Origin of the sequence: Hanamia caeni, from assembly GCF_003721595.1 — a bacterium.
GTDB lineage: Bacteria > Bacteroidota > Bacteroidia > Chitinophagales > Chitinophagaceae > Ginsengibacter > Ginsengibacter caeni.
Genome location: NZ_RJJR01000001.1, coordinates 634386 through 692056, shown reverse-complemented (window position 1 = coordinate 692056; position 57671 = coordinate 634386). Strand labels below are relative to the sequence as shown.

The following is a 57671-nucleotide window of genomic DNA, read 5'->3' as shown; positions in this document are numbered from 1 at the left end:
CATTCATAAAAAAAAATGAGCCTTAAGCTAACATTACAATGTTGTTAACAATTAGAAAATTTAGTTTTGATGCTGACTACACACCCCTACGAAATCACCCGATTTTTTTTTTGATCAATCCGGATTGTAATGATTAAAGATAAACTTTTACGGTACCTTTTTATTCCGTTATTGGGGATTTCAATTCCTTATTTATCCAATGTCATCACTTATCGGAATTATACATTTCTGCAACTCGCTGCCATCACTGTGTATTTCATTTTTATGTCGTGGAGCATATGGAATTGCGCCGCGTGGCTGCATCATAAAATAAGAACTTGGTTTACGCTTGACCAGAATACCTTCATCAAAATTTCTACCATCTCCCTGACCAACGCATTGTTTGGCGGCGCGATTGCCTCTATTCTCACATTGATTTATTACCGGTTTTCGAAAGAAAATTTTGCATGGACATATTTTTTATTGAACGTGTTTTTGTCCGTCCTTGCAGTTATTGTGTTCACGCTGGTCTATGAAATTTTATACCTGGATAAAGAAAGGCAAATTGATTCAAGGGTAGTGAATCAATTGGATTTGGAAAGATCTATGGCTGAAATGTCTAACCTGAAAAATGAACTGGAGCCGCATTTTATTTTCAATTCATTGAATGCACTTTCCCATCTGATACTTACTGACCCGGCTACTGCGCATGTATTCAATAGTAAGCTTGCCAGTGTGTACAAATATTTTTTAATCAATAAAGACAGGGATATGATTCCGTTGCAAAATGAAATGGAATTTATCGACAATTATCTCTTTCTTCTGAAATTACGGTATGACGAGCAGCTACAATTTATCTCGAAGTTAAACCCGGCGCATAACGACAAAATAATGATTGTTCCTTTTGCGCTGCAAATTGCAGTTGAAAATGCCATCAAACATAATGAATTTACCTGTCACGAGCCTCTGACTGTAAGTTTTGAACATCACGATGAATGCATCCTGGTTAAGAATAACAAAAAGCCCAAAACGCATGTTCCTCATTCAACGGGTATAGGACTTAGAAACCTGCGGGCCCGCTATCGACTGGCATGTAATAAACAAATAAAAACGGAAATTACTCATCACGAATACACTTTGCAACTACCCTTAATCTATAAATAACAAATCCATGATTCAAGTCATTCTTATTGAAGACGAAACAGTGGCCATGGAGTGTATGGTCCGTATACTCAATGAAATATCTGAAGAAATTGTCATCAATGCCCGGTTGAGATCTGTGAAGGAAAGTATTAAATATTTTACTGGAAACTCAAAGCCGGCTGACATAATTTTTAGTGATGTTCAATTGTCTGATGGTTTAAGTTTTGAAATATTCAAAAACGCCGGAGTAAAAACGCCGGTGATTTTTACAACAGGCTATGATAAATTCACTTTACTTGCTTTTGATAATAACGGTATTGATTATTTACTTAAGCCCATTCAAAAGGAAGATGTAAGTAAAGCTATTTGGAAATACAAAAACCTTCAGCATCACTTTCAGCCAAATGGCCTACAGGAATCTTATTCAAAACTGCTGGCTCATGTTCATTCAGCCGGCCGGTCGAGGCTATTGGTAAAGCGGGGCATGGAAAATATACTATTGAAAACTGAGGATGTGGTTCTTTTTTATACCGAAAAAAAAGTAGTTTTTGTAATTGATAAATTTTCAAAAAAATACTTGTTAGACAAGACGCTCTCAGAACTGGAAAATGAGTTGGATCAGCAATTATTTTTCAGGGCAAATCGGCAGTATATTATAAACCTTGATTATGTAAAAGGCTTCAGGCCGTTTGAAAAGGTAAAGCTGCAAGTTGATTTGAGCAATGATGAGTTGAACCATTCAATAATTGTGAGCCAGGAAACCGCCCAGGCTTTTAAAAAATGGATCAGGGCTTCCTGATAAAGAAAAAGTAGTGCAAATAAAAAATACAGTTTTTGTTTGTTTACTATCCGCGCTAAAAAAATAAAAATTATACCGGCAGGATTTGGTCAAACATCAATCCACTCCACCCTTCTCCCCTGCCTATCGTTTTGCTTCTGCCAATCCATAAATAAGTTTGCCCATTTAGCCACCGTGTTCTTTTGTACATTCTTGATACAATTACACCTGCTCTTGGTACTTCTTCCTCCTCAATAAAATGCACAGGCTGCTGTTCTGTAAGCAACAGGCTAAGCGGTGCCGGGGCATTGGGAACTTTTGCTCTTTGCAGGCGGATTTCCTGCTGGCTGTTTTCTTTATGCACCGGAATGAAGGGAATCCAGTTTTTGGGAACGCTGGTACCGATTAGATACCTGATTTTAGCATCGGGATCTGATGGAACAAAATTGACATCATAACGTGAAAGCTCTGATTTTACACGGCGGCTTCCACCAGCTTCTGAAGGTATCACACTTTCAATAGCCCAAACCATATTGGCCATTTCATCGCGCATAAAATTCACCTTTTCAAGTGGTTCGCCATATTGCGTTTTTACTACTGACGATGGCAGGTAAAAGCGGTTTCTGGGAGAAGGCCTGTTTTGCATTTCAGTATGACGAAAGCAGGCAAATTCATGCCAGTTCATTTCCGGATCTTTAAATGTAGGCTCAATAAGAATATTTTGACCAAATACATCTGTAACCATGATGGATTTTACTTCGCAAAGGGTATTGCTCTGCAGTTGGTAAGGCAATACAAACCAATCATTGGAGTAAGTCAATCCATATTCAGCCAGCAAGATGGAGAGCAATCCGCTGGTACCTGTCTGAATTTTTCCAAAATCAACACGGCTGTTTTCCATTTGCCAAAAGCGTGGATTTGGCATACCGGAATACTTTAAAGCCGAAGGAATAAAGCTTTGCACGACCTCCACGAAGTTATCAGGAGGTAATTGTTCAGGAGCTTCCTTCAAATTTTCATCGAAAGTGAGCCAGTCAATTTTGCCTGACGAATACTGTGTGGCTTCAAGGAATGACTGTGTACTACTTTCAACATGAGGCAAATCCAATTCAAAATTATATTCCATCCGATCGGGCCGCCATGAAGTTTGGCCCACAGCCGGCAAGTGATATAAATTGGTGAACCACTTGCTGAATTGGGAAGCGACCACCTGTATAAACTTGTCGGTATCGCCGGCAGAAATTCCAGGTATCGTTTTTATAAATGATTCGAATTTATTATCATTGATGTCTTCCCAAATTTTATAGCCATCGGGAAATACTCCTGAAGTAGACTGAAATAAATACATCGCTTCATTATCATCCGTATCCATGACAGCAGCAATCGGATATTGGGTAATGAATGCTTTTTTATGGCCGGACAATCCAGCACTGTTCATCAATTTAAAAAACTGCCTGCCCATTTGAACCGAAAGATAATAATCATGACGAGGAAGCTCACCCTCAATCAGCGTTTCAAGCGGCATTTTATTTGCATCATAATTGACGGGATTTCCCTGGTTGAAATGAATTACTTCTGGCTGCTGGTGCTCCGCCAGGATTTTTGCCTGGCATGCAGTGGCGGCATCTTCTCCCTCAAATTCACCCATCTGCCATTGGCGGCAAAGCAGCCAAAGCGGATCGGCAATTTCAGCCCTCAGGCTCCTATCAAATTCATCTGTCCGTGGCAACCCTTCCAGCCGGTTTCTGTTCGAAATAAGAGGCTTGGTAAATACCGGCAGATTTAATTTGAATTGAGAGATCTTGTTGATTTGTACCTGCATAAATTTTATTTTAACTCATTAAGGCCTTGTTTAATTCCACTTTTTATAAAGCTCAAGATTTTGATTTTTGGCAAGCGTCAAAAATTTATCGCTTAACAAAAGATAATCCAGCGATACATTTGCTTCATTTACATCAAAAGAGGCAATCGTCATGGGCAGCAACACGCCTAAAGCCGGATTTTCCATGAGATGGTCTGGTTCTACTGCTCTCGACTTGGCGCGGCGGAGCGTGTCGTAAATGATTCCCTGCAAAACATTCCAATCCCATTTGCCACTGCCGGTGGGCTCTATGGCCACTATTACCGACTGCGGAGCTGCTGCTGAAGCCTGGTTATAGTGAAAGGCTATTCCGGTAACTTCTTCATTCACCGGTATCTTTTCCGTCCAGTCGTCAATAATTAAAACAGACTGTGCAGATGAAGTATTCGTAGCAGCGCTGCCGGCAAAAGCGAGCGCTATGGTATCATCCAGAATATTGAAAGGTGCGCCGTTATACTGTTCAGGAAATTCAAACCCGAGCCAACTATCATCAGGACGGTAAGGAACCTGGGCTACCTGAAAATTTATTTCATTATTGGAAACCGACTCCGCCATAATCCTCGCGGATTCAAGATTTGCGACACGTTCGCGTACTCTCGAAACTGATTGTATCCATAATTCTTTATTCGCTTCCGCCGGAATAGTAGATACCGTCTCAGCATGAGAAAGAATTTGCTTTTCGTCAGCAAAGCACTGGGCCAGTATTTCCGGGTTTGAATAATTGAATTGAGGTATCGGAACGAAATCATCTCCCATAACTATTTTGGCAGCATCAACGAATGAATTCCGCTTCGTGATGTAGTTTGTGTCTGCCACAGCATCTGACAATTTTTTATTTCCACTCTTGATTTTTGTATCGAGTATTTTCCAGATATTAAAAGTCTTTTCTAAAAAATCACGCTGATTAATTTTTGTAATAAAGGTTTGATTTTCGGGGTAAGCCAATTGAACGCCATAGCCGGTAGCCATGATTTGAAAATTGGTAATGGCGGTGACCGCTGCCTCGTTTAATTCAAGCGCATCAAAGCGATTTTTTTCACCAGGCTTTTGATTCATAATATCAAAGAACTTTCCGAGGTTTTCCGGATTAAGATCATTTTTTGGAACGGTAGTATTTGGTACGATGCTGTTAAATGAATTGAATGCGCTAGTAAGGCCGGCAATTGCACTACTAATCCTGTTTTGAAATTCAGTATAATTAATTCCTGAATCATCCGCGCCGGAAGAAACTGTCTTTTGTTTTGAAGCAAAATCTTTTGCGGTAGCAACCCTTGAACCAGTCAGCATGTTTTTCAAATTTCTTAAAAGAGGATATACCTGTGCAAGCGTGATTTTATTTTCACCGGGGGCAGCAGGGCTAAAGCTGATTTTTACTGAAGAATTTTTATCTGTATGATTCACTTTCCGGTACTGGTAAGCAATGCGGCTTTCCAATTCTGTAGCCCCACCTGCAAGATCTTTGGGAAGAATATACACAAGGTCAATCGGTTGCAATCCTAAATCTGACAAGGAAAGGAATGCAGGTTTGGTTTCGTTTCCATCATTATCAACCGCAGCAACGGAGCATACAATATTTTGAGCGTTTCCGATAATTTCAGCCAACCATTGATTCATTCCTGGTTCGAAGGCTGACCTGGGAGAAGCAGCCTGAGGCCAACCATTGACAGTCTTTACCAGAGCGCCGGTATTAAAATGAAGCGAAATTCTGTGCGTATAAGTCAGCAGGCTCGAGCGTGGCGTATCAGTAACCTGTATCTCAGGGGGCGTGTCAGCAAGTAAAGCCGCGTTCAGAACCGAAGAGGTCCGGTCCTGGTTTCCCTGCGTAAGTTGATAGGCGCTTTCTGCAAGCAGTACATCATTGCAGGCATCCAGCAGATCAGCGAGCTTGTTTTTAATGTTAAGAACATCATCTGCTAAATTCGGGTCTGTAACAATCGCGTTTATTTCAGAAACCGGTGCTTTCACTACTTTTAATCCGTTCACTACCGGGTAGGTATTAATCGTTTCCTGGGCCTGGGGCGCGCCCTGCTGGGGTATGGAAATATTATCAATTGCATATTTGTTCCTGAAATCATAAATATATTGATTCAGGTTTCCCAGGCCGCTACTGGTAAAATCATGCATAGCTCTTTCAAACTCATATCCTAACAAAACCTCGATAGACAGACCATTGCTGACTCCACTCAGTATATCCAGGGCTTTTCTTGTGCGCTCACTGGAAAGATTAATAGCAAAAGTATCCGGGTCAGACTTGGATGCATGATTTTTATAACCTGCCAAAAGCAAACCCATAGCTGTAGCATGATTCAGAGAAGGAACATGCGAAAAGCCTGCGTTCTCTCTCAGCTTAACCGGCGCAATATTATTTGCCGGCCTTATCTTTTCAGAAAGGGTATCTACGGCAACCGGCACTTTAGTTTCCGGTTGAACATTTTCGACCCAGCCATAAGCACCTATATAAATTCCGGTAGGAATGGATTTGCGGTTAGCAAACGCCCGCCTGGTAAATAAACCCGTCTGCCACGCATCCAGCCGGTATGAACACAGATCGATGAAGTCGCAAAGGTTTCTTTCTAACCCGGCAGTAGATAAACCTGCGATTTGCGACATCGCATTGCGCATGGACGTTACATTTTGGTTGTAAGGAATCTTAATTTTACTGTCTAATAAGTAGTCAGCAATATTTCCATTGATTCCTGAAAATTTTGTACTGTCCACTTTCTTTGCCTGGCCGCTTAACAACTCATAAGTAGTAAGGTCGCCAACACCTTTATTGAAATTGAACAGGCTTTTTTGAAATGCGCTATACTGAATATCAATTTTGTTATCAAAATAATACCTGGTTCCTGATTGCGCAAGTTCAGTTAATAATGCATGGCGCAATAAAAGGCAAAGCAATGTCCTGGGCGGTATATCGCCATCAAAATTTACATTTTGAAGAGCAGACAGTGTTGCTTTTTTAGCCATCCATTCAATGTAATTCAGATTTGATTTGGGCAGGGGCGGCAAAAATTCTGCATCAGAACTTTCTTTATCGGGCACCACAAGCTTTTTTCCGGATAGAGCAACCGTTCTGTCATAGAAAATAAGATCTGAAATAAGAGGATAATAATTTTCTGCGCTCAACTTATACCCTAAAGTTTGAAGAAAATTTACAATCACCTGGTTAAGTGAAAGCACCTGTTTTTTGAACTGGTCTATATTAATATTTGATAACGAATAACTGTAGTCCGGCAAGTTTCCAAGCCTTTGCCTGAACGCAACCGAACCCGGTTGAAGGCCAAGAATACGAAGCAATGTTTCCGTATCTCCGCCTTTGCCTACGCACAACTTCTTCGAGTTTACAATTCCGTCCCAAACCAGTTGCAATCTCCTGAGCACGTCTGAAAATCCTGTATAAAACTTTGAACTGGGTTCTGACCAGCTTTGAATGTCGCTGCTAAGTAAAAAACCGTACGGCTGATCTCCTATGCGAATTGCCGGTAATGGCCCCCGCGAGCTTACATAACTGGTAAAGAAACTTCGGATGTTAACCGCATCCATTTCCTTTACAGCGGGCTTCATGTATTCATTAAAAAAATCTGATAATGCGGCTGCATACAATGCGGTATTCATATTCAGTGCATCGCTATGCTCTCTCATATCGCTGTGATTCAATTCACGGATATTGGAAAAATCCACACCGAATATTTGTGTGAAAAAATCAAGATCTGAACCTGGATTATTAGCCAACTTTTCGCCTGAATAATAACCCTTTGCCAGGTGATCTTCATTTTTTGTATAGCCTGAGCCATCCTGCTCGGTATTATTGGTGGCAGTACCGCGCGGCAAAAAAGAAAAACCATTAGACGAATAATGATGGCTCTCAAAAAGCTGTTCCAGCAGCATTTTCCCCATATCAGGGCCAGTAGACAAAGAAATACCAAGAATTGTTATTTTCTCAATTGTTTTTCCGGAAGAAAACATTTGAGGCTGCAGCTTAATTTTCATTCCCATCCCGCCCTCAATGGCTTTATCAAAATTTTGCAGCCAGTCAATGTCTTCATTTAAGGTGATCCCACTATCATCTTTCTGAATCGCCGGATCAGCAGCCAAAGGATCGGGGCCTAAAAAAACAGTATCCGGAATTACATTGCCAGCCTGCTCATACACCACTTTATTATTACGGTAAATTGATGCCACAAATTTATCAGGCAAAGCTTGTGCTCGCGGCGCTTTTGTCCAGGAATAATCCTTCACATCTCCGTATTGAGGGAATGTAAGGCTTTCAGGTGGCGCCACAGTAGTGTTCTCCCAATTTACCGGCTTGGTGGATATAGCCACCCATAGGGCGCGCTGAGCGTTGGTAATAATATCTCTCAACTGCAGCCATGCATTTTTCAAATTATCTTCTCTTGTTGCAGCATCATTTTGCTTTACCAGTTCGGCCGCCCTTTTCCAATAAGCTTCTCCTGCCGAAATTTCTTCTGCTGTTAAGTCTTTTTCATGGGAATCGGTGTGGATGTCATCAGGAAAAATTCTAATCCATAGCTCATCTGATTGTGATGCCGGGGGCGAAACAAAACGTGTTTCAATACGTACGGGCAATAATACCAAAGGAATATTTCCATTTAATTCCTTCACTAAAAGTTTAAAGTCCACAGCGTGTAAATTCTTAATCGCATCATTCAGTATTTTGCCGGATGATCTATAGGGCAATTCTGCGGCCTTTAGCGCCTGTTGAATTTCTGACTGGCTTCCACCCGCCATGTTTTTTTGTATCGCCAATTTTGTTGAATAGGCTTTTTGGTCTGCCTGGCTTTGGGCAAATCTTAATTTCTGAATCTGGTCTAATTGTTCCTGGAAGGTTGCCATGACTTTTATTTTATTTCAAAAAAATTCAATTACGATGTAACACATTCGTCACGTAATTTTTATATTCCGTTATCAGTTTCGTGGTTGGAGCAGTTCCCGGATTTTGATTCGTTATCTCTTTATCCAGCATTTCGGTAGCATGTACCGCAATCATTACGGGCCTTTGCAGCAAGATAGTCGCCATGTCGGCAGCGCTTCTTCCCCATATTCCTTTTTTGCCCGTACTATCCTGGCCTTCGATAGTGTATGCACCTCCGTTTGGCATTTCAGGAGGCTTTGTACCCGATACAAAATCAATTTTGCCTCCATCAAAATTTTCCCACGAAAGGTCGTTCCAGGTTACTGAATCGGGTTTATCCGGATCAAAAGAGATATCCATTCCAAACCGTGGCTCACCGGGCACTTCTGCAATCACAAAAAACCAGCCATCACCTTGTGGCTTCACGCCGGCAGCTTCATCAATCGTAAGGTCAAATCCCAATAATTTTATGTCGGGTGGCACATCTGCCTGGTACTGAGGAAAAAGAACTTCGGCTGCCAGCCCGGCATCATCCAAATCTTTATGAATGCACCATTTGTTGTTTTCATCCCGTGATGCTTTTTGGGCGTAGATAAGCGTATTTGGAAATTTTTTCAATAAGTCGCCTCTAATCACAAATACCAGTTGCTCCGAATCTTTATTCTTGTCACGGGCATTATTTTCTCCCAATTCATTATCCTTGTTCCATATATGAATGGGCGCAATGTCTTTCAGCGATTCTGCATCTTCAGAAGAAGAGGTTGGAGAAATAATTCCCTTTACATCCCAGAACTGACGGAAATAACTACCCCTCATATCGGTAGGATATTCGCGCCACAGCAGCTCTCTGCCCATCTCATAGTTGAGCCCTACAAGGTATGATTCAATAAATTTTTGATTGGTCCGTAACAGAGAAAAGGTATTAGGCTGAATGAATTCGAGATTAGGAAGTAGTAATTCTTTATCCCGGTCAATCAGAAGCTTATAAGTAGCATCAGGAAAGTCAGGATAAGCCATTGCAGGCAGCATATCATCAACAGGTGGAACCACTACTCCTTTTCCCCAAAAAATCTTCTTATTTAAAATACTTTTATAAGCATTCAGGGGCGTAATTGCCACTAAAGTTTTGGACGACATCGTCGGAATATCAGCCAGCGGTTTGTCAGGAACAGTTTCAGAATAACCGGCCCTGATATTATTTTCTGTATACGCGATTTTATAATTATCATTAATTACGACAGAAACAGGAAGCTGCCCGATACCGGCGCCCGTCGCAGGCGTGTTGATAACTTTTGTTGGCGTCGCAGGAACATTGACATTAGTGCCGCCCGCAGCAGGAACGCTACCCACATGCGTTGAAGTAACCGGAACATTGGCTGGTTTCACCGGAGTAACAGGCGTATCCCCAATATTGGTTGGTTTTACCGGGATATTAGTTCTTGTTGTTGCCGGAGACGCGCTTACAGGGGGTGTGGCAGCCTTTGGCGCAATAATACCAGTTCTATTAACATTGGTTGCCTCCAAAGCTTTACTTACCAGAACATTTTTAAATCCGCCGTTTTCTAATTGTATCGGCTGGAATTTCACAGTTTCATCGAGGTTAGAAACTGTGCTCCAAATATTTAATTTGCCAATTGAGGCAGAGGGAACACCTGTGGTAATGCCGGCCACAGCAGCCACGGATTTAAATTTATCAACAGAAGCAGAAGTGATACCGCCTGTCTTGTTGATATCCCTGGCGATAGAAGTTATTGACGCCTGTTGAGTTCCGGTTTTTTCTAACGTTCTGCTGATGGAGCTATTTACGCGCATTAATTTTTGAGTTGGAGCCATAAATAATGCTTCAGGAATCCGGCTTTGGCTGATTTGCTTTTTAATCGTAAAGTTTGAAACTAAAATTTTAGAAGCCAACCGGCGCGTGAGTGTTAACACTTTTTCCTGAGAAAGATTTTTTATGTTTTTATTAAAGCTGGTATTCATCACTGCGGCCATTACCTGCGCAAGTCTTGATTTTTTGTTTGCTTCAAGCACATCTGATAGCTGATCCCACGCCTTGTCCATAAACGCTTCCTGCCCATCCTGAACAGCCTTCACTCCAAAACCTGCAGGCACGCGGTTTCGCGGGTCACGGTTGAGATCGTTATACCAAACATCTGAATTGGGATCAAAAACCGGAATTATCTTTTCTCCGGGTTTGCTGAGGTCCTTTCGCATCGCATGATACATTCCATAAAAAGGAATAGTGACCACAGGGTCTCCGTCAGTTTTCTCTACCTGCGCCCGGTTCAAATTAACCAGCTCCGCAATGCTGGATTGAAATTCATTGGGAACAATGGTGGTAGACTCCGCCGTAGGCGCCTTCACCGCTCCTTCAAGAAGAATAACAGGCGGATTGGGCGCGGGTATTTCTGCAGAAGAATTTAATTGAAAATATCCTGGTTTACTGCAATCCATTGGCCTTACGCCTACCCTTTTGTCCATTACCCGCGGCTCAATAAGCTTAACGAGGCTTTCAAAATCAAAATTGGCCCCGGTTCTGAAATTCCAACGGAAATAGACAGGAAATTCGGTTTCACTTAAACCATCATGCCAGGCCGCTTTTTGCGCGGGTATGCCGGTAATAGGTTGTCCCAATGCCGCTAATCTTCCGGTTTCAAAAGTGGGAATCAAAAACGCATAATACATAGCATTCGCCTCCAGTTTTCTTGGACACATCACCCGGCTGTACACTCCATCCGGATCGGTTTTTATATCATTGGCTAGGCTTTCAATGTATTTCTCAAAATTGGTCTCATCGTTTTTTAAATTAGAATGCATATGAGCCCATAAATGCAGCTCATCCGCCCGTTGCAACGCATTCATATTTTTCACCACAATTGATTTCAGGGGCGATTGCAAAGGAGTATCTTCAAATTCATCTTCTTTAAGAACTACCAGGCTTATCCATGGGCGCAGGCTCATATTACCTGTTCCGGCAGCAGATGCCGGCGTATAGCGCCAGGGGAAATCTTCATCATAAAATTCGATGTAAGGAAAATAATTAGGTTCAAAATTGGAAACGCCGTTCCTTGGCTCACATCGAATAATCATGTCCTGCTGAATGCCAATAATATCGCCGGGACCCACTAACGTGAAATTCTTTTGAGGCACGGCAATATTAGTATTTAAAGTGACATTCACCGGCACTGTGGCCCGCTCCTTTTGTGTTCCATCGCTTTTGGCAAGTGTGTCCTTTTCAGCGATGTTGCCCGAAATACCTTTGCGGGCCCACGAAAAAAATTTGTATTCTCCAAAGCTCATAAAGAAAATTTTTTATGGTTAAGCTAATTCATGAACACCAACGATTTGAAGGTCGTCTGCCATTGCCGGTTTTGTTTTAATAATATTATTTAGCGATTGCAATACTTCAGCATAGCTTCCGGACCTCAGGTTTTGATCAAATTCTGCCAGGTTACTGCTGGAAGCCACCGTGTAAGCCTGGTCGACTACTTTTGTTTTTACAGGAGCATTCAGCGGGGATTTGTTTACATTTTTCCAGCTAAGGTTTGACTGGGAAGCAGCAGCACCCCTTATCATATTATTAAATGCACCATGAGGGAATTTGGTTACAGAAGGCTTTTTGCCCACACTGTCATCGTAAGTATAATCCAATTCATAATCTAATTCAGACGCATCCAATGTACTTTGGGCAACTGTCAATTTCCCTGAATCACTAATGATAATGCCTCCATCAAGTTTTTCAAAAGATTTACGCGACAGCTTTTCGGCTTCGGATAATGGCTCAAAATTCCCTACAGCAAATAATTCCTTTTCCGCAGAGAATGAAAGTTCATCTTCCCCAATTCTTATTTTGGTAATGCTAAAATTAGTTTCGTTATCATGCAATGGCTTTCTGTTTCCATACTTTTTGATATCGAAATTCAAGGGAAGTGTTCGCTGCGCAAAAGCAATGGCTCCAAATGGATGAATGAGTAAATCTACTTCTTCATCGTCTCTCAGTGTTCGGACGGTTACATGTATATTGTTGAAATCGGGAACGATTGGTTTCCAATTGGCCGCCTTATCCAACTCAGCCTGGATAAGTCCGAGCAAATCCTGTGTCTCATCAGGAACTCCGGGTGATGGTTCGCCCCAGGTTGTACTAAAGCCAATGGTGATGGTAGCGAACAGAATTCCGAATGAAACCTCTCCCTCAATATGCCAGGGTGTGGTTCCGGACAGCGTGCCTGCAAAGTGGATTCCATAAAGAATCGAGGAATGATGGCGAAGGGCAAGGGTAGCTTCCAGTTTTACAGAAAAGCTGAACGGATCAAAAATGAATAAAGCATCAAGGCTTAACATTCCATAAATATTAAAGCCCATAGATCCTTCAGCCAGTAATTCAGCTTTAGCGCCAAACTGAACAGTGTTGGAGGTTACCGCAAAATAGCACTCAATACCCAATCGGGGATTATCGCCACTTAATAACTGGAGGCTAATTCTGTCCATGTCCCTGAAAGCGCCGGGCAAGGTGGGTACTACCGGATAATCTTTAAAATCCGGATGAAACCCGCCCACACTTAGACCAAAAGTGCTGTTGTCGCCCCACGCCACAACAAGGGCCAGGGAGCCTGTTAAAGGGAACCCGACCAAATGAGAATCAAAGAGTCTTGCTTCAAAATATAAAAACTCGTTTTGGAAATCAATAACCCCCAGGAAGTTTACCTGGATTTTTACTACTGCTGTTTCTTCAGTGGGCAAAGCAAGTTTAATAACGCCTAAGATGAGTATTTTAGGGTCGGGAAGTTGCAAAATGATTCCAAGTTCAATAGAGATAAGCGTAGGTGTTCCCCAACCAATTTTACCCATAATGCCAATCAAAAAGCTATCCTGCTGAATAGGAAATATCTGTTTGATATCGCTGATGATCCGGTTGATATTCCCGACTACATCTTCAGGGAATAATATACTTTTAATGGCATTGGTTTTCAATCCGGCCCTCAACGCTTCTACTTCTGCACGCCTGTTTACACCCAATAATCCGCCCACACCCAACAGCGTAAAACCAAATCCCAATTGGACGGCTGAAAATTCAGCGGTAATGATAATGAGCATTGAAAACCCTTTCGAGCCATCAGGCATAATCGTATTTAAAATACCAACCGCTTTTAAATCGAAAAGTCCTTTGAACGAAAGCTCCAGTGCACCAAAATATTCTCCCTTATCCGGATCGAGATAAAGGAAACCTCCTCCTTTTACTACTCCTGCATTCACCATCACGCCAGCGCCTGTTGGCCACTTGATGCCAGGAGTAAGGTCATAGCCCAATATGCCGCCATTACCATCCAGTTTTTTTACATTCAGCGTCATTCCCAGCCTGCTGATGGTGATTGTAATTACAGAACCTAGCTTTAGCCAAAAATCAAGTGATACTTCTAATTGGAAATTTTTAAGAGCGCTATCAGCACTCAGATTGAGCGTTAGTGTATCAAGCCCTACAATATTTCCGAGGTTTTTGTGAAGCGGAATCTGTTTATGAAGCGCATTCAACAATTTGGCGACGATGGCTTCAACAGCACCACCACCAGCATCACCTCCTTCTGCCGTTTTAGCCATCGTTTTAGGCGGGGTTGGAGCGCCGTCCTGGCTTCCAGATTTACTTCCCGTGCCTATATTGCCATCACCATCCACAGTGAAACCTTTGGTAGCACTATATCCTATACCAAGAGGAAATTTATCTTTAATATCATCCGGCAAAAAATTAAATGGGAAACCTGTCAAGCCGCCTTTGTTAAACTCATAATGGATATCCAATATTCCTTTTGCCAAAACATCATCCGGCGTAACCATCAGCCCCAGCTTTACAGTGCCAAAGGCAAACCGGATAGCAGGTTTATCCAGCAGCGAAATCTTCTTTGGATCTTTATTTTCATAAGTATATACCAATAAAATTTTATTGCTTTTTCCTTCGTTTACTTCTGAAGGATTACCAATCCGAAACAAGCCATCGCCGGTTATTTCATAATCAATTTTATTTTTGTCATCAATAGAAATTGTGTCGCCAAATGTGCCTTTTAATTCGGTTACGAAACCGATACCCTGTTGTTCTTTTGGAACAAAAACCAGTGTATTAAAGAACTTATCTTTTTTGCGCGATTTCGATTCCAGTGAATAAGAAAATGTGCGGTTGGTTATTTTATCTGCGTTAGCTGTTGTAGCTGATGTTACATTCTCAAACCCGTAATTAGCGGAAATTACAAGGTCTTTTACGCCTTTTGACCGAAGATAATGTTCAAGATAAAACAAGCCACCCGAAATTGCCATAAACAAGCCATCCGAAACAGCCGTTGTAGATTCTTCGGTGTCAAAAGTTTTTCCTATCTGTTTGAAAAATCCACCAATATAATCTTTGATGAAATTAACCGAACCACCCGCCGCCACTGCGCTTTCATCTAAAGTATCCAGCAACTCCACCACTGCATGAACTTCCGGGTGCCTTCTTCTCAAATAGTCGAGTGTGAGGAGGTTTAATAAAGCAGTTACCAATTCACCGGCAACATGCTCGCCGGCGTCTGAGGCGTCGTCGCTTGCTAATGCTGCCTGGATAATGCCTTCGATGCCCATAACCACAGATGTTAAATCAGCAATGGCACTGGCCAATTGAAACGGCTCTACCTCATCATCGGCTTTATTGATGTAAGCTTCCAAACCTCCGGTAGATGGAGTGGACGTTCCCGCCGCTGTTCCGGTGATGCCAAGCGAGCCGAGCAATTCGGTCCGGGCCTGGTCATCAGAAAACATGTTGATAGCGGGTTTCAGAATTTCATAAAACGTTTTCAACAATTTTTGAAAAAAATCCTGACTATTTGAATCGGCCATATTTAAATTTTTTTCTGTGAAGGAATTAATTATGCTGAAGGCAGAACCGGCTTAGCTTTTTCGGAAGCCGGCGTAGTCAACGGAACTTCAAATAATAAATCAAACGCGCCTTTCAGCTCATGTTTCAATTTCCAGTCGGCACCATCTGCCTCGAAGCTTATATATCCGATATTTGAATTCCATGCAATACGTCTTGACTTTTTGCCTTCAAATAAAGCCTGATGCCTTTGCACTACCTGGTAATATCCATTCTTGAGAGATGTGGCATCCGATAAATTGATCTCCGCAGTGACGAGGTCATTTTTAATCGGCCTTTCATCTTTCAATACTCGCAGCCGCCATCTCCAATCCGGTTCCGGGCTTACATGAGCTCCGGGTGTCCATCCTTCCACGGGAATGGTACCCAGGCCAGCCATAGCGCCATAAAGCCTGTAGCGATTTCTTGGAGAAACATTTCCTGTTTTAGTGATCGTTTTATTCTTCCATCCAAATTTTGAAATACTTTCCCCAATGCATGTAAGGATCCGTTGCACCATAGCGCCTTTGAGGATTGACAAATTGCCCATCCATTCATTTTTGAAGGCGCTGGCAGTAAGCTGCACAATACGGCTCGTTGGCGTTTCTGATGTGCCTTTCCAATAGTCGAGCACAACAGTATCGCCATAGTGTACATCGCCTGAAAGAAGAATGACTTTTTTATAGGTATTCAGCCGATCCAGAAGTCGTTCAAAACCGATAGTATTAAATCCCCAAGCTTCATAATCAAAACCCAGCCTGCCGGCAATGATTCCGGGGTTGTTATTGTCTGATTGAAATAACGAAATGGTTGCTGCTGCTGCAGGCTGTATCAACTCTTCAAAGTTAGGAAATCCCAATACCGGGCATGGCGAGATCACAATCACAAAATCCGGGTTGTCGGTGAGCGTTTCCGGCAATTGAGAAGCAAGGCTTGTTTCAGAAATCAATTGAGGCGTGGTGTTCAGGCTTTCATAAAACCGCTGCGTGCGCGTATCAAGAACAAAAGCTTTTACGGTTCCCAATTCTACATCAAAGTTCCATTTCAGCGTAGAAGGGTTTCCGCTCATTCCAAACATAGCATCTAACTTATCAGTAACATCTGCCCTCACCGTGTCTATGTGTGAATTGTTGGCGTACCTGTCACAAAACTCATTTATATAAATAAGGAGTTTGGATTTGTCGTTCGTTGCATTTGCGATATCATCAAAAATCAGATCCACGCCTTGTTTATAATCGGCGGGGACATTTCCCCAATCCTGGAAAACGGTATAGGCCATCATTGCGTTACGGATAATATCGCGGCCAAAAGGTTTGGAAAGCACTTCATTATTCCATCGTTTTGTAATAAACCAATCGTCGGTCACCTCATGATCATCCATCATCATGTAAGATGGCACGTTTGCCAATGTGCGACTCACTTTTGGAAGCGCTTTCATGAAAGCTGTCATATTAATTACCTCGTCGCGGACAGCGTCTTTAATATCTGCAAGCCATTTTTTATATTGATCGCTGTTATCGTTGCGAAATTGTTCTTTTGTAAAAGTATCTGTACTAAAAATATAGGCGTCGGTTTTTCGGATATTTTCCGTATCCCTGATCAGGTTAACGAGATTGGTGTCTGCATCTACGCCTGGCCCATCTACGAATTTATTTACTACTTCATCCAACTTTGCATTCACTTCACCATCACCCGCATCCTGTATTTTTTTTATTTCAGCAAAAAGGTCTTTGTTCCACGAACGAATATTCCAGTAACACAAGTAAGTGGCGCAATATTCTTCGAAAGTGAGCAAATGATTGATGGCTGCAGAGCTTGAAAATCCTGCGTATTTACCCACTAATCTCTGCCGCAATGTAGGCGGATAAGCGGTAATATCAGATTCTAAATCTTTTTCCTGGTTGTCGTCGCCTTTTATTTTCATTTTTTCTGATGACGCCGCCGAAAAAATTCCTACGCCATCAAGAGAGCACATATATCTAAGCAGCATGGAAGGCACTTCATCCGCATAAATCTGATCGCCGGTCATGAAAATTGCCTGTGGGCGCTTTGAAGAATCTGCCCGGTTTTCGTCTTTTTTCATATCATCATCCACGAGGGCCAAAGCATCATCGCCATAACCATGCATTTTGCGGCATGAACCATGAAGGATATTCAATTTTGCCGGAGTGGCTCCGGGCAGGCAAAACGTGGGCAACATATCCGCTTTGTAGCCAATAGCCAGTTGGGGCCTGGATTCTAAGGTTGTTCCGTCTTTCAACAAATTGTCTGAATGAAAATCATCGCTTGTTCCGGGCTCATCGGAAGAACCGAATGAAATATTGTAGCTGTAAATCTTTTCCGGATTTAAGCCCGGAATGGGAATATCAGCCGTAATCACTCCAATCCACAAATTTTCGCCAAATTGCACTGTATGTGAATTTCCGGTTGCAAGCGGCGTAGCAGTTGTATCATACTTAATCAGGTTGCCTTCCCAGATTTTAAGAGTCAGACTAAAATTTTCTTTAAAAGCCACCCAAACTGAAACGTGGTTATTTTCCACTCTTCGGAGAATGGGGCCACAAATAATTTTTTGCAGAGCCATAGCATTACAATTTTTTAAATCTTCCGCCTTATGAAATAGTGGATTTTAAAGAAACGATAATCTTATTGCTTTTCCGGGAGATCCGGGGGTTACACAATACGCCACACAACGCCGTACGCCATATCAATGTCAAATATTTGTATAGGACTTAGGGGGCTACGATAGGAAATTGTAATTTCTGAAGGTGCTAGATAAATGCTGAATAATCAGGCGCATTTATCATTTAGGTTAGGTTCTCACAATGCAATAGTAAATAGCAAAAGAAATTAAATATGAATTCAGAATTCAAATATAGGGAAAATAATATATAACGCTCGGCGGTTTAAAATTTTTTTTTAAACCTACACAAAATGCATTACAAAAAAAACGTGTTTGCCGGCCAAACAGTTTGAAAAACAGTAAAGCAACAAATAAGATAGATTTTATTTTAGCTACATGTGAAACATAATTTATTTCGAAAACGCTCGGGGAATTCAATAACATTTTGAAGATCTTCTTTTGATCGAAAATAAATTACCGATAATCTTACATTGGTTTGTGAAGGTGAGCGCACCGGATTTGTCTATGAATCGCCAAAAATAACCGGTAAATGAATGGCACTGAACACGGGATACATTTCACCTTCTATTCCAAACCATTTGCACCGCATTTTTAGACATCTGCCGAAATCGCTTTTCAAACCCCGGGAGGGTTGATTTATTTGCATCGAATTTAAAAATCAATTAAAAATTTAAAATGAAGAATATGAAAATTTTATCCTTATTAATGCTCTTATTTACCAGTTCGCTTTTTACCACCGGGGCTTATGCCCAGGAAAATAATACCGGGAAAATATCCGGCCATGTTTATAATAATGATCAGACGCCTGCGGCTTTTGCCACCATCACTTTGCTGAGATCCTCGGACTCAGCTCTGGTGAAGAGTGGCATTTCTGATTCATCGGGCGCCTATCGTTTTGAAAAAATACCTTTAGGAACTTATCTAATCGCAGCCTCACTAACGGGAACCAAAAAGGCGTACACGAAAAGTTTTTCGCTAAATAATGCCGATGAACAAATTACAGCTTCTGATATTTTTCTGGCATCCAATACAAAGGTATTAGAAGGCGTGCAGGTGAAAGCCATTAAGCCTTTTATTCAACACAAGCCGGGCCAGACAATCGTAAATATTGAAAACAGCCCGGTCGCGGCAGGCAACAGTGTGATGGAAGCATTGGAAAAATCGCCGGGCGTATTTGTAGACCAGGATGGTAATATTTCTATGAATGGCAAAGGTGGCGTAAATGTAATGTTCAACGGCCAGCCTACCCATTTATCCGCAACCCAATTGTCTAACATGCTAAAGGCAATGCCTGCAAGTTCGGTTTCACAAATAGAATTAATGAGCCAACCGCCGGCCAAATATTCTGCCGCCGGAACTGCGGGGCTTATCAATATTGTATTGAAAAAAAATCCATCGTTTGGCTTTAATGGAAATATTACAGCGGGTGCGGGCTATGGCCAGTTTGCAAAATACAATGCGGGAGGCTCACTTAATTATAAAAACAAAAATTTCAGCCTTTACAGCAATTATAATTTTGCCCATACAAAAAACAAATTTGAGATGGATATCGACCGGTATTTTTATGAACCCAATACCAAAATCATTCAAACCCGGATGGACCAGGAAAGCAAAATGAAAACACTGAATAACAACAACACGGCGCAGGTTGGAATGGACTTTTATCTTACTCCGAAACAAACGCTTGGTTTCGTGGCAAACGGGTCTTTTAATGATGGCGAATTTAATACTTACAGTCCTGTTGATTTTAAAAATGGCTCCGGCATAATGGATTCTGTTTCCACTTCAAGAAACCATATCGGCTACTCATGGCAAAGCCAGGGCGCTAATATTCATTATACGATAAACAGCGAAAAAGGAAGCTCGCTCACTGCTAATGCAGACTACAACAATTTTGAAACGTCCATGCCACAGTCATTAATAACCACCGTAACTGATGGCCAGGGAAATCAATTGCACGACACTAAACAACAAAAAGGAACTCAGCCGAGCAATATTAATATATATGCTGCCAAAGTTGATTATACACATCCTTTTAAAGGCCAGTGGAATTTATCTGCAGGTGTTAAATATAGTTTTGTGAATTCAGACAACAACAGCAAATTCAGCATATTTAAAGACAATGGTTGGGTGAATGATGAAGGCAACACCAATCATTTTATTTACAAGGAAAATGTGAATGCAGCTTATGCAAGCCTCGCTAAAACATTTAAAAACGGATGGAGTGCTAATGCAGGCCTTCGTGGTGAGCAAACTATAACCCATACTGAACAGGTAAGCTTAGATTCAGCAAATAAAAATAATTACTTTAATCTGTTCCCAAATGTTTCGGTAACAAAAATGATAAATCCCAATCATATTCTCAGCGTTTCTTTTGCACGGCGTATTAACCGGCCAGACTATCAAAGCCTGAATCCATTTATCTATTATATTGATGAATATACATTCCGCCAGGGAAATCCATATCTGAAACCCCAGTTTATCAATTCAACTGAGCTGTCTTATACTTTTAAACAGAAATATTCAGCAGTGTTGAGTTACAGCAGAACCAGCGACATCATGACGCAGGTAATCAGGCAGGTAGATTCTGCGCATAAAACTTTTCAAACTATGGATAACCTGAGCACGCTGGATAACCTGACACTGACATTAGGAATTCCATTGGTGATTACTCCCTGGTGGCATACCTACAATAGTTTACAAGGCTATTACAATATCTATAAAGGAATTTATGATGGATACGATTTGCACAAAGGAATTACTTCGTACATGTTATATTCCCAGCAAACTTTCATTTTCCCCCACGGATGGAAAGGCGATTTAAGCGCTATGTATAAAAGCAAAAGCATCATGGGGCCAGCAATTCTAAAACCAATGGGAATGGTATCTGCAGGCATTTCAAAATCATTATGGAAAGATAAGGCGAACATAAAACTGAATGTTCAGGACATTTTCCAGACAATGCACTTTGATGGGAAAATAAACTTTGGAGACATTCATGCTAATTCAGTATTTCGCCTGATGGATCGCGCAGCTAACCTTACCTTCACCTGGAATTTCGGTAACCAAAAAGTAAAAGTGAGCCAGTATAAAAATACAGGAATACAGCAGGAAGAAAACCGGTTAAAAAGTGCAAACAACGCAACCGGCGCGCCTAAATAATCCGAATACCAAATAATAAAGAGGTGGCATTTTTACTTATAAAGATGCCATTCTTTTTTTGTGATTGTTTCATCATTGTCCATTGTTCAGATGAAAATTATAGCAATTCTCACCCGCTTTTTGAAACAAAAATAAATAAGTAAAAAATATAATATTCTGCTAACTTCGCTATAGACCTGGCTTGATTGCATTCCAATAAAATATTTCTTAAGGTGAGTCGCACTAATAATTACAATTCGCATGGCCTTAATGAGATTGGAAAACAATTTTGCTCACGATAGTAAACAACATGCTCGACCTGGTTGGTAAACCTATATTCACACCCAATATTTAAGGCAATTCAATTAAACATTTATAAGTCATGTAAAAACTTTAATTATGAATTATCCAAACCGGGTGGTAAAAAAAAATGAAGCCGACACTACAATCGTATCTGCAATTCAAAACCAACTGAATGCTATGGGTTGCGGCCCCATAAAGGTAAATGGGGTTTTTGACAACAATACCGTGAGTGCCGTTAAGCTGTTTCAAACACGCCACGTGGACGTTGCCGGCACGCCTTTAAAAGCAGATGGGCAGGTTGGTCCTATCACCTGGGCTATACTATTTGGCCCGGTAAATATGCCCCTCACCAGCGTATCTACTTCACAACTGCTGATTACAACTTTAGCAGTGGCCGCTTCGCAAATAGGAGTAGTTGAATCACCGCCAGGCAGCAACCGCGGACCACAGGTGGATGCTTATTTAAGAACAGTGGGCCTTAATCCTGTTGGCCAGCATTATAGCTGGTGCGCTGCATTTGTTTACTGGTGCTTTCAACAATCCTCCACTCAATTAAACCTGCCCCGCAACCCTCTTGTAAAAACAGCGGGATGTCTCGACCATTGGCAAAGAGCTAGCTGTCCGAAAATAACGCGCCAGGCTGCGATTAGAGACCCTTCTTTAGTAAGACCCGGCGTTATTTTTATCATTGACCATGGAAACGGCGCCGGACATACCGGGCTGGTTGAAAGTTCACAGGGAGGCTTACTTACTACAATTGAAGGAAATACAAACCAGCAATTGAGTTCTAATGGCTATGGCGTTTTTCGGCTAAACCGGAGAAAAATCGTAGATATCACAAAAGGATTTTTGGATTATAGCATGGTTTGATATGAAGGCATAAATAGTATCCAATAATTTTATTTTTTATTTGCCTTAGCAGTAAGACGACAAATAATTATAGTTTCATTTCGCGGGTAATGTCGTCTTCATAATATTTAATTTGAAGCCTTCCTTCAAATTTTTTTTCTTTGACTCTTTATTGCCAAATCTAAACACGATCGATGATCTGATAGTTTTTTGGGGATATATCAGGATTGAAAGAATTCAGATTTCCAAAATTTTCATTTTGGCATACTTTATGAAAAAGATTTATAAAAACGTTTCGCTCCTTTTTCTCATTATTTGCAAGGATAAATTATGCCGAAAGCCGCAGATGAATATTATAAAAGAAATGTGCGGCTGATATTGATTGCGGCCACAGTGGTGCTGGGTTTGTGGTTTGCATTTGAGATTATCAATGTACTGTTCCTTTTTTTCTTTGCCGTAGTTCTCACATTGGTGTTGAACGCCCCTACTATGTGGCTTGTTTCAAAAAAGATGAGCAGAACTATGGCAGCGCTGATTGTTTTTTTTGCAATGCTCCTTTTTTTATTTTTTATTGCATGGCTTGTAATCCCGCGCATTTTAAGCCAGATAACCACGCTCGTTTCCAACCTCCCCGATTATTATTTTTCGCTGAAGGAACAATTAAATTCTTTATTAAAAGATTATCCCCAGCTCCAGAAAAAACTAATGATAAATGCGGATATCGTAAATGACCTCCCTTCGGCGACGAGTTTGCTAACCAGTGCAAGTCGCTTTTCGTTTACCATCATCGGCGGAATATTTTTATTGGTAGTTTTTTTCAGCATTATCGCTTATATGCTAATTAATCCAGCCCCGCTGGTAGAAACTTATCTTCTTATTTTTCCTAAAGAAAAACGCCCAAAGGCAGCAGAGGCATTAGCTACGGCTTCTAAAATGATGGTAAGCTGGGTGTGGTCTAATTTTATAGTTGGGCTGATTGAAGCAGTGGCAGTTTTTATTTTTCTTTCGCTGATGGGCATTCCCGGCGTGTGGGTGTGGGCAGGATTAACCTTATTTGCTGAAATGATTCCCAAGCTGGGCTTTTATATCATGGCCATTCCGCCCACATTAGTCGCATTATCCATTCATCCAATCACAGCTTTATGGGTGCTCGTATTCTATGTAGCTTTCGACGAAATCAGCGGCGACTTCCTGATGCCAAAAATAAGATCATCTACAATGAATCTACACCCTGTTTCAACCCTGTTTGTAATGCTTGCCATGGCAAGCGCTTTTGGATTAACCGGCGCTCTGATAGCCACGCCACTCACAGCTTTTATAAAGGCTTATTATGAAACTTTTATCTTGGCTGAGGCATCAAAGTCTCATCTTAAAGAAGAAGTGAAGGTGGTTCTCAATTCGAAATCTGAGAAATGATTTTCGTATATGCATGGCCGTTACCAGAATAAAAAAGAATACTATTTTTTCGTTTACTGGCCTAACCGTTATGCCAATTATTTAATAGTTCTGAATATCCTGCTCCACCTGATACCACTATCTCCATAACTAAACCATATTATGGATGCCTTTCCTACAACATGATCTTCCGGAACAAATCCCCAATAACGGCTATCAAGAGAATTATGACGATTATCACCCATCATCCAGTAGTAATCCATCTTAAAAGTATAGGAAGTTGCGGGTTTGTCATTTATATAATATCGGCCGTTCTTTTGTTCCAGCTTATTATGTTCATATGTTTCAATACAACGCCGGTAACGATTCATATTTTCAGCAGTCAATTCGATAGTAGCACCTTTTTTAGGAATCCATATAGGGCCATAATCGTCCACAGTCCAGCCATTGCCGGCTTCATACGGAAAAAGGAACGGGCTTTTATCATAATCATTCAGAGGCTGCGGTACAATGTCTTTCACTTGCGGTAATAGTTTCAGTTGCAATTTTTCTGCATCACTCATTCCGATTATATAGGTATTTGTGCCAGCCATTTGCACCTGGTTTTTATTGGGATCATTACTGTCGTGAATTCCAATGCTGTTCAATTGGTCGGGATCAAGAGGGCTTTTGGTGGTAACAAGATAATTGAATTCATGATATTCAGGCAAGGATTGTGCAACACCATCAATATAAATCACCCTGTTTTTAATCTGCAAAGTATCGCCGGCAATAGCCACACATCTTTTGATAAAATTTTCCTGTTTGTCAACAGGCCTGGTAATGATGAGATCGCCATATTGATCCAAAACTCGTTGACGGGCTTCCTGCTCTGAAATATGATCTGCCATCATCCTGGCCTGTATTTCCTGGTAATAAGTAATCTGGCTGCCGTGTTGCGCATCATTAATCAGCGTATCGTTTACAGGAAAATTAAATACCACCACATCGCCTCGTTTTACCGGTTTTGCAAACCACCGTGTGTAAGGAATTTCAATCCAGGTTACGTACGATTTTGTGTTGGTGCCAATAATGGTGTGATGCATGAATGGCAAAGCAAGCGGTGTTTCCGGAAGTCTTGGCCCATATGCAAACTTGCTGACAAATAAAAAATCGTTCACCAGCAAAGTCTTTTCCATAGATGGTGTTGGGATGGTATAAGCCTCAAAAATAAACGTTCTTATGAGCGTAGCGGCAACGATAGCAAACACTGCTGCATCAACCCATTCGCGGATGGCTCCCTTTTTATAATTGTTTACTACCATTGTGCCAGCATATCTTTCCTGGTCAGAAAATCCGAGGTAAGGAAAATAAATAAAAGGAAAAAATACGGTAAGAAAATGATGGCCTAATCCGAAACGCCCGAAATGTTCTACGAATTTTATATTAATCCAGATAGTTACAAATTGCCCCGCGATTGGTATAAATTGCAGGAAAAACCAAATCTTTTTCAATTGCATTTTTTCGACCATACACCAGGTATTATAATATGGCACCAATGCTTTCCAGGGCGTAATTCCCGCTTTTTTAAACATACCATATAAACCAATAAGAACAGCAACAGAAGCAATTATGAAAAGAAGTAAACCTATACTCATTAGCTAATTTTTTTTAACGGCAACAAATGTAGCATATTAAATATCTTAATAAAATAGCGCAAGAAAATAGTTATCATTAGTTTAACACGGAAAGCCTCATCAAGTTCTTAAGCCAGTTCCTTTTTTAAAATTTCGTTTACTTCGCCTGCATTGTTCATTAAAAGCAAATGGCCTGCATTAAGAATTTTGTATTCCGGATCAATAATATTCTTTATCGGAAAAATGTGATCTTTTGTTCCGTGAATATGAATGTAATTCGGCGGAATCCATTTATTTTGCCAGTTCACTACCTGGTCAATAGCCCAGTTGCTATAGGTTAAATTGAGATGCTGCCGGTATTCCCTGAGCAGCATTTTTTGCTCATGCGTTTCTACACCCAGATTAAAATTTTCAATTGGTTCAAAAATGGGATACGGCTTCATCGGTATAAGCCTGTTTAGATTTAATGCAGAAATCAGCTTCATGTAAAGCGGCAATTCCTTACGGCAGCAGACGCTGGATACCAGGATAATTTTTTCCACGGGAATAAGTTTCGCTATTTCAACAGACATCATTCCTCCAAAGGAAAGCCCTATTAAAACGGGGTTCGGGTGCAAAATTTCTGACTGCATTCTTTTAGCGTACGACTCAATGGATTCTTTTTTTTCAGGAATTTTCCATTGTATGAAATGAACATCATTATCGCCAAAATTAATTTTTGAAAAGATCCTTTCATCGGCTCCGAAACCACTGATGTTATAAATGTGCTTCATATTATTTCATTCCAATAAAAGACGCTTCTTAAAATCCGGATTTATTTTTTTGGCAACACATAATTCTCCACATCTTCGGCTGTTATCATTTTGCCTGACAGAATGATCAACCTTTCTACCACATTTCTTAACTCCCTGATATTGCCGGTCCATTTATATTTTTGTAAAAGATCCATTGCTTTCTTGTCAATATCTTTTTTAGGCTGGCCATATTCTGCTGCTATATCGGTAAGAAACCTGTCAACCAATAAAGGAATATCAGAAGCCCTTTCATTCAGATTAGGCACATGCAAAATAATAACACCAAGACGGTGATAAAGGTCGAGCCGGAATCTTTTTTCCTCTACTTCCTGCAACAGATCTTTATTAGTAGCTGCAATCACACGCACATCCACATTGATATCGCGGTCAGCTCCTACCCTTGTTATTTTTCCTTCCTGCAAGGCACGTAAAACTTTCGCCTGTGCATTTAGGCTCATGTCGCCAATTTCATCAAGAAATAAAGTACCACCACTCGCCTGTTCAAATTTTCCTATTCGCTGCTTCACGGCTGAGGTAAAGCTTCCTTTTTCGTGCCCAAATAATTCACTCTCTATCAGTTCTCCGGGAATTGCCGCACAATTTACTTCTACCAAAGATCCGGAAGAACGGGCGCTTTTCTGGTGAATCCATCGGGCCACCAATTCTTTACCCACGCCGTTTTCACCGGTAATTAAGACCCTGGCTTCAGTAGGTGCAATCTTGTCAATCGTGTTTTTAATTTCTTTTATGGGGCGCGATTCGCCAACGATTTCCTGTACTTTGTTTACCCTTCTTTTCAGTATTTTGGTTTCAGCTACTAATGTGTTTTTGTCCATCGCATTACGCAGTGTTATGAGCATGCGGTTAAGATCGGGCGGCTTTGAAATGTAATCGTAAGCGCCTTTTTTTACAGCCTCAACAGCCGTTTCGATATTGCCGTGACCGCTTATAATAATAATGGGAACTTCTGAATTGATTTCTTTTGCTTTTTCAAGAAATTCGATTCCATCCAACTTCGGCATTTTTATATCGCAAAGAACGAGATCGTAATTCTTGGATTTGAATTTACTCAATCCTTCTTCTCCATCAGAAGCCTCATCTATTTTATAACCTTCATATCCCAGTATTTCAGAAAGCGTTTTTCGTATTGCTTTTTCATCATCTATTATAAGAATGGAAGACATATTGAATTATTGAATTATTGCTGAATTGTTATATTGTTTTATTGTTGAATTGCTGTTCGCTCTCTTACATTCTTCCTCTCTCGAACGCTCACATTAGCACATTAGCAAATTAGCTAATTAGCTAATTAATTCTCCATCATCAGGTACGCTTTTATAAATCCATCGAGCTCGCCATCCATCACCGGCCCTACATTTCCCACCTCAAAATCGGTTCTGTGATCCTTTATCATTTTATACGGGTGAAAAACATAACTGCGAATCTGGCTACCCCACTCTATTTTTTTCTTTGATGCATTATTTACATCGAGCTGCTCCTGGCGTTTTCTCATTTCTTCTTCATACAAGCGGCTTTTCAACATTGCCATTGCTTTTTCCCGGTTTTCGCCCTGGGTACGCGCTTGCTGACATTCAACAATTATGCCTGACGGCTTATGCGTAAGCCTTACAGCAGTCTCTACTTTGTTTACATTTTGCCCGCCGCTACCGCCGCTTCTGAAAAATGCCCACTCCACATCTGCCGGGCTTACTTTTATATCTATTGAATCATCAATTAACGGATATACATACACGCTTGCAAAACTGGTATGCCTGCGGGCATTGCTGTCGAAAGGTGAAATGCGTACCAGCCTGTGAACACCGCTTTCCGCCTTTAAAAATCCATAAGCAAACGGGCCGTCGAACTGTAACGTGGCACTCTTAATTCCTGCGCCGTCTCCATCCTGGTAATCAAGCTCGGTAACACTCCAGCCTTGCCTTTCGCCGTACATACGATACATTCGCAAAAGCATTTCAGCCCAGTCCTGGCTTTCTGTTCCGCCTGCCCCGCTGTTAATTTGCAATATGGCAGGCATTTCATCTTCGGGCTTGTTCAGTGTGCTCTTAAACTCTGCTTCCTCCGTGGCTTTCAAAGCACTGTCGTAGGCTTCTTTTGCTTCCTCTTCCGACGCTTCGCCCTCTTTCCAAAACTCAAAAAGTACAGAAAAATCTTCAATCTTTGTTTTTACATCAGAATAAATATTCAACCAATATTCATTCAGTTTTATAGATTTTAATATGGAAGTAGCGCGTTTGCTGTCGTCCCAGAAACCCGGAGAAAGAGAAAGTTGTTTGTCATTATTTACTTTTTGTTCGCGGTTATCCACGTCAAAGAAACCTCCTCAAGACCATCAGCCGGTCTCTCAAATCTTTTAATAATTCTGTAGTCATAGCCACAAATATAATGATGATAACCTAATGATGAAATATCTTAACAAGATTTAATTAACCGGTGATTGGCGTACTTTTACAGCAATAAAAAACTTGCACATTTCGCCTTAGAAGAAGGCAGGCGAAGCAAATAAAAAAAAGAAATAAAAGTTTTTTCTCTGTAAAACATTAAATAAGATACCTTTTAAAAAATGTTTAAACTATGAAATACCTGATATCTGCCATAATAATTTGTGTGATCATCAGTTGTAAAAAAAATGATTCCATTCCTAACGATACTTTTCATTTAGAAATGAAAGTAAATGGAAAAAATAGATCTTTTGCCATGTGTGCGGGGTGGCCGGGAGGGACAGGAGGAGGACAATTTGAATGCGTTATAATTTCGGATACTACTTTATTTATTGTTGCAGGCTGTGGTGGTTACGCAAGTTTCTTAATAAATTCACATGAAAAGATTAACGATGGGGAATATTTGTTAGATAGCAAAAATATTGCACAAGTGTCAACTGGCAATTCCGCTTACAATTCTTACCAAACTGATCTTTTGCACACAGGCACACTCATGATAAAAAAAATAAATACCAATCGTTTACAAGGCACTTTTTCTTTTGTGGGTGTTGATACTTCCGGCGTAATTGGTGTAATAACTAAGGGAAGTTTTCTAATGCCATTAACTTCTTACTAACAATACTATATCAACACTTTGCAAAATCACCATATAAATTTAAATAATGAACCTCGCTACTTTTTTTGAAAGAGGCCTTGATAAATTAAAAGAAGAAATCAATTTATTTAATAATGAAGAGGACATTTGGAAGATAAAAGAAGGCATTTATAATTCGGCAGGAAATCTGACAATGCATCTTTTGGGAAACCTGAATCATTTTATTGGAAAAACTTTGGGCAACACAGATTACGTAAGAAAACGCGATGAGGAGTTTTCGGTAAAAAATATTCCACGCGAAAAACTAATTTCTGATATCAATTCATTGAAAGAAGTTATCAAAAATACTTTACCCCATTCATCAGAAGAAGATTTACAAAAAGAATTTCCGGTGAAAATTCAGGAGCAGACTTTTACTACACAAAACATGCTGATCTATTTGCTTGCTCATTTTAATTATCATTTGGGCCAGGTCAATTATTTGAGAAGAATGTTGTAAGAAGCACATCCAGGCTACTTATAACCGACGACAGATCACTCATACCTAATTCACTTCATGCTTTTTAAAAAAATTTCATTAACGGGATATAAAAATTATCAAACAAAAACTTTTCATTTTACAGAAAGGATCATTGGGATTTGTGGGATGAACGGAAAAGGGAAAACGAATCTTTTGGATGCGATCAATTATCTGTGCTTTACCAAAAGTTATTTTTCAAAATCGGATATTTTAAATATCCATTTTGGCGAAGAAGGATTTCGCCTGCAGGGAGAATTGGAAAATGATTCAGATGAAAATAAAATACAAAAAATTGTTTGCGTCTACCGCGCTTCTCAAAAAAAAGAATTTTATTTGGATGATGTTGCTTATGAAAAATTTTCACAACACATCGGCAGATTTCCCTGTGTGATGATTGCTCCTGACGATATTGGAATGATAACAGGAGGAAGTGAAGAACGTAGAAAATTTTTAGACACACTGATAAGCCAGGTTGACGAAGAATATCTTCAGCAATTGATTGCTTATAATAAAATTTTAGCTCAAAGAAATAGCTTTTTGAAAAATGAATCCCAGGCCGGCAGGTTCGATTTTACTTTGCTCGAAACGTTTGATCAACAACTTATTCCTCCGGCGAATTATATTCATCGCACCAGAGTTGATTTTTCGAAAAAAATTTTCCCGCTCGTGAAAAATTTTTATAAAAATATTTCAGGAGAAAAAGAAGACATCTTTTCAGAATACAGCAGCATGCAAAATGAAAATAATTTAGATGAACTTTTAATTGCATCGCGGCAAAAGGACAGGCTTACACAACGCACCAATGTAGGAATCCACAAAGACGATCTTATTTTTTTTCTAAATCAAAATGTATTTAAAACAATTGCATCACAAGGCCAAAGGAAAAGTTTATTGTTTGCGTGTAAACTGGCTGAATATGAAATTCTTCAACATGCAAAAGGATACGCGCCGGTATTATTGTTAGATGATGTCTTTGAAAAGCTGGACGAAGAACGCATTCATAATTTGTTGAAGTATGTTTGTGCTCAAAATAATGGCCAGGTGTTTATTACAGATACACATGCCGTAAGATTGCAGGAAGCGTTATCACAATTTGGAAATAAAGTGCAGATTATTGAATTGGAATGAGGAAATTTGCCGCTTAAATTAGTTTAGAACTGTTTACAAATTAAGTTTAGATGGTTTAGAAGTTTAGATTGTTTAGAAGCACTTCAAAAGTTTAAATTAGCAAAACCATTTAGCTATTGTAAATGAGATACGATATAACAATTCAACAATATAACAATTCAACCATTTAGCAATTATCCCCTTCAATAAATAACATGTCAGAATTATCAATCGGCGATGCATTAAAAGAATTTCTGAAAAAAAGCAAACTTAAAAGCGGGATGCAAGCCATGCAGATAAAGGATGCGTGGGAAAAAATTATGGGAAAAACAATTTCAAATTATACAGACAAAATTGAAATTATAAATTCTACTTTATTCATTTACACATCAGTGGCTCCATTAAAACATGAGTTAACCTATCAAAAATCTAAAATTATAGAAAGAGTGAATGAAGAGCTCGGTGAAAAAGTAATTCTTGAGGTAGTTGTAAAATAAAGCACTTAAATGTCACTTTGATATCAGGTAAATAAAAATCAGAGATATTTGTTTGCTTACTGTATAATGATTTTTTTCTTGCGGATTTTGAGTTTAGTTTAAGTTTTTACATTTCACCGCCATAAAACCCTCGCTTACCGAAAAGCCGTCCGAAAAAAATAGCATTTCACTTTACTTTTGCTTCGCAATTTTAAAAAACAGATGGATTATAATCTTTACAAAGAAAACAAGACTTCCACAAGCACGGCAATACGAAAAATGCTGCATTTCATGAAAGGTGAAAAGAAGAATCTTGTAATCGCCTTTGTTGTAATGGCTCTAAACTCCGGGCTTTCAATGCTCACACCTTATTTGATTGGTTATACAATTGATCATTATGTTCAAACGAAATTAATGCATGGCCTGATGGTGTTCACTGGCTTTTTATTAGCTATTTATATAGTTTCTGCTGCCACAGATTACCTGCAAACAAAAATTATGGGCAGTATCGGAATAAGAATGTTATATAGCCTGCGCAATGCAGTTTTCAATAAAATCCAATCATTGCCAATAGCTTTTTTTAATCAGAATAAAGCGGGCGACCTTATCTCAAGAATTAATAATGATACAGAAAAGGTAAACCAGTTTTTTTCACAATCGCTTATGCGGTTTGTTGACAGCATTTTCACTATGCTTGGAGCTGCAATTTTTCTATTAGCCATTCATGTTGAGCTTGGCGCCGCATCACTTGTTCCCGCGGTCTTTATTTTACTTTTCGTAAGAATTATTTCTCCATGGGTAAAGAAAAAAAATGCAGCCAGCCTGAAAAGTACCGGTGGCCTGAGTGCCGAAATACAGGAAGGTCTTGGAAATTTTAAAACTATAATAGCGTTTAACCGAAGGGACTATTTTAGAAATAAGTTTAATCTTGCAAATTCAGATAATTATAAAGCCAGTGTGGGCGCGGGTTTGGTGAACGGAGTTTTTTCACCGGTTTTTACTCTCTTTTCAAACATCGCGCAATTAATCGTGTTGTCCTTCGGAATCTTTTTAATTTCAAAGGGAGAATTTACGATCGGTTTATTAATCAGCTTCATTGCCTATGTTCAATATTTTTATCAGCCGCTACAGCAACTTGCAACGCTTTGGGCCAGCTTCCAAACTGCTATGGCCGCCTGGGACAGGATATCAGTGATTTTGAATTTAGAATCCGATATGTCCCAAAAAAAAGCAATCCGGCACAATCATTTAGAAAACGGCTCCCTTCTTGATTTTAAAAATGTTTCGTTTCAATATCCTGGTGGCAAAAAGGTGCTGCACGATATTAATTTCAAGTTAAACAAAGGGAAAACTTATGCATTTGTAGGCCCTACCGGCGGAGGAAAAACAACCACCGCATCGCTTATTTCACGCTTATATGACCCGACTTCAGGACAAATTTTATTGGACGGCTACGATTTAAAAACCTACAATTCTGCAGAGCTCAGTGAAAAAATTGGTTTCATTTTGCAGGAACCATTCCTGTTTAATGGTACCGTTCGCGACAATATTTTGTACGGAAATGAAAAGCTTAAGAATCTCAACCAGGAGCAGTTAATGATGGAGCTTAAGAAAGAAGGTCTTGCAAACCTTGTTGAGAGATTTGAAAAAGGATTGGATACTAAAATAGTTTCAGGCGGCGACTCTATGAGTCTTGGCGAAAAACAATTAATCGCTTTTATGAGAGCGGTTTTGCGCAAGCCTCAAATATTGATTCTGGATGAAGCCACTGCCAATATTGATACAATAACAGAAAAATTACTAGAAAATATTCTGCAAAAATTACCTTCAGAAACAACTAAAGTTATTATCGCACACCGGCTGAATACCATTCAAAATGCAGATGAAATATTTTTTGTTAACTCGGGCCAGGTAACGGCTGCGGGTAATTTTGAAAACGCCTTGCAACTATTGTTGGAAGGCAAACGGGAAAGTTAAAAAAACCTGTAATCAGATATTTGCCTGTAACCGCCTGTCAAAGAAAATCCTCCTCATATTCGAAATCTTAACTTTACTCATGTCTTTATGAAGCGGATTAATAATATAATTAAATTCTTCCGGCATCAATACACAAGGAACTTTTAACATAAGTGCGGGCCTCTCAGCCAGGAATTTGTCTCCAATTTCTTTTGTAAAAGTTCTTGTATCAGGAGCATCCCAAAATTTGGGTAAAGAAGCCAGGTCAACTTTTTCTATACCTGCACTATCGGGAACGTTTAAAGTAATTAATTGGTAATTTCTTACATCCAGCATTTTTGCGGGTGTATGCGCCAGCGTTTCCAACAACGCAAGCGATCGGGATGCAGAAGTATAAAGTGCAAAATAACCTTCGCTATTCCATCGTCCGCCAAACAACCTTGAGCCATTCCCTGAAATATCTTCAGCAAATTTTTCCTGGGTAATTCTGAATAATTCCATCTTTATTAAAGCACTTATGAATAGACACCTTGCTCTAAACGGCCCAATACCTTTGTCACCAATTGAATTCCAAAAGATGTATCTAAAAAATATAATGGCATTTTATTACCCAGAGAAACAAGCGGGCTATGAAGCCATTCTGCAAAGGAATTTTTATCGCCAATCACTTCAATACCGCGCTGCGCAAAGGCCGCAAGTTCTAAAACCTTTTCAGTTTTTAGGGTATCAAGGAGCTCATTGTCATCTTTTCGTTGAATATTCCGGTATGAAGAATGTAACAGGCCGCTCAACGTTTCCATATTAATTCCCAGATAATCTGCAAGAGATTTTAAGGTGGATTTTTTGACACCTTCGCGTGAAAGATCAATTAAATCAAAATCGCCGGTTAACGGCTTTTGGAGACTTTTGTTTCCGCCAAGGATTACTTTTAATGTATTATATTGAAGGGCAGCTTCACTTACAAAAGACGATGACTCATCATCGGTAGAATAAGGCTTTATTTTTTTTGATTGATTTCTCATTTTGTTTCTTTTTCCAAATTTACGACATTTTGGTTGGATAAAAAACATTTTGTCATTTTTTTTTAAATCCAAAAGCCGGTATCTCCGGTTGCCAAAATATAAAATGGATTCTCACTTGTTATATCACCGTACTCCGCCAAGCCACAACAGTGAACCAACTATTAACCGGTTTTGCATTTTATTGTCGAAAGTATGAGAAAGCGTTCGGGTAGTAGAATCAATTTTATGTTCATAATCCATATCATTGTGTCCCATATTTACATATATCATCCTGTAATTTTTATTAGACCAGGCAACGGGGTAATAACCTTTATGCCAAATCTCATTTTGTTTGGGTCCTGTTCCTAAAGGAAAGCTACTGGAATCAATAGAAAGTAAAATGTCTATATTGGGATTCTGACGCAAATCATTTTGCCAGCGATACCATTCATTAGGAGAAGAGGAAAAAGTATCCGGAAGATTTTTTGTTGCGGGATGAAAATGATTTTCAACACGCAATACAGCAGAAGTCGGGCGCCACGTATTGCTTACATAAGAACCTGACCCTAAAAACCGGTTATGATACCAATCCCAATTCATTGGATAATCTGACGGCGTTAACGCGAAGGCTGAAAAATGAAATCCCATCCACGCCCCGCCGTTTTCCATAAATTCCTGAAACGCTTTTCTTTGTGCCGGTTTATCCGGCCGTGCGTCCAAAAAAATAACTACCTGGTACTGTGAAAGAAAGTGAGCATTAAGATTATCCCAGTTATCAGTAGAATCATACCTAAAATGATATTGCCTCGCTATTGCCGGAAACCACCTGTTGGCTTCGTGCACAAAACTAATGTGAGCCAAATCGTGCCTTGCCGTATAAAATGCAATCACTTTAAAAGCAACCTTTTTCTCTTGTGCAAACGATGCATTGGTTAGCACCAATGAAAATATATAAAGGAGAAAAAGCGGATTCTTTTTTAAAATATACAGGTATTTCATAAAGATTTTCAATGAAAATAAAATTATAATTTGTCCTTTGGCTATCCAAAGAATAATTGAGAGACTAAATAAGAAACTTTTACAGTAAAGCAACTTTTAGGAAAGATTTGAATTCTGGCTAATACCAGGTTATGATTACTGCTTTCTTTTTCGTTATTTTGTGCCCTTTTAAAATATATAATTATGTGTGGAATTGTTGGATATATTGGTCCTCGGGAAGCGTATCCCATCATTATCACCGGCTTAAAAAGACAGGAATACCGGGGCTACGACAGCACAGGAGTAGCGCTGATAAATGAAAAGGGATTGCATATTTTTAAAAAGAAAGGTAAAGTATCCGAATTGGAGCAATCCCTGTTAGGAAAACCTGTGAACGGCAATATTGGAATAGGCCATACGCGCTGGGCCACCCATGGCGAGCCAAGTGATGTAAATGCGCATCCCCACCGAAGCAACAATGGTAAGCTCGCTATGATTCATAACGGAATTATTGAAAATTATGCGCAGCTAAAATCGGAGCTCATTAAAAAAGGCTATACATTCAAAAGTGAAACCGATACAGAAGTTTTATTGAATTTTATTGAAGACATTCAAAAAAACACGCACTCGCCGTTGGAAGAAGCGGTTCGGATTGCTTTAAAAAGAGTATCAGGAGCTTATGTAATTCTGTTGCTGGATGAAGACAATCCCGATACTATAATTGCAGCGCGCAAAGGCAGTCCTCTTGTTATTGGTATAGGAAAAGATGAACATTTTTTAGGCTCAGATGCTACCCCGATGCTGGAATATACCAAGGAAGTAGTTTATGTAAATGATTATGAAATAGCGATTGTGAAAGCAGGTGAGCTGATATTGAAAAACCTGGGCAATGAAAGAAAAATACCATACATATCTAATCTTGATTTAGAATTAGCTGCCATCGAAAAAGGAGGCTATGAACATTTCATGCTGAAAGAAATTTATGAACAGCCAACCACCATTTATGATTGTTTAAGAGGCAGATTGGATGCAGAAAAAGGTACGATTACGATGAAGGGCATCCAGGAAAATATTGAAGCGCTCATAAATGCTCCGCGGTATATCATCATTGCGTGCGGAACCAGTTGGCACGCCGCTTTGGAAGCAGAATATATTATTGAAGAGCTTTGCCGAATTCCTGTGGAAGTAGAATATGCATCTGAATTCCGATACCGTAATCCGATAGTTCATAAAGGAGATGTGATAATCGCGATTTCGCAAAGTGGTGAAACAGCAGACACTTTAGTGGCCATAGAAAAAGCAAAAGAACAAGGGGCTTTTATTTTCGGAATTGTAAATGTTGTAGGGTCTTCCATTTCCAGGGTTTCTCATGCAGGCGCATATACTCACGCAGGGCCGGAGATTGGCGTGGCTTCCACAAAAGCATTTACCGCTCAATTGGCAGTTCTGATGATGATAGCCCTAAAAATTGCCAGGGAAAAAGAAACAATCGACCAGGCCAAATACAAAGAATTATTAATTGAGCTGGAAAATATTCCCGAAAAAGTAGATGCTATCTTAAAAAATGGTGACCTTTTAAAACCTATTGCTGACAAATACAAAACCGCAAATAATGCGTTGTATCTTGGAAGAGGATATAATTTCCCTATCGCTCTTGAAGGAGCGCTGAAGCTGAAAGAAATTTCCTACATCCATGCAGAAGGATATCCGGCAGCAGAAATGAAGCATGGCCCCATCGCATTAGTTGATGAAAATCTGCCCACATTTTTTGTTGCCACAAAAGATGAATATCATGCCAAAATTGTGAGCAATATCCAGGAAATAAAGGCCCGCAAAGGAAAGGTTATTGCCATCATTACAGAAGGTGATGAACTGATCCCATCAATGGCTGATGATGTTTTCTATGTGCCGCCGGCAAATGAAATAATAGCACCACTTTTAAGCGTAATTCCTTTGCAGTTGATTTCTTATTACATCGGCGTTGGCAAAGGTTGCGATGTAGATAAGCCGAGGAATTTAGCAAAATCAGTAACGGTGGAGTGAATTAGATATTAGTTGTAAGTTGTAAGTTATAAAGTGTAAAGCATTAGTTATTCCTTATAATTTATTAAGTATCAAATTTTGCATAAATTGATAATATTGAAAAGATGCACATTTCCGAAATGGTAGAAGTTGAAATGATTTCAAATGGATACATAAATCGCCTCAGGCAACGAACGAATAAGAAATAGCGCCAAATATCGAATTGTCATTCATCGCTCATCGCTCATCACTTATAACATATAACTCATAACTTATCACTCAATTTCTTCTCTTTATATGAACATTATTACAAAACACCCTATCAATAATTTAGGATACAATTTTATTGACCCAAAATATATTCCAGACGGAGAGGATGAATATTATTTAAGAAATCAACAAAACAATAACGGGATTGACTATCGGCGTTTGTCGGGCTCAGAAATCGAAATTCTTATCCGTAACGGAAATACATCTGACGACTGGGGAAAAATTTTTGTGTCTAAAGCATTTGATCCAACGCTGGTAAAAAACTCAAAATTTCATGGCCTTATTCGCATTGGTAAACTTGAACCGTTTTATCTTGAATTCCACAACTTAAGAATGCCCGTGGGCATTTATAACAGCCACGTGATTAGCTGCGACTTTGGCGATAATGTTTGTATCGACAATGCCGGTTATCTAAGTCATTATATTATCGGCAACGAAGTGATGATAACTAACGTAAACGAATTGGCTACCACAGATTATTCAAAATTTGGAAACGGTATATTGAAAGAAGGTGAAAACGAGAATACGCGCGTCTGGATAGAAGTGCGTAATGAAAATGGCGGAAGGCGCATAGCTCCATTTGACAGGATGCTGCCTGGTGATGCCTACCTGTGGAGCAACAACCCTGAAGATAAAATTCTCCAACAAAGATTTCTCGACTTAACGCACAACGAATCGAGTACAAAAAGGGGCTTTTATGGAACTATCGGTGATCGCTGTGTTATTAAAGATTGCGATATTATTAAAGACGTGATTATCGGCACCGATGCTTACTTAAAAGGTGCCAATAAATTAAAAAATCTTACTATTAACAGTGATAAGGAAAGAACCTCACAAATAGGTGAAGGCTGTGAAATGGTAAATGGAATTGTAGGCTATGGCTGCCGTATATTTTATGGAGTAAAAGCCGTGCGGTTTATAATGGCAGCACATTCACAATTAAAATACGGAGCCCGGCTTATCAATTCATACCTCGGCAATAATTCCACTATTTCATGTTGCGAGGTGCTGAACACGTTGATTTTTCCAAATCATGAGCAACACCACAATAATTCATTCTTATGTGCCGCGCTTGTGATGGGGCAAAGCAACATTGCTGCAGGCGCCACCATCGGAAGCAATCATAACAGTCGCGCTGCAGACGGCGAAATCATTGCGGGGCGCGGCTTTTGGCCAGGGCTGTGTGTTAGCCTGAAGCATAATTCCAGGTTTGCGTCCTTTTGTATTTTGGCAAAAGGTGATTATCCCTTCGAACTAAACATACCGATTCCATTTTGCCTGGTAAGCAATGATGTTGCAAATGATAAGTTGGTATTAATGCCGGGATATTGGTTCATGTATAATATGTATGCATTGGAAAGAAATGCATGGAAATTTAAGGACCGCGACAAACGAACAGAAAAGATTCAGCATATTGAATATAGTTACCTTGCTCCGGACACTATCAATGAGATGTTCGATTCCATCGAAATTTTATCAAAACTAAAAGTAGATGACGAAGGAAATGCCCAAATTGGAGATATTGAAAATAGTAAGCGCATCACAGAAATTGTAAAAATCAAAGAGTCGGTTGATTTGTTCAGGGAACTGATAGGTTATTACGGCACCGTTCAATTAATTAACCATATCAACGCAAATAAATTTTCTTCATTTGATGAATTTAAAAAAAGCATCCCTGTGAAGATTTCAAGAACCAAATGGAGGAATATAGGCGGGCAGCTAATCCCCGCTTCAGATGTGGAAAAGTTGAAAGACCAAATTAAAACTTCCAAAATCGACTCCTGGAAAGAAGTGCATGAATTCTATCACAAAAGTGGAGAAGATTATGAAAAAAATAAATTGATTCATGCTTACACGTCATTATTGGAAATTGAAAATATCACTTCTAAACAATTGACACCCGAATATTTTAGGCAACTTCTTGAACGCTCAGTTGTTACGAAAACCTGGGCCAGCAAAGCAATATATGAATCACGCGCAAAGGATTACTCGAATCCTTTTCGGAAAATGATTTATGAAAATGCGGAAGAAATGAATACCATTATGGGTAAATTGGAAGACAACCATTTTATCCAGGATCAATTTAAAGATCTGGATGCGTTTAAAAAAACAGTAAAAGGACTAATCAAAAAGTATGTTGCAAAAACGGCATAAAGTACTTTTAATATTCTTAAGCAGTAAGCGAACATAAAATCATTTTTTTTATTTCACTGTCGCCGGAGTGAATTTCCAAAGGTGTTCCAATGCGCCGCGGATATTATTCCCCCACATGACTTAAATCGACCTTCCTCTTTGGCTTTTTCACAAACAGGATCACAAATGGAACGCATACTAAAAACATCACGCCTATCCATAAAAAAACATCCATGTAAGAAAGTATGGTAGCCTGTATATTTACCATTGCATCTAATAATTTATAGGCCATCTGTTTTGCAATATCCAAAGGATAGCCTTTGCTGTGAAAGCCCTGTGCTAATGCCTGCACACGGTTATCAACCTGTGGGTTGGTTGTTGAAAATCCTGAAAGGAGATCAACGCGGTGAGTTTGATTTTCTCTTAACAGGTAGGTTGATATAATTGCCACGCCAAAGGAACCTCCTAATTGCCTCAACATTCCCGACAACGCGGCTCCTTGTCCGATTTGCTGGCCTTTTAAAGTAGAAAGTGCTAGTGTAGTGATTGGAATTGAAAGAAGCCCTAATCCGACACCGCGTATCACTAATATCCAGAAAAATGCGTCGCTACCAGTGTTAGGCGTCAGTACATAATATGCCATTATACTGTAAATAAAAAAGATGACCATCCCGATAGAAATAAGCAGGCGCATGGGTGTCCCGCGTTCCATTAACTTGCCCACAACAGGCATCATAATGGCTGTAAAAATCGTGCTGGGAATCATCAGCATGCCTGCCTGGAACGCCGTCCAGCCCATGATAGTTTGTGTATAAAGCGGGATAATAAAAGTGGATCCGAACAAGCCAAAACCCAACACAAATGATAAAATGCTTCCTATCGAAAGATTCCTGTCTTTCAAAACTTTTAGCTGAACGATGGGATATTTATATGTTAACTGTCGCCAAATAAAAAAATAAAATGCAAAAAAACAAATGACGGACAGAGTGATAATAAGACTGCTGTCAAACCAATCTTTTTCCTGTCCTTTTTCAAGAATAAATTGTAAAGAACCTATCGAAACAATAAGAAGAAAAATTCCAATCCAGTCGATTTGCCTGCCTGAAAGTTTTTCTGCATAATGCGGGCTTTTTACAAACTGAAGCGTAAGCAGCGTAGCAATTACGCCGATAGGAAGATTGATATAGAAAATATAAGGCCATGAAAAATTGTCAACGATATATCCACCCAAAGGCGGCCCTAATGTTGGCCCTACTATAACTCCCAATACGTATATCGTTTGCGCCATGGGCCTTTTCTCAATCGGGTAACTTTCTGTGATGATTGTTTGAGCGGTTACCAACAAAGCACCCCCTCCTATTCCCTGGATAAAACGAAATAAAATCAATTCATTAATGCTGGTAGCATTTCCGCATAAAAAAGATGTCAGTGTAAAAATGATGATTGAGGCTGCAAAATAATTTCTTCTTCCAAATTGCTGACTAAGCCAGCTAGTCATCGGCATCACAATTACATTGGCAATTGCGTAAGCAGTGATAACCCAGGTAATCTCTGTCAGCGATGCTCCGAGACTTCCCTGCATCGTTGGAAGAGCGATGTTAACAATCGTAGTATCTATAATTTGCAACAGCGCACAAACGACTGCCGTAATTGTAATAATTACCCGTTGAGAGCCATAAACTACTAAAGATTCTTCTTCCATTCTTCACGTGTTTTGCAACTCCGATTTTCTGATGCGAATCCTAAAATTGAATTTTTTCACATTTTATAAAAGTTAAATAATTCAGGCTTTCTTCACATTTTCAATCATTTGCTTTACCATCAGGATAGATTGGTTTAATAAAGCGCTATCAATATTTTTGCTAACTATCGTAAATAATTCTGCCGCCCAGGGCTCTACCTTCATTCCCAGTTCCCTGCCTTCATCTGTCAGAAAAATTAATTTGCTGCGGCGGTCGTTGGCATCTTCAAATCTTTGCACAAGGTTGCGCTTGGTCAGATTATCAATAAGACACGTCAGGCTGGCTTTATCTTTTAAAGTTTTATCAGCCAGATCCTGTTGCCTCAATCCGTCATTTTTCCACAAGCAAGCCATCACCTGGTGCATTTCATAAGTAAGGTCGATATTTTGCTCTTTAAATTTTCTCTGAAAAAACTGCCGTAAAAAATCCCTCAGCTCAAAAGTTGTATGTGCAAATTCTCTTGCTACACTTGTTTTTTGATTGCTTTTTGCCATAATTATTATTGATTAAAAATCAATAAAACCAGGATTGAAACCCTTTAAAACAAAGTTAAAGATTTGATAGTTAAATATCCAACTAATTTTTCCGGATTCATCGATAGTTTCTTTAATTTTACCAAAGGAAATTAATGATATGAAAACACTTTTGATTCCTGTAGATTTTACCCGAAGCTCACAAAATGCAATAGATTTTGCAGTTCATTGGGCACGAAAATATTTGTATGAGAGAATTATATTATTAAGATCATTTTATAGTTCCATGTATGAAAACATGATTATGTCTGCTGATTTTTCAAACATGAATGAAGAATATCTCAATAAAAAAAGAAGGTATCAAAAAGAACTATTAAACAACCTGTGTATTGAGGTGGATAAAAAAGCAGGACAAGGCATTAAAGTGCAGACCGCTGTAACGGAATTGCCATTAGTGAGAAGTATTATAGAACTTATAAAAACTGAACAGCCACAAACCATTTTAGTTGGAAGCGATGCCTCATTAGCCAACAATGAATCTTTTGTGGCAGGTAATATAATTGCCATTGCAAGACTTAGCCCGGTGAGGGTTATGGTTGTGCCCGAGGGTTATCATTATCAGGAAATTAAAAAAGCGCTGGTGCCTGTTGATTTAAAAACTGTTGGCGCTCTAAATAAAATTAATAGTCTTCATAGCAATCCAAGATGGCACGATGTAGCGTTAATGGTTTTAAATATCGATACTGCAAAATCAAAATTGACGTCGGATAAAAAATTTGCAGAAGCTGAAAATAACCTTCATAATTATCTTAAAAATTTTCAGCACAATTTATATTATGAAGAAAACAAAAACGTCATCAACGGAATTCTAAATTGGCACAGGCTGAATGAAGCCCAGTTAATGATTGCTCTTCCGGGAGTTCATAGTTTTTTATATTCACTAACTCACAAAAGCGTGTCAGAAGCATTATACCGCAAATGCCCGATGCCTGTCATGATTTTGAAATAATTCTTAAAGGCAACCGCATTCAACAAAAAATTTATTTTGTCATATCCCAGGCTTTCAAATCACTGATTTCAGATTTTCCATTTACCGAAAAAACGGAGATACCATCCGCATCTTTCGGGGGATACACGTAAGTAGTGAATACCTGTTCACCGTCATTTACAAATACTTCAAGAGAAGATTTATCAAACAGAATTTCGAATTTTATTTTGCCATCATTTTCAGCCACTTGCGCAGATTGCATAATCTTCTTTGGATTTATCCTGCCTCCTGAGTGACTGCGATCGATATAAACTTTGTGTTGAGCGTGATCATAACCAATAATTGTTTCAGAGATAATTTTGCCACTTTCATCTTTCCCTTCTCCAATTTTGAAACCACATATACCATGGTCAGGCGTCTTCATTTCAGCCTCAATCCAATAGGAATTGCCACGCATTTTTTTTAATTCATTAACCTGTCCGCCATCTCCCTCTATCACTACATTTTTCAACATGAACATTTTTTTTGAAAGATTGGAAAGATTGTCTTTAATAACTTTCGCGGGATTTTGAACCAGCCGGATTCCTTCTTTAGTCTCTTTCAACATAATATCTCTCGGGATAGACATCTGGCCGCGCCATGGATAAGTTTCCTGCCCATCTTCCGGCACCATTCAGCCAATATAAGTATGTCGGCCCGCTGGCAAGTTATTCCATGGAATGGCCGCATATAAAGCATCGCCATAATCCGCTAACAGCACTTTGCCTGCCGGATTATCATTAATAAAAGTCTTCCCGTCAAATTCGCCAACATAATATTCCTCAGATTTATTGCCCTCAGCGTCATTAAAAGAATTAACCAACACCCATTTTGATTTATTCTTCTTCTCTTCTACCGGTAATTTAATAAAGAAAGGGCATTCCCATATGCCGTTCCGGAGCCCTGCATTGCCGAACTCGCTTAGCAAATCCCATTTTTTTAAATCAGGAGAAGAGTAAAACTGCACCTTGTTCTCCACAGGCAAGGCAACCACCATCAACCACTTTTTCAGATCGTTGCTCCATTGTACATTGGGATCACGAAAATCTTTTTTCTGTAAATCAATAACCGGATTACCGGAATAGTTGGTAAAAGATATTCCGCCATCATTGCTGTAAGCAATGTACTGCGATTCCTTTCTGATATGCGGCTGATCGGCAGTGTAAATTGCTACAATGCAGCCGGAATCACCTTTGCAAAAGCCACTGGTGTTATTTTTATCCAAAACTGCTGAGCCTGAAAATCTCCAAATCGTATCATGGCCATTAATGCCTTCGGGTATTGCAATACCATGGTGCTTCCAGTGAACAAGATCAGTGCTTGTTGCGTGCCCCCAGCTCATGTGGCCCCATCTGTTCTCATAAGGATTTTGCTGGTTATACAAGTGATACACACCATTTATATAAATTAATCCATTGGGATCATTTGTCCAGTTTTTTAAAGGAGAAAAATGATATTGCGGCCTCCATTGCGGCGTTGCAACTGTGCTCTGAGCCAGTGCATTTGCAGAAAAAATAAACGCAATACATCCAAACAATAAGTGCTTCATTGAAAAATATTTTATTGGTTTTCCCGAAAATTATTCCGAAGATTTTTTATTCATCATTGATTCTACTTCTGCGATTTCATAATCAGGACAAGCGCCCGCACGCGACGCTACAAAAGCACCCAAAGCGCTCGCATAATCCAACGCTTCTTCCGGCGAAGCATTCTCCATAAATTTTGAAATGATTGCCGCCAGAAATGAATCGCCGCTTCCGATAGTATCTGCTACCTTCACTTTATAACCGGGATGATAAAAGAAATTTCCATTTGCATAAAGCATTGCGCCGTCTCCTCCTTTTGTAACCACGATGGTTTGGATTGCAAACTTTTCAGATATAAATTGAACCATTTTTTTATTACTTATCAAATCTGCATACCATGATGAAACCAGTTGCAATTCAGATAAATTTAATTTCAGAATATCAGTCCGTTGCAGCAGCATTTCCAAAACCTCTCGGTGATAATGAGGTGGCCTTAGGTTAATATCCAAAACTTTGGTTTTTGCAAATTCAATACAGTGAAGCAATGAATTCCTTGAATTTTTATTTCGCGAAGCCAGGCTTCCGAAAACAAAATAATCAGCGTTTGAAATAATTTGTTCGTCTTCTTTTTCGCATTGAATAAAATCCCACGCTACCGGTTGCACAATCTCATATTCTACCTCGTGGTTATCTTTCATGGTTGCATACACTTTGCCGGTTGCATGCACTTCGTCGTACTGAAAATGAGTGGTATCAATATGTTTAGCGTTAAATACATTTACTAATTCAGTTCCCAATTCATCTTTGCCCACACGGGAAATGACCGCGGGATTTTTACCTAACTTTTGTAAATGATAAGCGACATTTGTGGGAGCGCCTCCCGGCAATTTACCGTCGGGCAGAAAATCCCAGAGAGATTCCCCAAAACAAACAACAGGATATCTTGAATTTTTTGTCATCTTTTTTTGCTTAATGTAAACAAATTTTTTTCACGAATAAAATAAAAAAACCTCACAGCTTTTTTTCTGCGAGGTTAAATAAATGTTTCAAAATATTATTGAAGTTTAGCTACCTGATCTTCATAAAATTTCTTAATTTCTATTACATCGGGAACATTGTGATACCAGTTAGACTCATGCTCGATGGAAAGCATGCCGTCGAAATGCTGTCTTTTTAATTCCTGGAATATAGGAGGAAAATCGATAACGCCTTTTCCAACTACAGTATCTGCAGCATGCGTATCATCAAACTTTACAATGTCTTTCAGATGAACACCATATACATGACCTGCAAGTTTTTTCAATGCATCTACGGGGTTAATTCCGTTGCGTGCCCAGTGGCCAATATCAGCGCAGGAGCCGATATTAGGGTGTCCCTGTATGGCCGCCAATACTGAATCAGGACTCCAATACATATTCGGTTTTGGATGGTCATGAATTGCAATCTTGATGCCGTAAGCGCCCGCCATGCTGTCCACCATATCCCACTGGCTTTTAAGCGGCTCAGCGGTGATGTAGCTAAGGCCAAAATCTTTTGCAAGGTCAAAGGCAGCTTTCCATTCGTCACGCGTCTTCGGAGATATTACGCCCATAGCTACCATTTTAATACCTTTTTGATTCATCAGATCTTTAATTTTTGTTTTGCTTGCATCAGACATCCTTATGCCAAAACTATCTTTTAAGCCTGCGCCCAAAGGCTGGCCCCAAAAAGCTTCTATGTATTTAATTCCGCAGGTATCCACCTTGTCAAGCGCTTCAGCGAAAGTAAACATTCTGAATGTCCACATTTGCACTCCGAGTTTCCAATTAGCAGTGACATTAGAAGTGTCTGTGGAAGAAGTTACAGAAGTAGAATCTGTTGTAGAATCAGATTTGGATTCCGTGGATGAATTACACCTGCTAAGCGAAATCAGGCATACCAAGCTGAGAAAGGCAAAAGCAATTTTTTTCATTTTATACGTTTTAATTTTTAAGTAGAGCAATTTAGCAATTAATTAATAATGAAAATAGAAATAAGCAAAATTTGTTGCTTTACTATTTGAAAATATTTTCTAATTACAAAAACTTCGCACACCTTTCTTCGCCATTGATTTAAAAACTAAAGCCGCATCATTTCTCTTCCATAATTAATTTAGGCTCTTCATGAAGCTGTTGATTTATTTCGGCGGGATCATGTTTGTGCTTAAAGAGGAACATAAAAAGGATGGCCACCGCCAGTGCGTAAAGCGAAAAAGACGTCCAGATGCCGTGCCAGTCCTTGCTGTTATCCGGGTTAGTATAAAACCGGTCGATAATAATGCCGCTGATGGAACTGCCCAACACAGCACCTACGCCATTTGTCATCATCATAAAAAGCCCCTGGGCACTGGCACGTATCGAAGGGTCGGTTTGGGATTCAACAAAAAGAGAGCCCGATATATTGAAAAAATCAAACGCCATTCCATACACGATGCACGATAAAATAATCATCCATAATCCATCCCCGGGATTGCCATAGGCAAACAGCCCAAACCGGAAGAACCAGGCGAACATACTGATGAGCATTACTTTTTTGATACCAAATCTTTTCAGAAAAAAAGGTATCGCTAAAATAAAGAGTGTTTCAGATACCTGCGAGATGCTCATAATGATAGCAGGATATTTTACGGCTATTAAATTTTTATAAGCAGGAATGTTGGCAAAATCATGTAGGAATGTATCACCATAGGCATTAGTCAACTGCAAAGCTGCGCCTAACAACATCGCAAAAAGAAAGAAAACCGCCATTTTCCTATTCTTAAATAATGCAAAAGATTGTAGTCCTAAAGCATCGGCTAATGATTTTTTAACCCGGCTGTTAAGCATTGGCGGGCATTTTGGTAAAGTAAAAGCATATAAGCCGAGAACGAGTGATGCTATTGAAGCCACATAAAATTGTTCGGCAGTTGTTTCAATATGCAATAAGCTCACCACCCATAGTGCGACGATAAATCCAATCGTACCATAAACCCTGATAGGCGGATAATGAGTTACCACATCTTTACCGTCCCTTTTTAGCGCCGAGTAAGCAATGGCAATAGCGAGAGAAATGGTGGGCATGTAAAACATCATATTTAAAAGCATTACCCAAAACATGACGAACGGATCATCTATCATTGGCAAAGTAAAAAGAATGATTGCGCCACACAGATGGAAAACGCCATATAATTTTTCAGCGTTCACCCATTTGTCAGCAATAATTCCGGCAATGGACGGCATAAATAAAGAAGCAATGCCCATAGTAGAAAACAGGGCTCCGAACTCAGTTCCTGACCAATGTTTGGTCTGAAACCAGTAAGCGCCAATAGTGATAAGCCATGAACCCCAGACAAAGAATTGTAAAAAGTTCATTACAATAAGGCGCAACTTAATATTCTTCATTAACTTTCTTTTATAGATCTTCTATTGAAAAATCCTAACAAATAAAAATCAAATCTATCATTTTTTAAACTGGCTAATCCTGAAATATCAGTAAAAAACTGAATCATTAAATTAAAGCCTGAAATTCAATTTAAAGTTAAATCGCTACTTTGCATCTTTAAATTTTTCCCCTATTTTCACTCAACAATAATTATAAATCTATCCGGGTGTTAAGAAAAATCCTTTTTATAAACTTATTATTATTTTCCTTTCAATTAAACAGCTTTTCACAAATAACCGGACCGCTGCCACCTGTGAATAAGGAACAGCCAATGGTAAGATGCGCAACTGACCAAAGGGTCAAAATGCTTTTTGAAAAATTTCCTGAGAGAAAAATAATGGCGGAACGGCTCTCCGCGTTGCCACCTAATAAAGGCCTTCGCGCGCCGAAACGTTTACAAAATCTTGTTTACCTGCCTGTGGTTTTTCACATTGTGCTTCCCAATCCGTACCAGGTGACTGATGAAGCAGTGCAATCACAGATAGATGCAATGAACACCGATTATGCAGGTTTAAACCCGGACACTACCAAACTTCCTGCTGCTTTTTTGGCGTTGCGAGGCCATTCCAACATCCGGTTTGTGTTAGCAAAAAGAACTCCCTCCGGAAAGCTCACCAATGGGATAGAAAGAGTGTTTAGCAATACCAAGGGAAATCCGGACAATGTACTTGATTCTATTAAAAGGAAATCGCTGGGTGGTGCCGACGCGTGGGATCCCAATTCGTACATTAATATCTGGGTAGGAAACGTTTCCGGAGGGAATGTGCTGGGATACACTCAAATTCCCGGAAGCGGCAACCCGATTGATGATGGCGTCTTTTGCAATATTCTGGGATTTGGAGTTAGCCCATGCAATGTGGATCAATACAATAAAGGCAGAACCATTGTTCATGAGCTTGGACATTATTTCGGCATCAATCATATTTGGGGCGATGATGAGAATTCCTCCAATACTTGTAGCGGAGATGATTTTCGTGCGTTGACTACAGATGGTTCATCTTATACGTTGCCTGCAAGCTTATACAATCCGCCGGGAAAAGGAAATACAGCAAACGACATTGGCGATACCCCTAATCAAAGCATAGCATCCAGCGGATGTCTTTCCGGTATAAAAACGGATAGCTGCACCCCCGTTGCGCCGGGCATCATGTATGAAAATTTTATGGATTACACTTCTGATGATTGTTATAATATGTTTACTAAAAAGCAGGTGGAAAGAATGGAGTATGTTTTAAACACCTATGAAAAGGGACTGCTCACTTCTTTGGGAGGTCAATTACCTGAAAACCCTGTAAATATTGACGCTTCGCCAGTTGTCTCTGTCAATCCCGGCGGATATGAAAGTTCCGGCTGCTCTTCTGTTTATTACCCTGATATCATCAGTTGCGAAGGTAATTTTGTTCCAAAAGTGTTGATTAAAAATAATGGCCTTACCACCCTCACCAGTATCACCGTGGGCTATATTTTGAATAATGGCACACCGGTTACAAAAACGTTTTCTGTAAATCTGAAAAGCGGTGCCACACAGGTGATAACGCTCCCATCTGTTACAGTTGCGGGCGGAACCAATGTATTTAAATTTTTTACCGGTAAACCCAATGGAGCCTCAGCAGATGAAGTTCCTTCGAACGATACTTTATCAGTTACACTTACTGTTCCCGCTTCCATTTCACTGCCGGTTTCCGAGGGCTTTGAGAACAGCACCTTCCCTCCCAAGGGATGGTTTATAATCAATCCAAATAACGATGTAACATGGGCAAAAACCACTCCCGGCAGCAACAGCGCCCATTCTATTTTTATTGATAATTACAACGGTAATTCTGTGGGCGCTATTGACGATATTCAATTGCCTAAAATTAACCTGGCGAATGCTGACCCCGTAATAATCACCTTTGATCTTGCGCATAAAAATTATCCTGATAACGGCTACAATGACAGCCTGCAGGTTTTAATTTCAACAGATTGCGGCGCAACATTTAAAGCCTATTTTAATAAGGCGGGCGCCTCCCTTTCCACAGCGGGAACCTCAAGCAACGGATATACAAATCCTGCTGCAGCAGATTGGAAAAATCAAAAAATTGTAATTGATGGAGCTTCCCTGGCTTCGCAAAGTCTGATTATTAAATTCAGAAATGTCAGCGATTATGGAAATAATATTTTTATTGACAATATAAATATTAAGCAGGAAACATCAAGAGACCTTACAATTGTTTCAGTAAACCCGCCAGCCTCAATAGAATGTGAGAAACCTGTTACTCCGGTAGCTACCATCAAAAATGTCGGCTTTTCACCTATCACCAGCTTCAAGGTTTCTTACCAGTTAAATAACGGAGCTGTGGCAACCACTTCAGTTACCGGGGTTTCCCTGGCACCAGATGCAACCATGACCGTTCCGTTGAATGTATTTACACCTCCGGGAGGGCAGCAATCTATTAAAGTGTACACATCCGATCCGGTTTCTTCATCCGGTTCCGGCGATGAATCACCTTTAAATGACACCCTGCGGAAATCATTCTTTGTAACAGGGAAAATTAATCTGCCCGTGACCGAAGGCTTTGAAAGCTCAACATTCCCTCCTGCCGGATGGTCGGTTGAAAATACAGAAGGCGATATTACCTGGCAGCGAACTACTTCAGCGTCTAAAACAGGAGCAGCCTCTGCGTTCATTAATAATTTCAATGCAGCGTCGTACGGCACCACGGATAAACTGGTATCCGGCCTGGTTCCTGGCAGCGCTGATTTTGATTCTATTTATGTTTCTTTTGATTATGCATATTCTGCAGGAAATTCTTCATCACAGGCAGATACGCTTATGATGCTGGTGACGACAGATTGCGGGCAGACTTTTACTACTGCTTGGAAAAAATATGGAACCGATCTGCAAACTGTTTCAGGCTACCAGCCCAACTTTGTTCCTACAGCCAATGGATGGCAAAATGTAAAATTGAACCTGTTCAATGATGTAGGCCATAATGACTTCCAGGTATATTTTGTTTTTAAAGGAAACAAACAAAATAATCTTTATTTGGATAATATTAATTTATTTGGAATTACTGTACCAGCAAGGTTAAAACAGCAAGGATATTTGATTTATCCAAATCCTTTCCATCAGCAGTTCGTTATAAGAAATTATGAAGTGCCGGTCACTTTGCAATCAGCACGAATCTACAATTCAATCGGCCAGCAGGTTTGGGCAAGAGATTATTACGGTAAGGCATACACGGAAATGAATATTGATTTCAGTACGCCGCCCCCCGGAGTTTACATTCTTAAGTTATTTTATACCGACAAAACTGTGGTGCAAAAAATAGTAAAGCAATAAGAATAATTTCGTTTAGAATAAGTCTGTTCAACGACAAAGTAAAAATTGCAGATACTTATTGCTTTACTATTGCGTTCGCTTTTTTCTTAAATCCCATGTAAAATACAGGCGAAAAACAATCGGTTTATCAGCCTCTGCATTTCGTATTTTATTTTCTATATCCAATCTTTGTAATTTCGCCTTATGGAAAATATAAACCGCGAAGAAGAGTTATTGGCATTAATTAATGCGTTACCTAAGGGAAAATCATTTTCAAAAATCGCCGAAAAAGTTGCCCGCAAAGAAAGAATATCAGATGACGAAGCACTGTTTCTCTTCGAAAAAGCAAGCCTGGGGCTGAGCGCTACACTCGCCAATTACATCAGGGAAAAAAAGCATGGCGACAAAACTTATTTTAACAGGAACTTTCATATCGAACCCACCAATGTGTGTGTGTTTGCCTGCAAATTTTGCTCTTACTCCCGTTTGTATGCGCATCGGGAAGAAGGCTGGGTGTTAAGCAAAGAACAGATGCTGGATATTGTAAAAAGTTATGATGGCAAGCCGATTACAGAAGTCCACATTGTGGGTGGCGTTCATCCAAAACTAAATCTCGATTTCTTTTGCGATTTAATCGCCGGCATTAAGGCACATAGGCCGGCATTACATGTAAAAGGATTTACGGCTGTAGAATTGGATTACATGTTTCGCAAAGCAAAGTTATCTGTCAGGGAAGGCATGAAGAAATTGCACGATGCAGGTTTGCAATCCATGCCCGGTGGCGGCGCAGAAATTTTTGCACCGGAAATAAGAAAAGAAATTTGTCATGATAAGGTAGACGCGGAAGGCTGGTTGAAAATTCATGAAGAAGCACATCTTTTAGGAATGAGTACCAATGCCACCATGCTTTACGGCCACATTGAAAATTACAGCCACCGGATTGACCACATGAGCCGCTTGAGAAATTTGCAGGATAAAACGCATGGCTTTAATACATTCATTCCACTAAAATTCCGCAATAAGAATAACGACATGAGCAATGTTCCCGAATCATCCATTGTGGAAGACATGAAAATGTATGCCGTGGCACGAATTTATTTAGATAATTTTCCGCATTTAAAGGCGTATTGGCCAATGCTTGGACGGCAAAACGCACAGATGTCCCTATCTTTTGGCGTAGATGACATTGATGGTACCATCGATGATTCCACTAAAATCTATTCAATGGCTGGAAGCGAAGAACAAACTCCCGAAATGAGCACCGATGAATTGGTAATGCTCATCTCGCAAGCTGGTCGCGAAGCTGTAGAAAGGGATACATTGTACAACGAAATAAAAAGTTTTGCAACAAAAAAAGATGTAGAATTTGATGTTACGCTTAATTGATATTATGAACGAAGCATAATCAAATTTGCAATAATCAAAAAATGAGAAGAAATCTTTTCAGGAATGGCTTTTTAATTTTAATTCTACTTCTGTTTTCACTTTTTGCATCAACTGTTCATGCACAGGATAATTATGAGATACAGGTTTATGGTTCAGATCTTGTCGAACCAAAAAATACCATGGTCGAGCTTCACAGCAATTTTACTTTTGACGGGTCAAAAGAAAAGATAAACGGTGTTTTACCAACCAATCATGTTTTCCACGAAACGATTGAAATTACTCACGGGTTTGATAAATGGTTTGAGCTAGGCTTTTATTTTTTTAATTCAATAGGCAACAACGGTCGTACCAATTATGTAGGTAGCCACCTTAGGCCCAGAATTGCTATTCCTAAAAGCTATGATTTGCCTGTAGGACTAAGCCTTTCAGCAGAATTCGGTTTTCAAAACAGCAAGTATAGTGAAGATACATGGTCAATAGAAATAAGGCCTATCATCGATAAGCAATGGAGCAAGCTATATTTATCTTTTAATCCCACTTTTGATAAATCTCTGAAGGGGCCCGGAACGGCAGAAGGTTTTATTTTTTCACCCAATTTCAAAGCAAGTTATGCTGTTACCAAAGCCTTTCTGCCCGGATTTGAATATTACGGATCTCTTGGACCGCTTAATAATGTCTATAATTGGGATGAACAGCAACAACAACTATTTTTAGCAGTCGATTTAAATGTCTCTCCCAAATGGGAATTCAATGCAGGTTATGGCTTCGGATTTACTTCCGGAACTGATAAAAATATTTTCAAAGTAATTGTCGGAAGAAGGTTTAAGTAAAATTTTTACTTCTGATAAATAAATAAAACCCATATTCTTTTTCAATTCATAAAACGCATAATCAGAAAAGCAATTCGTCGCCTGTTAATATTGGCTTTAAAATATAAATTCTCCCATCTTCTCGATATAAGAATAAAGGCAAAGTGCCTTTAATACCTTAATTTTGCACGCTTAAAAAAAATCTAACTATAATTAGATTTATTATTTCTTACTATGTTATTAGGCTTACAAAATGTCACCTTCGAATTTGGGGCCAGGGTGATTGTTAAAGATGCAACCTGGCATATACAACCCAACGAAAGAATCGGTTTAATTGGTTATAACGGCACGGGAAAATCCACCCTATTAAAAGTGCTCACCAATCAATATCTACCTTCTGCAGGCACTGTTGAAAAGGGGAAAGAAACCACTATCGGATTTCTTCACCAGGATTTGTTAAGCTTTGACACAGAGGATTCAATTTTTGAAGTAGCCTTAAGCGCGTTCGAAAAAGTGCAGGCATTGGAAAAAGAAATTGAACAGATTGGAATTGAATTGGAAAAAACATCAGATGAATCTTTGGCCATTACATATGGCGACAAATTGCACGAACTAGAAGTATTGGGCGGATACGACATTCATCACAAAACCGAAGAAATATTACAGGGACTTGGCTTTGCAAATGCAGATTTGCAGCGGCCTTATAAGGAATTCAGCGGTGGCTGGCGCATGCGCGTTTTGCTTGCCAAAATGATACTAATGAATCCTGATGTGTTGCTGCTGGATGAGCCTACCAACCACCTTGACCTTCCTTCTATTGAATGGCTTGAGAAATACCTTCAGCATTATAAAGGTTCTGTGGTGATTGTATCCCACGACCGCTATTTCCTTGACAGAATGGTTACCAAAATAGTGGAGCTATACCAGCAGGAATTGCATTTCTATACCGGGAATTATTCTTATTACCTCCAGGAAAAAGAGCTTAGAATCGACCTACAGAAAAGGGCCTACGAAAATCAGCAGGATTACATCAGGCAGCAGGAGAAATTTGTAGAAAGATTCAAGGCCAAAGCTTCGAAAGCGGCCCAGGCACAAAGTATTATGAAGCGGCTCGATAAAATAGAGCGCATCGAAAATACAGACCTGGAACGACCCAATATGCGCATCAACTTTACGATTGGCCATCAGCCAGGAAGAATTTTATGCACATTGAAGCATGCAACAAAAAGTTTCGGCAACGTGAAGATTGTGGAAGATACCGGCGCAGAAATTAACAGGGGCGATAAAATAGCCTTGATTGGCGCCAACGGAAAAGGAAAATCAACATTGCTCAGGATGGTTGCCGGAGTGGAACCATTTGAAGGGGAAAGGATTGAAGGTCACAATGTAAAAGATTCATTTTACGCACAACACCAGTTGGAAGCACTAAACATAGAGCATACCGTTTTGGAAGAAATGAATTATTCAGGTAGCGGCAAAACGGAGCTTGAATTAAGAACGCTGTTAGGGTGTTTTTTGTTTAGCGGCGACGATGTGGATAAAAAAATAAAAGTATTAAGTGGCGGGGAAAAGGCCCGCGTGGCACTGGCTAAAACTATTGTGAGCAAGGCCAATTTTCTTTTGCTGGATGAGCCAACGAATCACCTGGATATGCATTCGGTTGATTTACTCATAGAAGCATTGAATAAATATGAAGGAAGTTATATTCTGGTAAGTCACGACAGATATTTCGTAAACAAAACTGCCAATAAAATCTGGGAAATTGAGAATTATAAAATAAAGGAATTTGTGGGCACTTATGATGAATGGGAACGATGGAAGCAGGAAAGAAAGGCTGCAGAAAAAAGTGAGCCCGAGAAAAAAGAGCCGGAAAAAAAAACTGTAGTGACGGAAAAGAAAAATACGAATTCGTCTTTGGAAAGCCGGGAACAGCAAAAAGAATTTCAAAAAGTTAAGCGGCAATTCGAACAGTTGGAACAGTTGATTGCAAAACTTTCTGAAGAAAAAAGAAAGCTGGAAGCCGACCTTGCGCTGCCTGAAATTTATTCAGATAAAGAAAAATTTGTCGGGGCAGAAAAAAAATATAATGAAAAACTGAAGGAACTCAGCATGCGCAATGCAGAATATGAAAAAATTTTTGAAAAAATGATTTTGCTCGAAGAACAAGTCGGCTAAAAACCTCCCGACAACGTAGACGGCTTTGCAATACGCAAAATTTTTAAAAAAAACGCGAACTGTAAACCATTAAATTTAACTTGTATTAGATAAAATATTATTTTATCTTTGACTTGTATCCCCCCCTTGAAAAGCTATTTAAGTTAGGTTCTTTTCTAATTTTCCTTTCTGACTAAGAAATTAATTTTAAAACATTAAATTGAAAATTATGAAAAAAGTTGACTCAGTAGAAATTCACGACACATTCGTTGCAATCGGAATTGTGCTCGGATTTATTGCAGTAATGGTTGCGCTTGCTTTTTTAGCCGGATTGTAACCACATTACATTATTTGTTGTATTAAGGCATGGCAATCCATGCCTTTTTTGATTTTGCTCCTTCCATCTTCATTATGCAATAAAAATTTCTTGCGGATATTTGCAATTAGAAAATTTTTTCAAATGCGAATTGCAATAAATGGAATGGGGCGTATAGGAAGATTGCTCTTCAGAAGATTGATTGATTTCCCGGAGTTTGAAATTGTGGCAGTAAATGACCCCATGCCCATAAAAAATCTGGCCTATCTTTTAAAATATGATTCCATCTACGGAACCAATTTTCATACCATGAGCTCTTCGGGTAATTCACTAAAAGTTGATAACATTGAAATTCCAGCATACCAGCAGAGCGACCCAATGGCTTTGCCCTGGAGGGATCTAAATGTAGATGTGGTATTGGAATGTAGCGGACAGTTCATTAAAAAAGAATCGGCTGAAAAACATTTAACGTCGGGCGCCAAAAAAGTGCTATTGTCCACCACCGGCGCTGAAGATATTCCTTTGCATGTTTTTGGATTCAACCAAAATTCCCTTAGTGAAGACGCAACTATTTTGTCGCCTGGGGGCTGTATGACCAATTGTTCTGTACATATTCTTTCTATTTTAAATTCTCTCGGCATACAATCTGTCCATCTTAATATTATTCATTCCTTTACTTCGCGGCAATCACTGGTGGACAGCTCAAATCCGCAATTCCGGCGGGGACGCGCCGCGGCAGAATCAATCATTCCGGTTGCCATTGATCTTGACAAGTCATTGAACCGCCTGTTTCCGGATTTGAAAAATAAGATCAATGTTTTTTCAACAAGAGTGCCTGTGGCCAATGGAGCGATGGCGTCGTTTACATTGCAGTTGATGAAAGATGTATCACCAATTGAAATAAATAAGATGTTCAAATCTGCAGCCCTTGGTGAACACAAAATGGTTTTGGATTTTACCGATGAACCATTGGTTTCGCTGGATATCAAAGGAAACAGTCATTCATGCATTATAGATGGCACCCAAACGGCAGTTATCGGAAACCATGCAAGAGTAGCGGCCTGGTTCGATAATGAATATGGCTTCACCAGCAGGCTTATAGACTGGCTGCATTACTGGAATAAATAATTATACAGTAAAGCAGGAAATACCTTCATTTTTTATTTCGTTCGGAATTTAATGAGCGCTTCCAAAAAACAAATAAGACAATAGAATAGCAGTAATAATACCTACAAGGTCGGCGAGCAGCATAGCGCCAATTGAATATCTTGTGTTTTTGATAGAAACTGCGCCAAAATAAACAGCAATTACATAAAACGTGGTATCAGAAGTGCCCTGCAAAACTGAAGACAGACTTCCTGCAAATGAATCAGAGCCATAAGTAGTCATTGTGTCAATCATCATGCCGCGCGCAGCACTTCCGCTCAATGGCCGTATCAGGGCCGTGGGCAGGCCGGCAACAAACCGCGTGTCGGCGCCTAAGGCTGCAAACAAACTTCTCATACCGTCAATAACTACTTCGAAAGCGCCGCTGGTACGGAGCATGCTGATAGCTACCAACATGCCCACGAGGTAAGGAATAATTTTTACCGCAATATCAAATCCGCCTTTTGCGCCTTCCACAAAGGCATCGAAAATGTCTATCTTTTTATACAACGCTCCTAATATAATTACAAAAAACAGAACCAGGATAATGCCATTGCTTAAGATTCCTGAAAAGGTTTGCACACCT

General features: G+C 39.6%; 38 protein-coding genes (1 of these 38 only partly in view). 18 read left to right on the top strand and 20 right to left on the bottom strand.

All coding sequences use genetic code 11. The annotated features are described in order from the left end of the window. Positions 1-129: 129 nt before the first annotated feature. Both EFY79_RS03045 and EFY79_RS03040 read left to right on the top strand, forming a co-directional pair. The gene (locus EFY79_RS03045; RefSeq protein WP_123119183.1) at positions 130-1143 is read left to right on the top strand and encodes a sensor histidine kinase; all 1014 of its coding nucleotides are present in this window, start codon (positions 130-132) and stop codon (positions 1141-1143) included. A 7-nt stretch (positions 1144-1150) separates the two neighbouring features. Next, on the top strand, positions 1151-1921 hold the full coding sequence (locus EFY79_RS03040; RefSeq protein WP_123119182.1) for a LytR/AlgR family response regulator transcription factor: 771 nt from the start codon (positions 1151-1153) through the stop codon (positions 1919-1921). Positions 1922-1991: 70 nt separating this feature from the next. Here the strand turns inward: EFY79_RS03040 and EFY79_RS03035 are convergent, their stop codons facing one another. The 5 genes from EFY79_RS03035 to EFY79_RS03015 are packed head-to-tail and all read right to left on the bottom strand — an operon-like array spanning position 1992 to position 18092. Next, positions 1992-3722, bottom strand: a complete 1731-nt coding sequence (locus tag EFY79_RS03035; RefSeq protein ID WP_123119181.1) for a hypothetical protein — start codon at positions 3720-3722, stop codon at positions 1992-1994. A 30-nt stretch (positions 3723-3752) separates the two neighbouring features. Beyond that, positions 3753-8615 (bottom strand): hypothetical protein, encoded by a 4863-nt coding sequence (locus EFY79_RS03030; RefSeq protein WP_123119180.1) that lies wholly within the window; start codon positions 8613-8615, stop codon positions 3753-3755. A 25-nt stretch (positions 8616-8640) separates the two neighbouring features. Beyond that, positions 8641-11934 carry a hypothetical protein gene (locus EFY79_RS03025; RefSeq protein WP_123119179.1) on the bottom strand — a complete coding sequence of 1098 codons (3294 nt, stop codon included), beginning with the start codon at positions 11932-11934 and terminating at the stop codon, positions 8641-8643. Between the two features lie 18 nt (positions 11935-11952). Then, entirely contained in the window at positions 11953-15492 is a 3540-nt protein-coding gene (locus EFY79_RS03020; protein WP_123119178.1) for a DUF6603 domain-containing protein, read from the bottom strand. A 29-nt stretch (positions 15493-15521) separates the two neighbouring features. Continuing rightward, positions 15522-18092, bottom strand: a complete 2571-nt coding sequence (locus EFY79_RS03015) for a metallophosphoesterase family protein (protein WP_123119177.1) — start codon at positions 18090-18092, stop codon at positions 15522-15524. Positions 18093-18836: 744 nt separating this feature from the next. Between EFY79_RS03015 and EFY79_RS03005 the strand changes: the two genes are divergently transcribed. The 3 genes from EFY79_RS03005 to EFY79_RS02990 all read left to right on the top strand — a co-directional run bounded on the left by EFY79_RS03005 (position 18837) and on the right by EFY79_RS02990 (position 23861). After that, positions 18837-21314: a TonB-dependent receptor domain-containing protein gene (locus tag EFY79_RS03005; RefSeq protein WP_158605134.1), complete on the top strand. Its 2478-nt coding sequence runs from the start codon at positions 18837-18839 to the stop codon at positions 21312-21314. Between the two features lie 378 nt (positions 21315-21692). After that, a complete protein-coding gene (locus tag EFY79_RS03000) occupies positions 21693-22466 on the top strand; it encodes a peptidoglycan-binding protein (RefSeq protein ID WP_123119174.1) in 774 nt (257 codons plus the stop codon). A 309-nt stretch (positions 22467-22775) separates the two neighbouring features. Continuing rightward, a complete protein-coding gene (locus EFY79_RS02990) occupies positions 22776-23861 on the top strand; it encodes an AI-2E family transporter (RefSeq protein ID WP_123119172.1) in 1086 nt (361 codons plus the stop codon). A 77-nt stretch (positions 23862-23938) separates the two neighbouring features. Here the strand turns inward: EFY79_RS02990 and lepB are convergent, their stop codons facing one another. The 4 genes from lepB to prfB form a co-directional block, all read right to left on the bottom strand. Then, positions 23939-25477, bottom strand: a complete 1539-nt coding sequence (lepB, locus tag EFY79_RS02985; protein WP_123119171.1) for a signal peptidase I — start codon at positions 25475-25477, stop codon at positions 23939-23941. Positions 25478-25584: 107 nt separating this feature from the next. Then, positions 25585-26229: an alpha/beta hydrolase gene (locus EFY79_RS02980; protein WP_123119170.1), complete on the bottom strand. Its 645-nt coding sequence runs from the start codon at positions 26227-26229 to the stop codon at positions 25585-25587. Between the two features lie 41 nt (positions 26230-26270). After that, the gene (locus EFY79_RS02975) at positions 26271-27434 is read right to left on the bottom strand and encodes a sigma-54-dependent transcriptional regulator (protein WP_123119169.1); all 1164 of its coding nucleotides are present in this window, start codon (positions 27432-27434) and stop codon (positions 26271-26273) included. 125 nt (positions 27435-27559) lie between these two features. Next, positions 27560-28640, bottom strand: a protein-coding gene (gene prfB / locus EFY79_RS02970; protein WP_199727415.1) for a peptide chain release factor 2 whose coding sequence is annotated in 2 segments (ribosomal slippage) — positions 27560-28579 and positions 28581-28640 — 1080 coding nt in all. Because the reading frame shifts where the segments join, the coding sequence is not laid out codon by codon here. 202 nt (positions 28641-28842) lie between these two features. On the opposite strand from prfB, the gene EFY79_RS02965 reads away from it, so the two are divergent. The 5 genes from EFY79_RS02965 to EFY79_RS02945 all read left to right on the top strand — a co-directional run bounded on the left by EFY79_RS02965 (position 28843) and on the right by EFY79_RS02945 (position 33384). Beyond that, positions 28843-29325, top strand: coding sequence for a hypothetical protein (locus EFY79_RS02965; RefSeq protein WP_123119167.1), 483 nt, complete (start codon positions 28843-28845; stop codon positions 29323-29325). 46 nt (positions 29326-29371) lie between these two features. Further along, on the top strand, positions 29372-29803 hold the full coding sequence (locus tag EFY79_RS02960) for a DUF1572 family protein (RefSeq protein ID WP_123119166.1): 432 nt from the start codon (positions 29372-29374) through the stop codon (positions 29801-29803). A gap of 57 nt (positions 29804-29860) precedes the next feature. Next, positions 29861-30952, top strand: a complete 1092-nt coding sequence (recF, locus tag EFY79_RS02955; protein WP_123119165.1) for a DNA replication/repair protein RecF — start codon at positions 29861-29863, stop codon at positions 30950-30952. Between the two features lie 194 nt (positions 30953-31146). Beyond that, a complete protein-coding gene (locus EFY79_RS02950; protein ID WP_123119164.1) occupies positions 31147-31428 on the top strand; it encodes a DUF721 domain-containing protein in 282 nt (93 codons plus the stop codon). A 201-nt stretch (positions 31429-31629) separates the two neighbouring features. Then, complete coding sequence (locus EFY79_RS02945) at positions 31630-33384, top strand: ABC transporter ATP-binding protein (protein WP_123119163.1); 1755 nt, start codon at positions 31630-31632, stop codon at positions 33382-33384. Between the two features lie 12 nt (positions 33385-33396). Here EFY79_RS02945 and EFY79_RS02940 read toward each other — a convergent pair whose 3' ends face one another. From EFY79_RS02940 to EFY79_RS02930, 3 genes are all read right to left on the bottom strand, one after another. Continuing rightward, positions 33397-33864 carry an RES family NAD+ phosphorylase gene (locus tag EFY79_RS02940; RefSeq protein WP_123119162.1) on the bottom strand — a complete coding sequence of 156 codons (468 nt, stop codon included), beginning with the start codon at positions 33862-33864 and terminating at the stop codon, positions 33397-33399. A gap of 14 nt (positions 33865-33878) precedes the next feature. After that, positions 33879-34385, bottom strand: a complete 507-nt coding sequence (gene parS, locus EFY79_RS02935; RefSeq protein WP_158605133.1) for a type II RES/Xre toxin-antitoxin system antitoxin — start codon at positions 34383-34385, stop codon at positions 33879-33881. 123 nt (positions 34386-34508) lie between these two features. Next, positions 34509-35363, bottom strand: coding sequence for a ThuA domain-containing protein (locus tag EFY79_RS02930; protein ID WP_123119160.1), 855 nt, complete (start codon positions 35361-35363; stop codon positions 34509-34511). A gap of 183 nt (positions 35364-35546) precedes the next feature. Here EFY79_RS02930 and glmS point away from each other — a divergent pair, with 183 nt between their 5' ends. Continuing rightward, positions 35547-37385, top strand: coding sequence for a glutamine--fructose-6-phosphate transaminase (isomerizing) (glmS, locus tag EFY79_RS02925; protein ID WP_123119159.1), 1839 nt, complete (start codon positions 35547-35549; stop codon positions 37383-37385). A gap of 276 nt (positions 37386-37661) precedes the next feature. Beyond that, positions 37662-39788 (top strand): DUF4954 family protein, encoded by a 2127-nt coding sequence (locus tag EFY79_RS02920; protein WP_123119158.1) that lies wholly within the window; start codon positions 37662-37664, stop codon positions 39786-39788. 103 nt (positions 39789-39891) lie between these two features. Here EFY79_RS02920 and EFY79_RS02915 read toward each other — a convergent pair whose 3' ends face one another. Further along, the gene (locus tag EFY79_RS02915; protein WP_123119157.1) at positions 39892-41469 is read right to left on the bottom strand and encodes a DHA2 family efflux MFS transporter permease subunit; all 1578 of its coding nucleotides are present in this window, start codon (positions 41467-41469) and stop codon (positions 39892-39894) included. An 81-nt stretch (positions 41470-41550) separates the two neighbouring features. After that, positions 41551-42003 carry a MarR family winged helix-turn-helix transcriptional regulator gene (locus tag EFY79_RS02910; protein WP_123119156.1) on the bottom strand — a complete coding sequence of 151 codons (453 nt, stop codon included), beginning with the start codon at positions 42001-42003 and terminating at the stop codon, positions 41551-41553. A 139-nt stretch (positions 42004-42142) separates the two neighbouring features. Here EFY79_RS02910 and EFY79_RS02905 point away from each other — a divergent pair, with 139 nt between their 5' ends. Further along, a complete protein-coding gene (locus EFY79_RS02905) occupies positions 42143-42991 on the top strand; it encodes a universal stress protein (RefSeq protein WP_123119155.1) in 849 nt (282 codons plus the stop codon). 31 nt (positions 42992-43022) lie between these two features. Here EFY79_RS02905 and EFY79_RS02900 read toward each other — a convergent pair whose 3' ends face one another. The 5 genes from EFY79_RS02900 to EFY79_RS02880 form a co-directional block, all read right to left on the bottom strand. Further along, the gene (locus EFY79_RS02900) at positions 43023-43643 is read right to left on the bottom strand and encodes a GH32 C-terminal domain-containing protein (RefSeq protein ID WP_123119154.1); all 621 of its coding nucleotides are present in this window, start codon (positions 43641-43643) and stop codon (positions 43023-43025) included. Beyond that, positions 43644-44558 (bottom strand): glycoside hydrolase family 32 protein, encoded by a 915-nt coding sequence (locus EFY79_RS02895; RefSeq protein ID WP_123119153.1) that lies wholly within the window; start codon positions 44556-44558, stop codon positions 43644-43646. Positions 44559-44588: 30 nt separating this feature from the next. Next, positions 44589-45494, bottom strand: a complete 906-nt coding sequence (locus tag EFY79_RS02890; RefSeq protein ID WP_123119152.1) for a carbohydrate kinase family protein — start codon at positions 45492-45494, stop codon at positions 44589-44591. Positions 45495-45589: 95 nt separating this feature from the next. After that, positions 45590-46486 carry a sugar phosphate isomerase/epimerase family protein gene (locus EFY79_RS02885; RefSeq protein ID WP_123119151.1) on the bottom strand — a complete coding sequence of 299 codons (897 nt, stop codon included), beginning with the start codon at positions 46484-46486 and terminating at the stop codon, positions 45590-45592. Positions 46487-46643: 157 nt separating this feature from the next. Further along, the gene (locus EFY79_RS02880) at positions 46644-47933 is read right to left on the bottom strand and encodes a nucleoside permease (protein ID WP_123119150.1); all 1290 of its coding nucleotides are present in this window, start codon (positions 47931-47933) and stop codon (positions 46644-46646) included. Between the two features lie 377 nt (positions 47934-48310). On the opposite strand from EFY79_RS02880, the gene EFY79_RS02875 reads away from it, so the two are divergent. The 5 genes from EFY79_RS02875 to EFY79_RS02855 all read left to right on the top strand — a co-directional run bounded on the left by EFY79_RS02875 (position 48311) and on the right by EFY79_RS02855 (position 57067). Then, positions 48311-51295 carry a T9SS-dependent choice-of-anchor J family protein gene (locus EFY79_RS02875; RefSeq protein WP_158605132.1) on the top strand — a complete coding sequence of 995 codons (2985 nt, stop codon included), beginning with the start codon at positions 48311-48313 and terminating at the stop codon, positions 51293-51295. 183 nt (positions 51296-51478) lie between these two features. Continuing rightward, the gene (gene mqnE, locus EFY79_RS02870) at positions 51479-52660 is read left to right on the top strand and encodes an aminofutalosine synthase MqnE (protein WP_123119148.1); all 1182 of its coding nucleotides are present in this window, start codon (positions 51479-51481) and stop codon (positions 52658-52660) included. A 41-nt stretch (positions 52661-52701) separates the two neighbouring features. Then, a complete protein-coding gene (locus EFY79_RS02865) occupies positions 52702-53490 on the top strand; it encodes a hypothetical protein (RefSeq protein WP_123119147.1) in 789 nt (262 codons plus the stop codon). A gap of 213 nt (positions 53491-53703) precedes the next feature. Next, a complete protein-coding gene (locus EFY79_RS02860; RefSeq protein ID WP_123119146.1) occupies positions 53704-55644 on the top strand; it encodes an ABC-F family ATP-binding cassette domain-containing protein in 1941 nt (646 codons plus the stop codon). A 439-nt stretch (positions 55645-56083) separates the two neighbouring features. After that, positions 56084-57067, top strand: a complete 984-nt coding sequence (locus EFY79_RS02855) for a type I glyceraldehyde-3-phosphate dehydrogenase (RefSeq protein WP_158605131.1) — start codon at positions 56084-56086, stop codon at positions 57065-57067. A 48-nt stretch (positions 57068-57115) separates the two neighbouring features. Here the strand turns inward: EFY79_RS02855 and EFY79_RS02850 are convergent, their stop codons facing one another. Then, on the bottom strand, positions 57116-57671 hold the end of the coding sequence (locus EFY79_RS02850) for a nucleoside recognition domain-containing protein (RefSeq protein ID WP_123119144.1). It continues 854 nt past the right edge of the window; only the last 556 of its 1410 coding nucleotides appear in the window; its start codon lies beyond the right edge, outside the window; it ends in the stop codon at positions 57116-57118.

Excerpts from the sequence above, each read along its gene's own strand:
- EFY79_RS03000 (WP_123119174.1), top strand. The coding sequence starts at position 21,693 with ATGAATTATCCAAACCGGGTGGTAAAAAAAAATGAAGCCGACACTACA.
- EFY79_RS02980 (WP_123119170.1), bottom strand. The coding sequence starts at position 26,229 with ATGAAGCACATTTATAACATCAGTGGTTTCGGAGCCGATGAAAGGATC.
- EFY79_RS02940 (WP_123119162.1), bottom strand. The coding sequence starts at position 33,864 with ATGGAATTATTCAGAATTACCCAGGAAAAATTTGCTGAAGATATTTCA.
- EFY79_RS02945 (WP_123119163.1), top strand. The coding sequence starts at position 31,630 with ATGGATTATAATCTTTACAAAGAAAACAAGACTTCCACAAGCACGGCA.
- EFY79_RS03020 (WP_123119178.1), bottom strand. The coding sequence starts at position 15,492 with ATGGCCGATTCAAATAGTCAGGATTTTTTTCAAAAATTGTTGAAAACG.
- EFY79_RS03025 (WP_123119179.1), bottom strand. The coding sequence starts at position 11,934 with ATGAGCTTTGGAGAATACAAATTTTTTTCGTGGGCCCGCAAAGGTATT.
- recF (WP_123119165.1), top strand. The coding sequence starts at position 29,861 with ATGCTTTTTAAAAAAATTTCATTAACGGGATATAAAAATTATCAAACA.
- EFY79_RS02855 (WP_158605131.1), top strand. The coding sequence starts at position 56,084 with ATGCGAATTGCAATAAATGGAATGGGGCGTATAGGAAGATTGCTCTTC.
- EFY79_RS02885 (WP_123119151.1), bottom strand. The coding sequence starts at position 46,486 with ATGAAAAAAATTGCTTTTGCCTTTCTCAGCTTGGTATGCCTGATTTCG.
- EFY79_RS02960 (WP_123119166.1), top strand. The coding sequence starts at position 29,372 with ATGAACCTCGCTACTTTTTTTGAAAGAGGCCTTGATAAATTAAAAGAA.
- EFY79_RS02990 (WP_123119172.1), top strand. The coding sequence starts at position 22,776 with ATGCCGAAAGCCGCAGATGAATATTATAAAAGAAATGTGCGGCTGATA.
- EFY79_RS02915 (WP_123119157.1), bottom strand. The coding sequence starts at position 41,469 with ATGGAAGAAGAATCTTTAGTAGTTTATGGCTCTCAACGGGTAATTATT.
- EFY79_RS02975 (WP_123119169.1), bottom strand. The coding sequence starts at position 27,434 with ATGTCTTCCATTCTTATAATAGATGATGAAAAAGCAATACGAAAAACG.
- EFY79_RS02950 (WP_123119164.1), top strand. The coding sequence starts at position 31,147 with ATGTCAGAATTATCAATCGGCGATGCATTAAAAGAATTTCTGAAAAAA.
- EFY79_RS02930 (WP_123119160.1), bottom strand. The coding sequence starts at position 35,363 with ATGAAATACCTGTATATTTTAAAAAAGAATCCGCTTTTTCTCCTTTAT.
- EFY79_RS02860 (WP_123119146.1), top strand. The coding sequence starts at position 53,704 with ATGTTATTAGGCTTACAAAATGTCACCTTCGAATTTGGGGCCAGGGTG.
- EFY79_RS03030 (WP_123119180.1), bottom strand. The coding sequence starts at position 8,615 with ATGGCAACCTTCCAGGAACAATTAGACCAGATTCAGAAATTAAGATTT.
- EFY79_RS03035 (WP_123119181.1), bottom strand. The coding sequence starts at position 3,722 with ATGCAGGTACAAATCAACAAGATCTCTCAATTCAAATTAAATCTGCCG.
- EFY79_RS02895 (WP_123119153.1), bottom strand. The coding sequence starts at position 44,558 with ATGAAGCACTTATTGTTTGGATGTATTGCGTTTATTTTTTCTGCAAAT.
- EFY79_RS02920 (WP_123119158.1), top strand. The coding sequence starts at position 37,662 with ATGAACATTATTACAAAACACCCTATCAATAATTTAGGATACAATTTT.
- lepB (WP_123119171.1), bottom strand. The coding sequence starts at position 25,477 with ATGAGTATAGGTTTACTTCTTTTCATAATTGCTTCTGTTGCTGTTCTT.
- EFY79_RS02900 (WP_123119154.1), bottom strand. The coding sequence starts at position 43,643 with ATGGTGCCGGAAGATGGGCAGGAAACTTATCCATGGCGCGGCCAGATG.
- mqnE (WP_123119148.1), top strand. The coding sequence starts at position 51,479 with ATGGAAAATATAAACCGCGAAGAAGAGTTATTGGCATTAATTAATGCG.
- EFY79_RS02890 (WP_123119152.1), bottom strand. The coding sequence starts at position 45,494 with ATGACAAAAAATTCAAGATATCCTGTTGTTTGTTTTGGGGAATCTCTC.
- EFY79_RS03040 (WP_123119182.1), top strand. The coding sequence starts at position 1,151 with ATGATTCAAGTCATTCTTATTGAAGACGAAACAGTGGCCATGGAGTGT.
- glmS (WP_123119159.1), top strand. The coding sequence starts at position 35,547 with ATGTGTGGAATTGTTGGATATATTGGTCCTCGGGAAGCGTATCCCATC.
- EFY79_RS02875 (WP_158605132.1), top strand. The coding sequence starts at position 48,311 with ATGGCGGAACGGCTCTCCGCGTTGCCACCTAATAAAGGCCTTCGCGCG.
- EFY79_RS02905 (WP_123119155.1), top strand. The coding sequence starts at position 42,143 with ATGAAAACACTTTTGATTCCTGTAGATTTTACCCGAAGCTCACAAAAT.
- EFY79_RS02910 (WP_123119156.1), bottom strand. The coding sequence starts at position 42,003 with ATGGCAAAAAGCAATCAAAAAACAAGTGTAGCAAGAGAATTTGCACAT.
- EFY79_RS03005 (WP_158605134.1), top strand. The coding sequence starts at position 18,837 with ATGAAAATTTTATCCTTATTAATGCTCTTATTTACCAGTTCGCTTTTT.
- EFY79_RS03045 (WP_123119183.1), top strand. The coding sequence starts at position 130 with ATGATTAAAGATAAACTTTTACGGTACCTTTTTATTCCGTTATTGGGG.
- EFY79_RS02880 (WP_123119150.1), bottom strand. The coding sequence starts at position 47,933 with ATGAAGAATATTAAGTTGCGCCTTATTGTAATGAACTTTTTACAATTC.
- parS (WP_158605133.1), bottom strand. The coding sequence starts at position 34,385 with ATGAGAAATCAATCAAAAAAAATAAAGCCTTATTCTACCGATGATGAG.
- EFY79_RS03015 (WP_123119177.1), bottom strand. The coding sequence starts at position 18,092 with ATGGCTCTGCAAAAAATTATTTGTGGCCCCATTCTCCGAAGAGTGGAA.
- EFY79_RS02865 (WP_123119147.1), top strand. The coding sequence starts at position 52,702 with ATGAGAAGAAATCTTTTCAGGAATGGCTTTTTAATTTTAATTCTACTT.
- EFY79_RS02965 (WP_123119167.1), top strand. The coding sequence starts at position 28,843 with ATGAAATACCTGATATCTGCCATAATAATTTGTGTGATCATCAGTTGT.